At 37.6% G+C, this 57,671-nt stretch carries 52 protein-coding genes, 1 other RNA gene, 1 riboswitch and 1 other annotated feature (1 of these 55 running past the window's edge); of the genes, 40 read left to right on the plus strand and 13 right to left on the minus strand.

The window, feature by feature from the left end; translation table 11 throughout:
* Nucleotides 1-460: 460 nt before the first annotated feature.
* The 5 genes from GCWU000282_RS03700 (at nucleotide 461) to GCWU000282_RS03720 (ending at nucleotide 4,277) form a co-directional block, all read left to right on the plus strand.
* Nucleotides 461-712, plus strand: a complete 252-nt coding sequence (locus tag GCWU000282_RS03700; protein WP_023353665.1) for a GIY-YIG nuclease family protein — start codon at nucleotides 461-463, stop codon at nucleotides 710-712.
* Between the two features lie 97 nt (nucleotides 713-809).
* Complete coding sequence (locus tag GCWU000282_RS03705; RefSeq protein WP_023353666.1) at nucleotides 810-1,187, plus strand: PBECR2 nuclease fold domain-containing protein; 378 nt, start codon at nucleotides 810-812, stop codon at nucleotides 1,185-1,187.
* A 330-nt stretch (nucleotides 1,188-1,517) separates the two neighbouring features.
* On the plus strand, nucleotides 1,518-2,216 hold the full coding sequence (locus GCWU000282_RS03710; RefSeq protein WP_035039490.1) for a response regulator transcription factor: 699 nt from the start codon (nucleotides 1,518-1,520) through the stop codon (nucleotides 2,214-2,216).
* 2 nt (nucleotides 2,217-2,218) lie between these two features.
* The gene (locus tag GCWU000282_RS03715; RefSeq protein WP_023353668.1) at nucleotides 2,219-3,886 is read left to right on the plus strand and encodes a sensor histidine kinase; all 1,668 of its coding nucleotides are present in this window, start codon (nucleotides 2,219-2,221) and stop codon (nucleotides 3,884-3,886) included.
* A 205-nt stretch (nucleotides 3,887-4,091) separates the two neighbouring features.
* On the plus strand, nucleotides 4,092-4,277 hold the full coding sequence (locus tag GCWU000282_RS03720) for a hypothetical protein (RefSeq protein ID WP_035039492.1): 186 nt from the start codon (nucleotides 4,092-4,094) through the stop codon (nucleotides 4,275-4,277).
* A 62-nt stretch (nucleotides 4,278-4,339) separates the two neighbouring features.
* Here GCWU000282_RS03720 and GCWU000282_RS03725 read toward each other — a convergent pair whose 3' ends face one another.
* From GCWU000282_RS03725 to GCWU000282_RS03745, 5 genes are read right to left on the minus strand one after another with little or no spacing between them, the layout of a single operon-like run.
* Nucleotides 4,340-6,082: an ABC transporter ATP-binding protein gene (locus GCWU000282_RS03725; protein WP_023353670.1), complete on the minus strand. Its 1,743-nt coding sequence runs from the start codon at nucleotides 6,080-6,082 to the stop codon at nucleotides 4,340-4,342.
* Nucleotides 6,072-7,787, minus strand: coding sequence for an ABC transporter ATP-binding protein/permease (locus tag GCWU000282_RS03730; RefSeq protein ID WP_035039494.1), 1,716 nt, complete (start codon nucleotides 7,785-7,787; stop codon nucleotides 6,072-6,074). The genes GCWU000282_RS03725 and GCWU000282_RS03730 overlap by 11 nt, the downstream gene beginning before the upstream one ends.
* Before the next feature lie 14 nt (nucleotides 7,788-7,801).
* Nucleotides 7,802-8,572: an ABC transporter ATP-binding protein gene (locus GCWU000282_RS03735; RefSeq protein WP_023353672.1), complete on the minus strand. Its 771-nt coding sequence runs from the start codon at nucleotides 8,570-8,572 to the stop codon at nucleotides 7,802-7,804.
* A 6-nt stretch (nucleotides 8,573-8,578) separates the two neighbouring features.
* Complete coding sequence (locus GCWU000282_RS03740) at nucleotides 8,579-9,637, minus strand: FecCD family ABC transporter permease (RefSeq protein ID WP_023353673.1); 1,059 nt, start codon at nucleotides 9,635-9,637, stop codon at nucleotides 8,579-8,581.
* 2 nt (nucleotides 9,638-9,639) lie between these two features.
* Nucleotides 9,640-10,728, minus strand: coding sequence for an ABC transporter substrate-binding protein (locus GCWU000282_RS03745; RefSeq protein WP_023353674.1), 1,089 nt, complete (start codon nucleotides 10,726-10,728; stop codon nucleotides 9,640-9,642).
* Nucleotides 10,729-10,944: 216 nt separating this feature from the next.
* Here GCWU000282_RS03745 and GCWU000282_RS03750 point away from each other — a divergent pair, with 216 nt between their 5' ends.
* The 6 genes from GCWU000282_RS03750 to GCWU000282_RS03770 all read left to right on the plus strand — a co-directional run bounded on the left by GCWU000282_RS03750 (nucleotide 10,945) and on the right by GCWU000282_RS03770 (nucleotide 17,693).
* Complete coding sequence (locus GCWU000282_RS03750; RefSeq protein WP_023353675.1) at nucleotides 10,945-11,616, plus strand: 3'-5' exonuclease; 672 nt, start codon at nucleotides 10,945-10,947, stop codon at nucleotides 11,614-11,616.
* 120 nt (nucleotides 11,617-11,736) lie between these two features.
* Nucleotides 11,737-11,976 (plus strand) — a binding site (T-box leader).
* Nucleotides 11,977-12,024: 48 nt separating this feature from the next.
* On the plus strand, nucleotides 12,025-14,718 hold the full coding sequence (locus GCWU000282_RS03755) for a valine--tRNA ligase (protein ID WP_023353677.1): 2,694 nt from the start codon (nucleotides 12,025-12,027) through the stop codon (nucleotides 14,716-14,718).
* A 163-nt stretch (nucleotides 14,719-14,881) separates the two neighbouring features.
* Complete coding sequence (locus tag GCWU000282_RS03760) at nucleotides 14,882-15,589, plus strand: hypothetical protein (RefSeq protein ID WP_035039496.1); 708 nt, start codon at nucleotides 14,882-14,884, stop codon at nucleotides 15,587-15,589.
* A gap of 135 nt (nucleotides 15,590-15,724) precedes the next feature.
* Complete coding sequence (locus GCWU000282_RS16800; protein ID WP_023353679.1) at nucleotides 15,725-15,868, plus strand: hypothetical protein; 144 nt, start codon at nucleotides 15,725-15,727, stop codon at nucleotides 15,866-15,868.
* Nucleotides 15,869-15,872: 4 nt separating this feature from the next.
* Nucleotides 15,873-17,258, plus strand: coding sequence for a tetratricopeptide repeat protein (locus tag GCWU000282_RS03765; protein ID WP_023353680.1), 1,386 nt, complete (start codon nucleotides 15,873-15,875; stop codon nucleotides 17,256-17,258).
* On the plus strand, nucleotides 17,259-17,693 hold the full coding sequence (locus GCWU000282_RS03770; RefSeq protein WP_023353681.1) for a dUTP diphosphatase: 435 nt from the start codon (nucleotides 17,259-17,261) through the stop codon (nucleotides 17,691-17,693).
* A gap of 3 nt (nucleotides 17,694-17,696) precedes the next feature.
* Here GCWU000282_RS03770 and GCWU000282_RS03775 read toward each other — a convergent pair whose 3' ends face one another.
* Complete coding sequence (locus tag GCWU000282_RS03775) at nucleotides 17,697-18,047, minus strand: helix-turn-helix domain-containing protein (protein ID WP_023353682.1); 351 nt, start codon at nucleotides 18,045-18,047, stop codon at nucleotides 17,697-17,699.
* A gap of 203 nt (nucleotides 18,048-18,250) precedes the next feature.
* Between GCWU000282_RS03775 and GCWU000282_RS15750 the strand changes: the two genes are divergently transcribed.
* From GCWU000282_RS15750 to ssrA, 13 genes are all read left to right on the plus strand, one after another.
* A complete protein-coding gene (locus GCWU000282_RS15750; RefSeq protein WP_051384124.1) occupies nucleotides 18,251-19,720 on the plus strand; it encodes a PAS domain-containing protein in 1,470 nt (489 codons plus the stop codon).
* Nucleotides 19,721-19,734: 14 nt separating this feature from the next.
* Entirely contained in the window at nucleotides 19,735-20,790 is a 1,056-nt protein-coding gene (locus GCWU000282_RS03785) for an HD domain-containing phosphohydrolase (protein WP_023353684.1), read from the plus strand.
* 2 nt (nucleotides 20,791-20,792) lie between these two features.
* Nucleotides 20,793-22,151, plus strand: coding sequence for an ATP-binding protein (locus tag GCWU000282_RS03790; protein ID WP_023353685.1), 1,359 nt, complete (start codon nucleotides 20,793-20,795; stop codon nucleotides 22,149-22,151).
* Between the two features lie 13 nt (nucleotides 22,152-22,164).
* Entirely contained in the window at nucleotides 22,165-22,557 is a 393-nt protein-coding gene (locus GCWU000282_RS03795; RefSeq protein ID WP_035039499.1) for a response regulator, read from the plus strand.
* Between the two features lie 143 nt (nucleotides 22,558-22,700).
* Nucleotides 22,701-23,795: a CobW family GTP-binding protein gene (locus GCWU000282_RS03800; protein WP_035039501.1), complete on the plus strand. Its 1,095-nt coding sequence runs from the start codon at nucleotides 22,701-22,703 to the stop codon at nucleotides 23,793-23,795.
* Between the two features lie 209 nt (nucleotides 23,796-24,004).
* Entirely contained in the window at nucleotides 24,005-24,955 is a 951-nt protein-coding gene (locus tag GCWU000282_RS03805) for a TIGR03943 family putative permease subunit (RefSeq protein WP_023353688.1), read from the plus strand.
* 173 nt (nucleotides 24,956-25,128) lie between these two features.
* Nucleotides 25,129-26,073: an AraC family transcriptional regulator gene (locus GCWU000282_RS03810; RefSeq protein WP_023353689.1), complete on the plus strand. Its 945-nt coding sequence runs from the start codon at nucleotides 25,129-25,131 to the stop codon at nucleotides 26,071-26,073.
* A gap of 235 nt (nucleotides 26,074-26,308) precedes the next feature.
* Nucleotides 26,309-27,718: an ABC transporter substrate-binding protein gene (locus GCWU000282_RS03815; RefSeq protein WP_408605494.1), complete on the plus strand. Its 1,410-nt coding sequence runs from the start codon at nucleotides 26,309-26,311 to the stop codon at nucleotides 27,716-27,718.
* 106 nt (nucleotides 27,719-27,824) lie between these two features.
* Entirely contained in the window at nucleotides 27,825-28,709 is an 885-nt protein-coding gene (locus GCWU000282_RS03820; protein ID WP_023353691.1) for a carbohydrate ABC transporter permease, read from the plus strand.
* Nucleotides 28,702-29,508, plus strand: coding sequence for a carbohydrate ABC transporter permease (locus GCWU000282_RS03825; RefSeq protein WP_023353692.1), 807 nt, complete (start codon nucleotides 28,702-28,704; stop codon nucleotides 29,506-29,508). The genes GCWU000282_RS03820 and GCWU000282_RS03825 overlap by 8 nt, the downstream gene beginning before the upstream one ends.
* Nucleotides 29,509-29,554: 46 nt before the next feature.
* Entirely contained in the window at nucleotides 29,555-32,686 is a 3,132-nt protein-coding gene (locus GCWU000282_RS03830; protein ID WP_023353693.1) for a glycoside hydrolase family 2 TIM barrel-domain containing protein, read from the plus strand.
* Nucleotides 32,687-32,992: 306 nt separating this feature from the next.
* Entirely contained in the window at nucleotides 32,993-33,208 is a 216-nt protein-coding gene (locus tag GCWU000282_RS03835; protein ID WP_023353694.1) for a cold-shock protein, read from the plus strand.
* Nucleotides 33,209-33,292: 84 nt separating this feature from the next.
* Nucleotides 33,293-33,628: a transfer-messenger RNA gene (gene ssrA / locus GCWU000282_RS16230) on the plus strand.
* A 109-nt stretch (nucleotides 33,629-33,737) separates the two neighbouring features.
* On the opposite strand, the gene GCWU000282_RS16575 is transcribed toward ssrA, so the two are convergent.
* The 7 genes from GCWU000282_RS16575 to GCWU000282_RS03865 all read right to left on the minus strand — a co-directional run bounded on the left by GCWU000282_RS16575 (nucleotide 33,738) and on the right by GCWU000282_RS03865 (nucleotide 40,494).
* Entirely contained in the window at nucleotides 33,738-33,875 is a 138-nt protein-coding gene (locus tag GCWU000282_RS16575) for a hypothetical protein (protein ID WP_023353695.1), read from the minus strand.
* Nucleotides 33,876-33,996: 121 nt separating this feature from the next.
* Nucleotides 33,997-34,464: a type III toxin-antitoxin system CptIN family toxin gene (cptIN, locus tag GCWU000282_RS03840; protein WP_035039711.1), complete on the minus strand. Its 468-nt coding sequence runs from the start codon at nucleotides 34,462-34,464 to the stop codon at nucleotides 33,997-33,999.
* Between the two features lie 283 nt (nucleotides 34,465-34,747).
* Nucleotides 34,748-35,926: a carboxynorspermidine decarboxylase gene (gene nspC / locus GCWU000282_RS03845; protein WP_242828925.1), complete on the minus strand. Its 1,179-nt coding sequence runs from the start codon at nucleotides 35,924-35,926 to the stop codon at nucleotides 34,748-34,750.
* 70 nt (nucleotides 35,927-35,996) lie between these two features.
* Nucleotides 35,997-37,256: a saccharopine dehydrogenase family protein gene (locus GCWU000282_RS03850; protein WP_023353699.1), complete on the minus strand. Its 1,260-nt coding sequence runs from the start codon at nucleotides 37,254-37,256 to the stop codon at nucleotides 35,997-35,999.
* A complete protein-coding gene (speE, locus tag GCWU000282_RS03855) occupies nucleotides 37,256-38,134 on the minus strand; it encodes a polyamine aminopropyltransferase (protein WP_023353700.1) in 879 nt (292 codons plus the stop codon). The genes GCWU000282_RS03850 and speE overlap by 1 nt, the downstream gene beginning before the upstream one ends.
* A gap of 92 nt (nucleotides 38,135-38,226) precedes the next feature.
* Nucleotides 38,227-38,979, minus strand: a complete 753-nt coding sequence (locus GCWU000282_RS03860) for an alpha/beta fold hydrolase (RefSeq protein ID WP_023353701.1) — start codon at nucleotides 38,977-38,979, stop codon at nucleotides 38,227-38,229.
* 63 nt (nucleotides 38,980-39,042) lie between these two features.
* Nucleotides 39,043-40,494, minus strand: coding sequence for an aminotransferase class I/II-fold pyridoxal phosphate-dependent enzyme (locus GCWU000282_RS03865; RefSeq protein ID WP_023353702.1), 1,452 nt, complete (start codon nucleotides 40,492-40,494; stop codon nucleotides 39,043-39,045).
* A gap of 470 nt (nucleotides 40,495-40,964) precedes the next feature.
* Nucleotides 40,965-41,086, plus strand: a riboswitch (FMN riboswitch).
* A gap of 141 nt (nucleotides 41,087-41,227) precedes the next feature.
* Between GCWU000282_RS03865 and GCWU000282_RS03870 the strand changes: the two genes are divergently transcribed.
* The 16 genes from GCWU000282_RS03870 to GCWU000282_RS03945 form a co-directional block, all read left to right on the plus strand.
* Nucleotides 41,228-41,959: an ECF transporter S component gene (locus GCWU000282_RS03870; protein ID WP_242828926.1), complete on the plus strand. Its 732-nt coding sequence runs from the start codon at nucleotides 41,228-41,230 to the stop codon at nucleotides 41,957-41,959.
* Between the two features lie 163 nt (nucleotides 41,960-42,122).
* The gene (secG, locus tag GCWU000282_RS03875; RefSeq protein ID WP_023353704.1) at nucleotides 42,123-42,359 is read left to right on the plus strand and encodes a preprotein translocase subunit SecG; all 237 of its coding nucleotides are present in this window, start codon (nucleotides 42,123-42,125) and stop codon (nucleotides 42,357-42,359) included.
* Between the two features lie 105 nt (nucleotides 42,360-42,464).
* Nucleotides 42,465-44,660, plus strand: a complete 2,196-nt coding sequence (gene rnr, locus GCWU000282_RS03880; RefSeq protein WP_023353705.1) for a ribonuclease R — start codon at nucleotides 42,465-42,467, stop codon at nucleotides 44,658-44,660.
* The gene (smpB, locus tag GCWU000282_RS03885) at nucleotides 44,653-45,123 is read left to right on the plus strand and encodes an SsrA-binding protein SmpB (protein ID WP_023353706.1); all 471 of its coding nucleotides are present in this window, start codon (nucleotides 44,653-44,655) and stop codon (nucleotides 45,121-45,123) included. The genes rnr and smpB overlap by 8 nt, the downstream gene beginning before the upstream one ends.
* Nucleotides 45,124-45,153: 30 nt before the next feature.
* A complete protein-coding gene (locus GCWU000282_RS03890) occupies nucleotides 45,154-46,344 on the plus strand; it encodes an AI-2E family transporter (protein ID WP_023353707.1) in 1,191 nt (396 codons plus the stop codon).
* A complete protein-coding gene (locus GCWU000282_RS03895; RefSeq protein ID WP_023353708.1) occupies nucleotides 46,345-47,154 on the plus strand; it encodes a mechanosensitive ion channel family protein in 810 nt (269 codons plus the stop codon).
* A 142-nt stretch (nucleotides 47,155-47,296) separates the two neighbouring features.
* Nucleotides 47,297-48,022, plus strand: coding sequence for a TlpA family protein disulfide reductase (locus GCWU000282_RS03900; RefSeq protein ID WP_051384125.1), 726 nt, complete (start codon nucleotides 47,297-47,299; stop codon nucleotides 48,020-48,022).
* Nucleotides 48,023-48,133: 111 nt separating this feature from the next.
* Nucleotides 48,134-48,544 (plus strand): Fur family transcriptional regulator, encoded by a 411-nt coding sequence (locus GCWU000282_RS03905; RefSeq protein WP_023353710.1) that lies wholly within the window; start codon nucleotides 48,134-48,136, stop codon nucleotides 48,542-48,544.
* Nucleotides 48,545-48,944: 400 nt separating this feature from the next.
* Nucleotides 48,945-49,859, plus strand: coding sequence for a LysR family transcriptional regulator (locus GCWU000282_RS03910; RefSeq protein ID WP_023353711.1), 915 nt, complete (start codon nucleotides 48,945-48,947; stop codon nucleotides 49,857-49,859).
* An 80-nt stretch (nucleotides 49,860-49,939) separates the two neighbouring features.
* Entirely contained in the window at nucleotides 49,940-50,506 is a 567-nt protein-coding gene (gene rfbC / locus GCWU000282_RS03915) for a dTDP-4-dehydrorhamnose 3,5-epimerase (protein ID WP_035039724.1), read from the plus strand.
* A gap of 154 nt (nucleotides 50,507-50,660) precedes the next feature.
* Complete coding sequence (rfbB, locus tag GCWU000282_RS03920) at nucleotides 50,661-51,698, plus strand: dTDP-glucose 4,6-dehydratase (RefSeq protein ID WP_035039504.1); 1,038 nt, start codon at nucleotides 50,661-50,663, stop codon at nucleotides 51,696-51,698.
* A 3-nt stretch (nucleotides 51,699-51,701) separates the two neighbouring features.
* Nucleotides 51,702-52,658, plus strand: a complete 957-nt coding sequence (rfbD, locus tag GCWU000282_RS03925) for a dTDP-4-dehydrorhamnose reductase (RefSeq protein ID WP_023353714.1) — start codon at nucleotides 51,702-51,704, stop codon at nucleotides 52,656-52,658.
* A complete protein-coding gene (locus tag GCWU000282_RS15755; RefSeq protein WP_023353715.1) occupies nucleotides 52,651-53,781 on the plus strand; it encodes a CPBP family intramembrane glutamic endopeptidase in 1,131 nt (376 codons plus the stop codon). Before rfbD ends, GCWU000282_RS15755 begins: the two co-directional genes overlap by 8 nt.
* Nucleotides 53,782-53,787: 6 nt before the next feature.
* Nucleotides 53,788-55,437: a putative manganese-dependent inorganic diphosphatase gene (locus tag GCWU000282_RS03935; RefSeq protein ID WP_023353716.1), complete on the plus strand. Its 1,650-nt coding sequence runs from the start codon at nucleotides 53,788-53,790 to the stop codon at nucleotides 55,435-55,437.
* A gap of 84 nt (nucleotides 55,438-55,521) precedes the next feature.
* Nucleotides 55,522-56,931, plus strand: a complete 1,410-nt coding sequence (locus GCWU000282_RS03940) for a Sapep family Mn(2+)-dependent dipeptidase (protein WP_023353717.1) — start codon at nucleotides 55,522-55,524, stop codon at nucleotides 56,929-56,931.
* On the plus strand, nucleotides 56,932-57,671 hold the beginning of the coding sequence (locus GCWU000282_RS03945) for an LTA synthase family protein (protein ID WP_023353718.1). 1,738 nt of this gene lie beyond the right edge of the window; the window shows 740 of its 2,478 coding nt (coding positions 1-740); it begins with the start codon at nucleotides 56,932-56,934; the stop codon falls past the right edge of the window.

The raw sequence follows: 57,671 nt of genomic DNA on the forward strand, positions 1-57,671 counted from the left end.
CCAAATCAATAATGATCTGGCATCTGCATCGAATTGTTTTGGATGTTTTGTTTTTTCGGATGACAGATTTTAAGATTTTTAATTCGTTATCCGTAAGTTCGATTTTATACTTTTTTGGTCTTGCCATATAAATCACCGCCGTTTCTTTTATTTTATCATAAAACGGCAAAAATAGCCAGAAGTATTTTGTTAAATATCAATATGTCAATACACTAGATTCTAGCAATTTAACATGACCTTGTCAATACAAAGATAATTATTGTTTAATGGCTGTAATTGTCGCATATTTTCATATTATAGAGATATCAAATCCTTTTGTCTGATATATAATTTTATTATATTAAATAGGTAGAAATATTTATAAAAAACTTGTATGAGATTAAAGCTAAATTTGTATAAAAATATGTTATTATATTTAAGAAAGCTTAATTATAATGAAGATTTGAGATAAGGAGTAAAAATGAATTACTACATATATATTTTATTATGCTCAGATAATACCTACTATACAGGATTTACTACTGATGTAGAAAAGAGGCTGTCGGAGCATAATTCAGGAAAAGGAGCAAAATATACAAGAGGACGAATCCCTTGCAAACTGGTTTATACAGAAAGCTTTGAGGACAAAAGCAGTGCATTAAAAAGGGAATGGGAGATAAAGCATAGGTTTAGCAGGGAAGATAAAGAGAGATTATTCAGAACTAAAGATTAAATATTAATAAAAAGTATTAAATAAGGTTGTAAATTACTTGCAAAAATTATTTTATGCTGATAATATTTTTCTAATAAATTAAATTGAGGAACGAGAAGTGTATAAGATTGGAAAAATAGATCCCGATATTTATAGTGTAGTTGCGAAAGATATATTAACCAGAGAAGTAATTATAACAAAAGAAAGAATAAAACATATCATGGATAACCACCCAAATGATTATGAACGGTTTTATAGTTATTTTTCTGAAATAATAGAAAAACCTGACTACATAATTGAAAGTAAAAAGCCTAATACAGCATTAATATTAAAAGAGATTAATTATGATAATCTTAAATTTAAAACAATATTACGGTTAGTTGTTGCAGGAGAAAGTACAGAGTACAAAAATTCAATAATAACATTTATGAAAATAGATGATAAAGAGTGGAATAGATTACTTAGAAATAAAAAAGTAATTTACAAAAGAGTGTAAAAATGCTATATTGTAGTTAGGCTTTAGCAATACAGCTATTTGAGGTGGTAGATTTCGTCCGGACCACACGCCGCCGGCAAGACAGGGAAACCGAGAGATGCAGGAGAAGCGGACGCCTGCCGAATAGCTGTATTGTTTAGCCTTAGTTTATAGGTTACTATTGATGTAAAATTATTGGAGATACCTGCTGTATGTGAATGTGGATACAGACGGTATCTCCTTATTTTTTAAGAATAAGCTTAAAAAATTCTTAAACATTTACTCCATTTATTCTTAAATTGATATCAGTTATACTTTAATTACGCTTAAGTGAAAGAGCAGGGAGGAAATATGTACAATATATTGGTTTGTGATGATGAAAAGGACATAGTATCAGCTATCAAAATTTATTTTGAAGCAGAAGGCTACAAGGTATTTACTGCTGAAAACGGCAAAGAAGCCCTAAGCATTGCGGCAAAAGAAGAAATTCATTTAATTCTTATGGATGTGATGATGCCGGTAATGGACGGAATACAGACAGTCAGAAAACTTAGGGAAGACAGCATAATTCCGGTAATTATGCTTACCGCAAAAAGTGAGGATGTGGACAAAGTCCTTGGACTTGGGATAGGAGCTGACGATTATGTAACCAAGCCTTTTAATCCTATCGAACTTATAGCCAGAGCCAAGTCACAAATTAGGAGATATGTAAGATTTGGCGGACAGGCCGGAAAACCTGCTGATAAAGTTCTCACACTTGACGGACTTGTATTAGATGACAATGCAAAAGAAGTACAGGTTGATGGTGAAAAGGTAGACCTAACACCGAAGGAATTTGAAATTCTTAAAATGCTTATGCTTGAAAAAGGCAGGGTATTTTCACCTGAAACCATATACCGTAAGGTATGGGGCGAAGAGCCTTATGGAAGTGAAAGCACAGTTGCGGTACATATCAGACATTTAAGAGAAAAAATAGAAATAAACCCATCCGAACCGCGTTTTATTAAGGTGGTCTGGGGACAGGGATATAAGGTGGATAAGGAAAGGTAATTATGGAAGAAAAGAATGAGATTGAAGTAATAAGTAAAATAAAAGAAAAAAAACAATATGACAGCTTTATATATTCTCTGCCGTTTAAGACAGGGGCAGTGATATCATCACTGTTATTGATAATACTTGGGATAGCCTCTGTACTGGTATTTCTCTGGCTTTGGGAGAGCGGTATTTATAAAATGACAGATGCCGAATTAAATCAGTTTATATCTCAATATGAGATTATTAACTCTTCGGGGACAATGTCAATGGTTAATTTTATTATCAACTTGAGATTTGCGGTAGTTCCTATAGGAGTTATTTTAGGTATTTTGTATCTGATTGATATAGTTTTTATTTTCGCCTTTGTAGGTCACAAAAGAGGCAGCAGTGAAATTACAAAATTTCCGACAGCCGACTTGCCGTTTGATGTGGTTTGTATGCTGTATTTATTATTTTTTACAATTTCTTTTAACATATCAGATGCAGGCAGAGATGACCGCTGGTTTGTTTCCCTGGGAATGGTTATGTTTGTAATCTTCCTTATAATATTATATTTTGTAATGTTATCATTTCTGCTGAATTTTATTGTAAATATTAAAGCAAAGGCTTTATTTAAGAATATGCTGATAGTCAGATTTTTCAGATATATTTTCAGAAGCATAGGAAAAGCATTGAGAAATGCAGATGTAACTAAGAAAGCTGTTTTATATTTTGGAATCTTTGCAGGTTCGGAGTTTGCTATATTATTGATGTTTAGTATTATTGGCACAGAAGGAACAAGTGCATTGTTATTCTTGTTGTTTTTAGTAAATATATTTATTTTTATAGTGATTTACAAGGTTATGACAGGTGTTAAAGAAATTGAAACTGCCGAGCAGAATATAATTGCGGGAAACCTTGATTATAAGCTAAATACTGCTAAGTATAAGGGCGACTTAAAGATAATAGCAGAGGGTCTGAATGAAATAGGCACAGGGCTTGAAAATGCTGTAAGCGGAAGGATGAAAAGTGAGAGGTTTAAGACTGAGCTGATTACCAATGTTTCACATGATATCAAGACTCCGCTGACTTCAATCATCAACTATACCGACCTGTTAAAGAAGGAAAATATAGAAACTGAGCCTGTTAAGGGCTATATAGAGGTACTTGACAGACAGTCGGAAAGACTTAAAAAGCTTATAAATGACCTGCTTGAAGCCTCTAAAGCCTCTTCAGGCAATATAAAAATGGATATTGCGGAAGTAGATGCAGGACTTATGCTTGAACAGGTATATGGAGAGTATCAGGATAAGTTTGAAAAGGCAGGGCTTGCGGGCATAGTCACAAAGCCTTCAGAAACCGTACAGATAAAAGCCGATGTAAATCATCTTTTCAGAGTTTTTGACAATATTCTGAGCAATGTGGTAAAGTATGCCCAGCCTGATACCAGAGTGTATATAGACCTTATTAAAAATGCTGACAAAGTAACTATAGCCTTTAAGAATATTTCCAAAGAAAAACTGAATATAACAGGAGAGGAACTTATGGAACGCTTTGTAAGAGGCGACCGGGCAAGAAACACAGAAGGAAGCGGACTTGGACTTTCCATAGCCAAAAGCCTTACTAATCTCATGGGCGGAGAACTTGAGATTATGGTGGACGGAGATTTATTTAAGGTTGAGGTGAGGTTTGAGGAAAATAAATGATTATGCCCCCCGATTTATGTTAAGTTTTATAAAGTTATTTGATAATTGACATCAAGTATAAATGATATTATCATGAAGTTAGACAGTATACCGAAATAGAAAAGGCTATAAGAAAGAATTAAAAGAAACAATAATGGCGTGGAAATTGATGTCATAAGATTGATTTCGGCAAGATATGCAACTAATTTTGAAAGGGGGCTTTACTATGGAAAGGGCTAATTTAGATAATATTGTTGCAGAAGAACTTACATTTACAGTTGAAGAAATTGAAGAAATTAAAAAAGCCAGAGAAATGACTATAGTATTTGATGAAGATTGCCCAGAAGTAACACCTGAAAAAGCTGTGAAATTCCGAAGAGTAAATCCACCTAAAATAAAAAATGAAGCATAGCAGAATTAAATCAGCCTTCCGATTACAACCGGAAGGCTAAATTTCTATAACTATATGATATTTTAAGAAGCCTGCTCCTCATCTTTTCCAAGCACCTTTTCTATAAATAAATCACAGGTTTTACTTAAATTCTCAAAACTGTCAAGGGCGATAAATTTTCCGCCATCTATGAATAATACTTCATCGGCAGCCCTGATAGAGGATATTCTGTGGGCTATTGATATAATAAATTTATTGTTTGATAAATTTTTAACAGCTTTATTAAGGTTTACCTCATTTTCGGAGTCAAGACTTGACTGTGCCTCATCAAATATCATAAGTGAGCTGTTTTTTAAGATTGCCCTTGCAATAGACAGCCGCTGTTTCTGCCCTTCGGATATTTTAAGAGCCCTTTCACCTATTTCAGACTCATATCCGTTTGGAAGCACAGTTATGAAATCATGAGCCTGAGCAGCGACTGCCGCCCTCTTGGCTTCTTCATCAAAAGCTTCGGGCTGTCCCATTTTTATATTTTCCATAACAGTTCCCTTAAATAAATATGTGTCCTGTGTAACAACAGAAATTGCATTTCTCCAGGATTCCAAAGTAAAACTTCTGATATCTTTTCCGTTTACAAGAATCTGCCCTTCACCGGGTTCCGCGTATCTTTGTAAAAGATTTACTATAGTCGATTTGCCTGAGCCGGACTCACCGGATAGAGCAATAATTTTACCGGATTTAATCTTAAAGCTCATATTTTTTATTTGGAATTCTTTAGAGTTAGGATATTTAAAGGATACGTTTACAAATTCAATGGTATTTACGGTTTCATCAAAATCTGAAGTTCCCGTATCCTGAACAGTTATAGGCAGGTTTAGAAGCATAAGTACACGCTCGGAAGCAGCAAAAATGCTCGAGAACTGAGCCGAAATGGCAATAAACTTACCAAGGATTATGAATATGCTGCTGCTTAAGGTAATAACTGCCAGTATCCATTGTTTACCTAAATTGCCTGTTTTATACAAATGGTATGAGATGAATAAAGTAAAAGCAGTCATCAATGTGCCTATAATCAGAGTATAAATAAATTCTGCCGCCCTTCTTCCGGCATCTGCTTTTCTGCTCTCTTCATAATCTGTTATACCTGCATTTATTTTCCTTTTGCAGAGTTCCCACATATTGAAGCTGAGGATTTCCCTCATACCCTGTACAGCATCAAGAATTAAATTAGCTACCTTACCATAACTTTCACGTATTACCTTTCCCTGTGCCTTTGATTTTTTGTTAAAAATCAGAGGAGAACAGAGATATAAAATAATCCAGATAAGAGCGTTTAACGCAAAAAACGGATGCAGAAAAGCAAAGAAGCCCAGCATTCCTATGCCGATTATTATTGAAACCACAAAAATATTTATTGTATGGGCATAAAACCACTCTATCAAATTCATATCATTTGAAGCTATGGAAGCCATTTCCGAGCTCATCATCTGATTTGAAAATGATGGTATAGCCTTTTCAAGCCTACAGTAAATATCATAACGCATTTTGTACAGCAGCCTATAAGCTATGTCATGCTCCGTCCACATATTAAGGTATCCGAATACACTGTGAATAAATACCGATATAAGCAACATTATTACAAAGAAAGTATAGTTTATATCCATATTGCTGAGCAGTGCGCCTGTCATATAGGATACAAGAAACAGGTTTACTATTGGCAAAAGCTCGTAAATAAGGCAGATAAAACAGTTTAAAAGCAGGTAAAGCCTCATTCCGCCGGTATGTTTCAGTAAGTCTGAAATGATTCTTATTCTGTTATTTTTCATTACCTGCCTCCTGACCTTTTACAAACTTATTATAGACCGGACAATTATTATACAGTTCTTCATGTGTACCGGATGCTACAATTCTTCCGCCATCAATCATATATATAATGTCTGCGTTTTTAACCGTACTCAGACGGTGGGCAATAATAATGGCGGTCTTTCCTTTTTTGAGAAGCTCTATACTTTCCTGTATATAACTTTGATTTTTTTCATCAAGACTTGAAGTAGCCTCATCAAAGATAAGAATCTCAGTATTTTTAAGAAAACATCTTGCCACAGCCAGCCTTTGTTTTTCTCCACCTGATAGTATACTTCCGTTTTCGCCCAGCTCAGTATCTATACCATTAGGCATTTTCTCTAAAATGTCACTTAAATTTGCCTTTTTAATAGCTTCGTTTATTTCAGCTTCGGTAGCATCAGGCTTTGCAAAAAGAAGATTTTCCTTTAAAGTACCGTTAAATACATAAGGACTTTGCCATACGGCACTTATATTTTCACGCCATTCGGAAATCGTATCAAAGGTAAGCGGAAGACTCTTGAATTGAATTTCGCCTGAAGTATAAGGGTAAAGTCCTGCAAGCAGTGAAACCAAGGTTGATTTACCCTCGCCGGACTTACCTACAAAGGCATAAGTTTTGCCGGGTTTAAGCTCCAAATCAATATTTTTAAGGATTACATCCTTACCGTTATAGCTGAAATTCAGTTGTTTGGTTGAAAGTGTATCAGTGTTTTCTGCTTCAAAATGCTCTTTCCAGACAGGAGTTTCTTCCTTAAGTACATTCTCTATTTCACTTGAGGCTGTAACACCGTTGTAGCCCAAATGCCAGGCATTCATAAGCGCATATACAGGTACAAAACAATTTCTTATCATAAATAATATAAGCACTACATTTGTAGCGGCTATTTGCCCTGATGCCGCCAAGTACACCGCGAAAACTACAGAAAGCAGGGAACCTGTATTTGCAAAAAGCTCAAACAGAAAATTTTCTATGGTAGTAATTTTCATGTGTCCCATAGTTTTTGTGTGGATATCTTTTGAAATCCTTAACATTTCCATTCTTCTTATTTTACTGGCTTTCAGGTTTTTAAGAGTTTTCATACCCTGTATATTGTCAAGAAAATCTGAACTGAATTTATCATATTCATCCCATACTTCTACGCCTGTTCCCCACAGATACTTGTATGTAAATGCAGGAGTAATGAGCATTCCCAGAATACCTATAAATGCAACAATAGCAACATTAAGGCTGATACTTCCTATATATATGATACAGCCCATTGACACGAAAAGAACTGTTACCAGATTGGGAAGATAGGTGGAATAATAAGGTGCGAGTGCCTCTGTACGGTCTAAAAGCAGGGTACAGAGTTTGCCGCTTCTTTCTTCGGTAAGTCTGGTTAAGCCAAGCCTGTATATCTTATCAAATAGTTTATTTCTGATACCGGACTTTATTGCAGCTTCGGATTTTACACTTAAAATATTCATAGGATAACGCAGCAGAATATGTAAAAGCACAGCTAGTATAAAGCAGATAAAATAAGGCAGAATCTTATCCTGCTGTTCGAAAACCGCATTTATCGTCCGAGATAAATAAAAAGCCTGAAAGATAGTGACAGCTCCCATAAAGCAGCTTAGTAAGCTGACGAATATGATGTGTTTTTTTAAGTTTGCTACTAACCTTAATAATGCACTGTTGATTAACAATTTTAACCTCCATATTAAATTGAGCCGTATATAAGCACACGCCTTTTCCCGTTTGAAGTGGTTATTATTTCACTATCCACTTTGAAAATATCCTTTAAAACTTCTTTGTTCAATACTTCTGCTGATTTACCTTCTGCCATATTTTTACCGTCATTTAATACATATAAATAATCACAGTATTCAAGGGCTATACTTAAATCATGAAAAACGGCAAGTACCGTTTTATTTAATTTTTTAATTGACTTCATAAGATTCCACTGATAATACACATCAAGATGATTGGTAGGTTCATCTAAGATAAAAATATCAGTTTCCTGAGCTAATGATCTTGCCATAAGAACTCTTTGTTTTTCACCGCCTGATAAGGTATTAAAAAGACGGTCTTTAGCATCAAACATGCCGACATATTTAAGAGAGTCGAAGGCGATTTCAAGGTCTTTACAGTCAGCGGTTTCATATATTTTTTTGTGCGGAGAACGCCCCATAAGAACCATTTCCAAGTTGGTGTAGTCAAATACGGAATTATTTTCCTGTCGCATAACTGTCATAAATTTTGAACTTTGTCTTATACTTAGTTTTGTTATATCAATTCCGTTTATAAAAACGGTATCTGAGCGGACAGGGAGAACTCTGTAAATATGTTTTAATAAGGTTGTTTTTCCGGAGCCGTTAGGACCTATGATTCCTACAAACTGTCCTTCTTTAACTTTTATACTTGCTGATTGAAGAATATTTTTGTCATTTACTTTATAATTAAGATTATTTACTACAATTTTATTGGACATACCGGTTTATATCCTTCCTGTCTTATTTTTTCGGTATAACAGATAGATAAAGAATGGACCGCCACAGAAAGCGGAGAAGATACCTACAGCTATTTCTTTTGGTGCAAGCAGGGTTCTTGAAAGTATATCCATCCAGGCTAAAAATATACCACCTATGATGTATGAAAAAATCATAAGCTTTCTATTCTTTGAGCCGAAAATGATTCTGCAGGTGTGTGGAATTATAAAGCCGACAAATCCTATTAAACCGCTGGCAGATATAATAGTGCCTATTAATAATGAAACGGTTATTATTGTAAATCTGCGGATTTTTTTGGTGGATACTCCAAGCGTGATTGCTGTTTCCTCACCAAGCGACAATAGGTCAAATCTGTCACCTGCAATACTTAAAGTTATAAGACTTATGACTGATACAAGTATGGGAATTGCTATATTGTACCACCTTGCACCGGACAGTGAACCCCATAACCACATAGCAGCACTTTCCATGATAAAAGCATTTGGAAGCAGGGTAATTATAAAATTGCTTGCAGCATTTAATATAACCGAAATTGCCATTCCGGTGAGAATGAGATTGTTAGTTGAACTGTTGCCGCTTATCATACCTATACCATAGACAAGAAACATAGCAAGAAGTGCCCCTGCAAAGGCAAAAACAGGGGTAATATAGGATATGACGGCAGTTCCTCCAAAAATTAGAAATGACAGGCTCACCATAGCGGAAGCACCGCTTGAAACGCCTAAAACATAAGGGTCGGCAAGTACATTTTGTGTAAGTGCCTGCATAGCACAACCGCCTAAGGCAAGACCGCCGCCTGCAGCAAGGGCAAGCAGCATTCTTGGCATTCTCATATTCCAAAGAATGGTAACATCACGGCTTAAATTTTCATCTAAATCAAGATTGAAGAGTTTACTTGTTATTATTTGAAAGCAATCAGCCATGTTTATATTTTTTGAGCCATATCCGACACCGATAAGCACGGTTATTACAGCGAATATTATTATTAATATGAATATAGCTGATGTCATAATCCTGGAGTTTATTTTTTTGTCGTCTGTTCTCATTATTATTTGAATACCTCTGGATGTACTGCCTTTGCGATTTTTTCTATACAGTCAATATTATGGAGGCTTGGGAAATATTCAATTCCTGTTATGCCGATATAGTTTTTATTTTTAATAGCTGTGACATCGGCAAGTTCCGGAAGGGACTCGAGGTATTCAATTTTTTTCTGAATCTCATCTTTATCCCAGTATTCAACCAAAATTATATATTCCGGATTTCTTTGAATTATTTGTTCAATTGTGGCAACATCAAAATCGGATGTAAAATCTTCAAAAACATTTCTCGCACCGGCTAATTTTACAAGAGAACTTTGGAAGGCATTTCCGCCGGGTGTCATAATTCCTGCTTTATCCTGAAAATCGAAGATAAACACATCTTTTGGCTTTTTGTCTTTTACTTTTTCGGTTATACTGTCAACTTTAGCTTTGTATTCTGAAACTAATTTCTCTGCCTTATCTTCTGCATGAAAAATTTTTCCTATATTGCGGATGTCATCATACACTGCATTCATATCATGTTTATCACCGTAAGTGCCGCTTGTAATATAATAATTTATCTTATTATCGGAAAAGTCTTTCTCCGGAGCTATATAGTCAGGTGTAAGATGATATGACAGACAGTAAACAAAATCTGAAGCTGATGACAAAACTGTTTCAAAGCTTGGTACACCTTTACCTTTGCCATCAGGTAAAATTTCTATATTCTTTAGCTTTTCATATAAATCAGGATAACAATGTTCAGGTCTGTTCATGCAGCCTGTAAGTCCGGTGATATGTTCCTGAAGATCTAAAGCTGCCATTATTTCAGCATTATCATAGCCTACAACTATAGCTTTTTCAGGAACTTTATTGTAGGTGATGTCTTTTCCCATTACATTTAGGGTAACGGTTTCATCTTTTACCGTACTTGAAGCCACACTTGATGAGCTTGATGTGTGACTGTCCATAGTGGTTTTGCTTTGATTATTACTGTTTGTTGCTGTGCCTGAAGTCTGTTTTTCTGCTGAATTACCGCAAGAACTGAGCGATAAAATACTTAAAGACAGTGCGGTAACTGCCAATACTTTTTGAATAGATTTTTGCTTTTTCATTATATAATTCCTCCAAAATATAAAATATGAAGTTAGTCTACACTAATCAGATAAAATGTGTCAAGAAAAATTTAGTTAAATACTTTAAATATATTGCATTTTTAAATCTAATCTCTTAGACTTAGTAAAATAAAAACTACTATTATAATAGGTGCAAGTAGTAAAAATGATTGAGTTGTCAAAAGTGTTACTAAAATTTATATTTTGGAGGTAAAAATGTTAGGACTTAGAACAGGTGATAAACTGGATAAATATGTAAGTGACTACACTGTATTTGACTTGGAAACTACAGGGGTTTCGCCACAAACAGATAAAGTAATAGAAATATCTGCAATAAAGGTAAGAAACGGACAGACTGTAGGTGAATTTTCAAGCCTTGTAAATCCTATGAGGGGTATCCCTTATGGAGCAACAAGGGTAAACGGAATAACTGATGAGATGGTGGCTGACAAACCTGTATTTGAGAAAGTTTTAGGAGATTTCTTAGACTTTGTAGAAGATGATATTTTAGTCGGTCACAATATACATGACTTTGATATGAAATTCATACACAGGGACTGTGAAGCATTTTTCAGAATGTTTCTCGGAAATGATTATATAGACACTCTGCCTATTGCAAGAAAGTGTTTGCCACAGCTTGGACATCATAGACTGACAGACCTTGCCCTTTACTATAAAATATCAATAAATGGAGCACACAGAGCCTTAAATGATTGCAGGATGAATCAGCTTGTGTTTGAGAGGCTTGGTGCTGAACTAAAGAATGGAACAAATGCCCTTAAAATATGCCCAAGATGCGGAGGAAGCCTGAAACTTAGAAACGGTAAATTTGGTAGCTTTTTAGGTTGCAGTTCATATCCTGATTGCAGGTATACGGAGAATATTTAAAACGGAAAAAACAAAGCGTGAAAATTTGTCACGGTTTAATGCAGATAATGAAAAAATGGGGATACTTATTTGTTCCAAGAAGAATAGTTGACAAATCCCCCTTCATTCGATATTATGTTGGTAAATGTAGTGCGAAAGAGGAGTAGCCCTGTATTCTTATCAGAGAGAGACCGGAAGGTGCAAGGTCTTAAGAAGAAAGGGTGAAGGTAGCTTTCAAACAGCATCTCTGAGAAAGTGCGGTATGCAGATTAGGAGATGACGGCTTCCCCGTTATGGAAATAAAGGTGATGAGTTTAAACGTAATGTTAAAATTTTATCATAAAATAAGGTGGTACAGCGGGATATGCTCTCGCCCTTAGCTAAGGCTTAGGGTGGGAGTTTTTTTTACAAAACCAAAAGGAGAAATTCATGAAAAAAGAACTTGAAAAGACCTACGATCCGAAGCAAATCGAAGATAAAATCTATCATAACTGGACTGAAAAAGGATACTTCCATGCAGAAGTAAACCCTAATAAGAAGCCGTTTACCATAGTTATGCCACCGCCTAATATTACAGGACAGCTTCACATGGGACATGCCTTGGATAATACCATGCAGGATATTCTTATCCGCTTTAAGAGAATGCAGGGCTTTGAGGCATTGTGGCAGGCAGGAACCGACCATGCTTCCATAGCTACAGAGGCTAAAATAGTAGAAAAGCTTAAAGAAGAAGGCACATCGAAGGAAGAACTGGGCAGAGAAGGCTTTTTAAAGCGTGCCTGGGAATGGAAGGAAGAATACGGCGGAAGAATTATATCTCAGCTTAAAAAGCTTGGCTCATCCTGCGATTGGGAGAGAGAACGTTTTACTATGGATGAGGGCTGTTCCGAGGCAGTTAAGGAAGTATTTGTAAAGCTTTATGATAAAAAACTCATTTATAAAGGCTCAAGACTTGTAAACTGGTGCCCTGTATGTAATACATCCATTTCAGATGCAGAAGTTGAACATGAGGAAAAGGCAGGACATTTTTGGCATATTAAATATCCTGTAATGGAAGACGGCAAGCCAAGCAAGACTAACTTCCTTGAATTTGCGACCACCCGTCCTGAAACAATGCTTGGAGATACTGCGGTAGCGGTAAATCCTGAGGATGAGAGATATAGATATCTTAAGGGAAAAACAGTGTGGCTTCCTATAGCGGAGCGTGAAATTCCTGTTATAGAAGACAGCTATGTAGATATGGAATTTGGAACAGGTGTAGTTAAGATTACTCCTGCACACGATCCTAACGACTTTGAAGTTGGTAAACGCCATAATCTGCCTGAAATCAACATTATGAATGATGATGCTACGATAAATGAAAATGGTGGAAAGTATGCAGGACTTGACAGGTATGAGGCAAGAAAAAAAATCGTTGAAGAGTTAGACAGCCTCGGACTTCTTGGCAAAATTGAAGACCACAGCCACAATGTAGGTACCTGCTACCGCTGCCATAGCGTAGTTGAACCGCTTATCAAAGAGCAGTGGTTCGTAAAAATGGATGAGATGATTAAGCCTGCAAGTGAAGCTGTAAAGAAAGGCGAGCTTAAACTCATTCCTGAGAGAATGGATAAGATATACTTTAACTGGACAGACAATATAAGAGACTGGTGTATCTCAAGACAGCTCTGGTGGGGACATAGAATACCTGCCTGGTACTGCGGAGATTGCGGTGAAGTTATAGTTGCAAAAGAAGAGCCGAAAGTTTGCCCTAAGTGTGGCAAGGCTCATTTAAGACAGGACGAAGATACCCTTGACACCTGGTTTTCTTCAGCACTTTGGCCGTTTTCAACCCTTGGCTGGCCTAATGAAACGCCTGAATACAAATATTTTTACCCTACAGATGTACTTGTAACAGGCTATGACATCATCTTCTTCTGGGTAATCAGAATGGTATTTTCAGCATTTGAACATACAGGAAAAGCACCGTTCAATACAGTTATGTTCCATGGACTTGTAAGAGATTCACTTGGTCGTAAGATGAGTAAGTCACTCGGAAATGGTATAGATCCGCTTGAAATCATAGACAAATACGGTGCGGATGCACTTAGATTTACCCTTATTACAGGTAATGCACCGGGAAATGATATGCGTTTCTACAACGAAAGAGTAGAGGCAAGCAGAAACTTTGCAAACAAGGTATGGAATGCTTCAAGATTTATAATGATGAACCTTGATGCAGCCGAAGTTCCTGCTAATATAGAACTGTCTGACCTTACTCCTGCTGACAAGTGGATACTTAGCAGGGCTAATAAGCTTTCGGCAGAAATGACAGAAAATATGGATGCTTTTGAGCTTGGTATAGCGGTGCAGAAGGTATATGACTTTATATGGGAAGAGTTCTGCGACTGGTACATAGAGATGGTTAAGCCTCGTCTTTACAGCGATACTGATAAGACCAAGGCAGCAGCTTTGTTTACACTTAAGACTGTTTTGATTAATATGCTTAAACTCTTACACCCATTCATGCCTTTTGTTACGGAGGAAATATATCAGGCACTCCGTGAAAATGAGCCGAATGAAGCGGTTAAGGCGGCAATGGAAGAGAGCATAATGATTTCGACCTGGCCTAAATTTAAGGCAGAGTGGGATTTTGCAAAAGAAGAGGCTGAGGTAGCCCTTATCAAAGAGGCTGTAAAGAGTATAAGAGCAGTCCGCACTGACATGAACGTACCACCTTCAAGAAAGGCAAAGGTTATAGTGGTTGCCGATAAAGAAGAAGTAAGAAAGGTATTTACAGAGGGTGAGAAATTCTTTGCAAGTCTTTCTTATGCGGGGGAAGTAGCAGTACAGGCAGATAAGGCAGGAATAGATGAAAATGCAGTATCAGCGGTAATTTCACAGGCTGTTATCTATATGCCGTTTAGTGACCTTGTGGATATAGATAAGGAAATCGAACGCCTTCTTAAAGAACATAAAAGACTTGAAGGCGAGATAGCACGTTCAAACGGTATGCTAAACAACGAGAAGTTTGTGTCCAAAGCTCCTGAAGCCAAGATAAATGAGGAGAAGGAGAAACTTGCAAAGTATACGGAAATGATGAAGCAGGTTGAGGAACAGCTTGGAAGGCTGAAGAAGAACTAAATAGTAATATAAAGCAAAATATTAGAAGCAAAACAGATAGCACTGAGTACAGGAAAAACTCCGTTCTCAGTGCTATATTATTTTGACAAACTTTTTTAATAGTGCTATTATCAGCTTACAGAGGGGAATTTCAATGTCTGAGAATAGTCTAAGGAGGAGAGGTATGAAGACTAAAGTAAAAGCTATTATTGCTGTAGCAGGTTTATGTTTAACTTTATTGCCTTTAGCCGGCTGCAATCAAAAAGCTTCAGACCTTAATATGGAAGAAGTGATTAAAGACTTAAAAGAAAATCGTGAAATTCCGGACGGTGAAGTAGGTACAGAAGCTGCTTATGAGATGTACGGGCAGAATCTGAGAAATGACTATGATAGTGATGAAATGTCGGTATATTTTAAGGGGAAGACCGCGGTAATTACAAAGAAAGATTTGGAAATGAGCATAGACAACCTGGTGCTTTCAGGGTTAAAAGAAGAAAATGCAATAAAAGAAGCTGTTAAGCTTACTATGGAGAGAGAGGCTTTGTATGAGGAAGCTGTTGCAGAAGGATTTAATGTAACAGATGATGAGATAAAGGCTTATCTTGAGGAACTAAAAGGGATGATGGACAAAGCAGATAATAAGGCTCAGGTTGAGGCCATTATAAAGGGCTTCGGTTCAGAAGAAAAATACTGGGATTTTGAGTTCAGCATATATAAAAAGGATCTTCCTATAATAAAACATCAGGAAGCTCTTGAAAAACAATATAATGATAAGAATATGAAGTTAAGGCTTGATATGGTTAAACCAACCTATAAAGAAGGCTTTGGAGGTTTTCTTGAACAATATAAAGAAGCTCTGGTAAAGGATCAAAGTTTCAGGTTAGTTAAGTAAGAAAGTATATGTAAAAGCTGTTAAATTTCTGATTATAATTGAATAAGCCTACAAAATGTGGTATGATTTTAATGCAGAAATCTGTGTTTCATACCATATTTTTGTTTTAAGTGTGATAATTTGAAGGGAGATATTATGTTAGATTTTGAGAAAGAACTTGAAAAATTTCAGCCAAGCCTTGAAATTGAAGAGGTGGCAGATGTTATAAGGCATAATGATGTATCTGATGTGGCAGACTTGATAAAAGAAGTGCTTATAGAAACAAGGGAGACGAGGTAAATATATGCAGTGCCCATATTGTAATACAAAACTCAAATCGGGAGATACTTGTGAAAAATGTGGCAATGATGTAAAGCAGTTTAAGAGACTTTACAGAATTTCCAACAGATGCTATAACGAAGGACTTGAAAAGGCAAAGGCAAGAGATTTGTCAGGAGCTGTGGTAAGCCTTCAAAACAGTTTGAAAATAAATAAAAAGAATACCGAGGCAAGAAATCTTCTGGGGCTCATATACAGTGAAATGGGTGAAATAGTTGATGCACTCAGAGAGTGGATTATAAGCAGTCATTTTGAAGAGGAAAATAATCTTGCTACGGAATATTTGTCATATTTTCAGAATAATCCTACAAGGCTTGATGCGGCGGGGCAGGTTGTAAAGAAGTACAATGCTTCTCTAAAACTTGCAAAATCCGGAAACCTTGACCTTGCTGTTATACAATTAAAGAAACTTATTTCTTTGAATGGTAAACATATTAAAGGATTACAGTTGCTTGGACTTTTAAATATTAAGTCCGGCAATATTTCTCAGGCTAAAAAGTATCTGAAAATGATACTTAAGGTGGATACAATGAATCCGCTTGCAATGATGTATCTTAAGGAAATTAAGGGACAGAATACGGGAGAAGATAAGACGGAAGATGAAGATGCGGATAAACTTGTATTAAATGCAAGAGAATCTTTTGCACCGATGAGTGCTTATAGGGATAATAAGCATGGGATTTTGCCATGGCTCAGTTTGCTGTTTGGAATAGTACTTGGTATGGCGTTTTTTATGATAGCCATAGTTCCGGGGATAAGAGCTAAGTCTGTGGAAAATAAAAAGGCTGAAATAGTAAGCCTCAATGAGACTCTGGCAAAGACAAATGCCGAATTTGACTCAGTTTCAAGTGAAAATGCAGAGCTTAAAAAACAGGTGGAGACTCTTGAAACTAAGAATAAACAGTTGTCGGAAAGCAGTAAGAAAACTAAAAGCAATAATGATGGATTTGGAACTCTGGCGGCAGCGGCAGCTTATTATACTATGGAAAATAATGATAAAGCAGCCGAAACTTTGGTGAAAGTAGACAAAGCAACGCTTAAGGATAAGAATATGCTTAATCTCTACAATCAGCTTTCCGCTAAAATCTTTACGGAACAGTCTGCAAGGTTGTTTCAGGAAGGATACAGCCTCTATAGCGGCGGGAAATATGATGAAGCATTGAAAAGTTTTGAAACTTCACTGAAGATGAATAAGAAAAATGTGGATTCAACCTATTTTACAGCCAGATGCTATGACAGAAAGGGAGACAAGACCAAGGCTGCGGAATGGTACAATAAAGTAATAAATGATTTTGGAAATACACAAAGAGCGGTAGAAGCAAAAAGAATGCTTAGCGTATTGGGAGTATAAATGGAAACTATAAAGATTAAATATTTTTCGAATGAAATAGAAAAACTTTGCTATATAGCAGGCAATTCTGATTGGATAGATTTGAGAGTTGCGGAAAATGTTGTAATGAAAAAAGGTGAATTCAGACTCATAAGACTTGGGGTAGCAATGGAGCTACCCGAAGGGTATGAAGCTCATGTGGTGCCGAGAAGTTCTACTTATAAGAACTTTGGGCTTATCCAGACTAATCACATGGGTGTAATAGACGAAAGCTACAAAGGGGACGCTGATGAATGGAAATGGCCTGCCCTTGCAATGCGAGATACAGAGGTTCATGTCGGTGACAGGCTTTGCCAATTCCGAATAATGAAGCATCAGCCCCAAATTAGCTTTCTTGAAGTTGCTTCCCTCGAAAATGAGGATAGAGGCGGCTTTGGGACTAGCGGTACAAATTAAAGCTTACTTATGATTCTTTTTATTTTCCTGTTTGTCTAAGAGATATTCAGCGTAGTCTCTTACCGAGGCTGCACTTTCAGGCATTAACTGCTGATATACTAAAAAGAAATCAACTATTTCCTTATCAAGTATTTCTCCGCCTATAGGAAGAGCTGAGTCAGATATACCAAGCAAATAATCGCAGGTTACGTCAAACTCCTTGGACAAAGCTATAAGCTTGTCAAAGGAAGGCTCATTCCTGTTTGATTCATAGTTTGAAATTGCGGTGGGCTTCAAGCCTAATATATTCGCAAGTTCGCCTTGGGTAAGGCCTTTCTTTTGGCGAAGCTGCTTAAGTCTTAAGTGAAAATTCATTAATTTACCTCCTTATAGGGCAATGATTGATGTAGATTGCAACAAGGTAGGGCTATAGCAATCTGAATATTATTTCGGCAAGTAATAATTGTTTAGATAATGTCAATTAATAATATAATGTTATTAGTAAAATGTCAAATATTAAAGTGCAAAAGAGTAAAATTTAATTTAACTTACACAAAATGTGTATGGCGAGGTGGATTATGAATGTTAATATGGAACTTTATAATACTCTTAAAGAAGAATGCCTTGAATTAATATTTGTATTTGGTGAAGATGGGCGCTATATCAATTGTTCCAATAAAGCCAGAGAAAGCTTGGGATATTTACAGGATGAAGACATGGGAAAATTTGAAAACATTTTTCCAAATATTCTTTTAGAGGAAACAAGTCTGCTTGAACATGTTGAGGCTGACGTATACAGAAAAAATGAAACCTGCTTTCCTGCGGATGTTAAAATAATAAGATTTGAGGATGATAAATTTATAGTATTTGCAATAGACCAGACAGAGACAAGAAATATGGCGAGAGAGCTTAAGGCTTGCAAAGAAGAATTAAAATCGGAATTAAAATACAAGACAGAATTTGTGTCAAACATTACCCATGAACTCAGAACCCCGGTAAACGGAATTCAGGGTATGACAAAGAATCTGCTTAATACGGAGCTTGACTCCTTTCAACTTGAAACTGTCGGAATAATAGAACAATGCTGTGTAAATATGTCAAAGATAATAAATGATCTTTTAGACTTTTCTAAGATGGAATCAGATAAACTGGTACTTGAAAATAAGGCATTTTCTTTCAGAGAATTTTTAAATAAAGTAATGGCATTTAATGTAACCCTCGTAAATGAAAAGGGGCTGAAACTTTTGGTACATGTCGGAGACGATATCCCAAAATATCTTATCGGAGATGAGCTCAGGCTTACCCAAATATTTAATAATCTTATAAGCAATGCGGTAAAGTTTACTACGATAGGACATGTTGCGGTAGAGGCCTCTTTGATTCGAGAAGAAGATGATTTTGTAGAACTTTTTTTTATGGTTGTAGACACAGGCATAGGTATAGCAAAAGAAAACATGGATAAGCTGTTTAAGAAGTTTTCACAGGTGGATGCGTCTACTACAAGGAGATTCGGCGGCACCGGTCTTGGGCTGTCAATAAGCAAGAAGCTGGTAGAACTGATGGGCGGCGACATTAAGGTTGAAAGTGAAGTAGGAAAAGGAAGTTCATTTTCATTCAATGTCATCCTTAAAAAGGCAGATGAGGCAGAAGAGACTACAGGGGTAGAACTGCCTAGCGGAAATTTTGTATATGAAGGAAGCGGTCAATACTCAGAGTCGGAAGAAGAATCAAAATACTCTGGAGAAGGCGGTGATGGTTGGAAACTGAAAGCAAACTCCGATAAAATATACCAGTTTGGTACAAGTGAGAATATAAGAGAGATAAACACCGCACTTGAAAAGCTGTTTATTTGCATAGAGCTTGGGAATTGGGAGAAGGCAGAGAATTTTGCCAGCGTGGTAAAGAATCTTATTTCCGATAATGAATCCGAGCAGCAGCTTAAGAAAGAAGCGTTCAGACTTGAGTTGATTATCAGACGAGGAGATCATGATAAGGCATTGGTTCAATTTAATACATTTAAAAATAAACTTGCGGAGCTTGGTTTTTAAAGGGGTAGAAGATAATGAAAACGAATATTCTTATTGTTGATGATGTACTCACAAGCCTTGCGGTTATGACTGATATAGTTAAGGGTGCCGGCTTTATCGCAAGACCTGTACAGAACGTAAAACAGGCTATGGAGGCAATAGAAGCCCTTCCTCCTGATCTCATTCTGTCAGATATATGTATGCCTGACATAGATGGATATGAATTTTGTGAAATGCTGAAGGCAAATCCCAAGACAGCGGATATTCCGGTGATTTTTATATCTGCGATGGGTGATGCAAATTCCAGAAAAAAGGGGTATAATGTTGGTGCGGTTGATTTTATAATAAAACCGTTTGACTTCGATGAGGTCAGGCTCAGAATCAATACACATATGAAGAACCTGGTTATGCAGCGTGAGCTTGAGGAGTATAATAAAAGACTTCATAGGATGATGAACACACAGATTGCCAAAATTACCGATGACCAAAGATATCTTATATATGGGCTTGTAAGGTTGGCAGAGTCCAGAGAGGATCCTACAGGCACTCATATGCTGAATGTATCGGCCAACTCGGCGTTTTTGGCGCAGAGTCTGCAATTATCACCTGAATATGAAAAGTATATAAGCAATAATTTTATTGAGGACATAGGACTTGCGGCACCACTTCACGATATTGGTAATCTTACCATCAGCGATAGGATTTTGCTTAAAAGGGGCAAGCTTACTCCTGACGAGATGATTGTAATGAAAACTCATACTGAAATAGGAGCAAGAACTTTGACTGAGGTGTACAGCCATAATGAGTTCAGCAGATATTTGGGAATGGGAATAGATATTGCATATTATCATCATGAAAAATGGGACGGTACAGGCTATCCCAAGGGACTGAAAGGCAAGGGGATACCGATTTCAGCCAGAATATTTTCACTTGTGGATGTATATGATACATTGACAAGAGATAAATGCTACAGAGACGCTTATAGCCATGAAGAGGCACTTGAGATAATTAAAGGGGAGTCAGGGAAGAGTTTCGATCCGAGTATAGTAGATATATTTTTTAAGATACAAAGTGGGATTAGGAGGAATTAAATTTGGGAGTTGCAAAAAAGGAACCAATTATTGAAATATTTGCGGGTGAAGCAGGGGATTCAATTCAGACATTCGATAAATACAGGCTTGAAGGGGAAAAAGCAAAAGAATTTGGAAGAGAACTTATAGTAGAGCTTTCCGGGCTTGTACGCATAATTCGCAGAGATTCAAGTATGTTGTTATTTGACGGGATAGCGCAGGTAAGCGGTAAGCTTGAAAAACTCCTGGACTGCTATAGAGATGTGAGGGCGGAAAAGCCGGATTTTGAACCTTTTAAGGCGGTGCTGGCCGCATATTCTGAATTTATCCATAATGAACTTTATAAGCTCACACATAATGAAAGAGTAAACGGAGATAACAGCGAGATAATAGAGCTTATTGACCGGATGGACACAGGAGTGGTAGGTTATAATAAGCTTCCGACCTCTGCTCCGAACAGGCGTAAGCAGTATTATATACCTAGTAAGCAGGAAAGTGACAGTGCAGTGGTGTCACCTACGCAAGGGGTATTTGACGGACTTCTGATTGATGAGGCTAAAAAACCTGAAGATGGTCTTGCTAAGCCGAAAACACCGACTGAAATTTTGAGCTCGCTTAAGAACAGACTTATAAATTTCAATATCACAGATGATAAGATGGAAGAAATAAGAAAACTCTGTGTAAAGCTTGAAAATGCTATGGAAGGGCTTAAATCGGTATATAATGATGATATGGTGGAAGAAATAAGCAGGATTGCGGAGGGCATAAAAGCCTGGGTTATAGATGCCAGAATGACAGATTTTTCTATGGTTGCATCCAAGGCTAAGCTTGCCGCCAAGGATTTACTTAAGCATACGGGGAAAAAAGCTAAGTTTGAGATAAAAGGTCTTGAAAATGAAGAACAAGTTCTCCATATTGAAAAATATAAAACAGGTAATCTTTCAAAAGCTCTTACGCATCTTATAAGAAATGCGGTAGATCATGGACTGGAAATGCCCGAAGCAAGGGTAAAGGCGGGTAAGAGTAAAGAAGGACATATAAGCCTTGAATTTATAAAATCGGACAAGTTTAAAGGTATAGAGATTCATTTTTCAGATGATGGTATGGGAATAAATCCGGATAAGATACTTAAGGCGGCTGAAATGAAAGGAATTCTTCTTAATCCAAAGGAGAGTTACAGTCTTGAAGATATATTAAAAATACCTTTTATGACAGGATTTACTACGAGAAAAACAATTGGTGATTATTCAGGAAGAGGAGTAGGACTGGATCAGGTTGCTCATCTGATTGAAGAAATAAATGGCAGAGTAGTACTTAAGAGCAAAGAGGGCGAAGGCACAGAGGTGGATATTGAGCTGCCATATGACCACATTTCTGAATAATAAGGAGGATATCATGAGAATTTTACTGGCCGAGGATGATTATGCCAGCAGAAAGTTTGGGATAAATTTTTTAAGCAAATACGGAGAAGTGGACGCAACAGTTGACGGAGAAGAGGCTGTGGCTGCTTTTGAATTTGCTGCAGAGGATGGAGAGTATTATGATTTAATATGCTTAGATATAATGATGCCGGGAACAGACGGAATCGAAGCGCTTTACAGAATCAGAGAGGCTGAAAAGAGGCTTAAATTACCTGAGGATAAGTGCCCGAAGATAATTATGGTCTCTGCACTAAGTGACATGAATTATGTAGACGGAGCCTTTGAACTTGGCTGTGACGGATATGCCAACAAACCTCTTGATACAGATAAATTTGAAGATGTACTTAGGAAACTTGGACTCATTTAATAAGGATTGCGAGAAGTGAAGCTGTAGCAATCCTGTATCTAAAGAATCCTGCTTGAAATTAAAGTTTCATTGTGATAAGATAGTGGCTGTTCGAGTAGTTACTTGTAACTAACCATAAAACAGCTATGAAAGGAAGAAGGAAAATGACAAAGATAGATATAATTTCCGGGTTTCTCGGTGCAGGTAAGACAACCCTCATCAAGAAACTTATAAAGGAGGCACTTTCGGGACAGAAATTAGTGCTTATTGAAAATGAATTTGGAGAGATAGGTATAGACGGAGGCTTCTTAAAAGAGGCAGGAATTGAGATTACTGAGATGAACTCAGGCTGTATCTGCTGCACTTTGGTAGGTGACTTTGGTACTGCTCTCAGAGATGTAATTACAAAGTATGAGCCTGACAGAATAATAATTGAACCTTCGGGTGTAGGCAAACTTTCTGATGTAATAAAGGCTGTTGCTGATGTTAAGAAAGACTTTGATACTGTTGAATTAAACAGCTTTATTGCAGTTGTGGATGCAGGTAAGACCACTATGTATATGAAAAACTTTGGTGAATTTTTTAATGACCAGATTGAAAATGCAAATACCATCGTTTTAAGCCGTACAGGAAAGACATCTGAAAGTAAGCTTGAAAAGGCTGTGGCGGCAATAAAGGAGCATAATGATAAGGCAGTAATCATCACTACTGATTGGGACAGCCTTACGGGTGAACAGATACTTGAGACTATGGAAAAAGCTGCCGGAGAAGTAAAAGACCTACTGTTTACCAATGAAGAATTAGAGAGTTGTGAACATCACCATCATCATGACCATGACCACGAAGAAGGTCACGAATGCGGTTGTGGTCACCATCATGACCATGACCACGAAGAAGGCCACGAGTGTGGCTGCGGACATAATCATGACCATGACCATGAAGAAGGCCATAAGTGTGGTTGTGGACATCATCACCACCATGCCGATGAAGTATTTGACAGCTGGGGAGTTACTACTCCTAAGCGTTTTACAAAAGAGGCTCTTAACAAGATACTTGATACTCTTGCTTGGGGTAATGGGCTTGGAATCATCCTTCGTGCAAAGGGTATAGTTCAGTCGGAAGATGATGAGTGGCTTGAGTTTGACCTCACTCCGGGCGAATTTGAGGTAAGAACAGGCTCACCCGATGTTACAGGTAAGCTCTGTGTAATTGGTTCAAGACTTAAGAAAGATGAGATACAGGCTCTTTTTGAGGTATAACAGATTGGATTTAATTATTCAAAATTATTCACGAAATATCTTGTGAAATATCGTAATCAAGCCACAGGCAACAAATAACGATATTTTTGCAGATATTTGGTAATATCACCCCATATTTACAGACCGAAAGCTGTTTATCCTATTGCACTGTGCAGAATAATAAGTCTGTGGCTATGGCGTGAAGTATTTAAGACCGGTAAGGAGAAACTATGGTTCAGGAAAAAGATATACCTGTATATATGTTTACAGGTATGCTTGAGAGTGGAAAAACCGCATTTTTAAGAGATACTCTTGAAGGCGGTGAGTTTGAAGACGGTAATAAATCCCTTTTTATTATGTGTGAAGAGGGGGAGATTGAACTTTCGGAAAAGCTTTTAAAAAGAAATAAAATGTCTATAGTTGTAGTAGAAGATAAAGAAGATATAACAGAGGAATATTTTAAGAATCTTGAAAAGGAATATAATCCTGACAGGATAGTTATTGAAAATAACGGAATGTGGATACCTCAGGAGATTATAGATGAATTTCCTGAAAACTGGATGCTTGTTCAGTGCATCAATCTGATAGACGGCTCTACCTTTGAAAGTTATCTGCAGAATATGGGAAGCTTTGTTATGGAACAGGTAAAACCAGCCGACCTTGTTGTATTTAACAGGGTTACAGATACAGAACTTCGCGGCGGATACAGAAGGCGTATCAAGGCTCTTAACAGAAAGGCTCAGATTCTGTATGAGGATGAGCAGGGAAACCTGGATGATGCCTATGTAGAAAGTCTTCCGTTTGACACTGATAAAGATGTAATAGAACTTGAAGATGATGACTTTGGACTGTGGTACTTAGATGCTATGGATCATCCTGAAAAATACAAGGGAAAGACAATGAAGTTCAGGGGACTTATCTACAGGGATAAGAAATTCCCTGCCGATAAGCTTGTTCCCGGCCGCTTTGCAATGACCTGCTGTGCGGCAGATGTACAGTTCATAGGCTTTGTATGCCATGCTCCTAACGCTTCCGAATTTAACCAGAAGGATTGGGCTTATATAGAGGCTGAGGCAAAGTTTGAGTATTGCAAGGATTATAAAGGTAAGGGAATAGTGCTTTACGCCAGAGAGCCTTTAAAGAGGGCTGAGGCTGGAGAGCAGTTGGTTTATTTTACCTAAGCCGGTACTGTACTTGTAAAGATATGATATTCAGGTACTATAATAATACAAAACAACCCTGAGAAATTAGCAAACTTTCCCGGGGTTGTTGTTTTAATATCCGTTATAAACAAAATTCTGAAATTATAATCTGAAAAAGAATTGAGGGATATTGTAAATATGAGAGAGGTATTATGTCAAAAAAGAAAAATTCTGTTATAGAACTAAGATATTATGAAAAACCTATCAAAGAACCGGTACTTGCTCTGCTTGGTGAAAACTGGATAAGAGAGTATGGAAAAGATACCGATGGTAAGATGATAGAAAATATGCATTTTCATAATCTTATGGAAATAGGCTATTGTGTATCGGGAGAAGGGGAAATGATACTTGACGGAGAAAGCAAAGTGTATAAGGAGGGGAATTTTACTGTTATACCCATAAATTTTCCTCATAATACTATAGGTAAAAGGGGAACCCTTGGTCATTGGGAATATATTTTTTGTGATCCGGAATATATATTAAAAAGAGCATTTCCTAATAATGAGCCATTTGTTGAAAATACTCTGAAAAGGTTGAACAGTCATGTGTATTTTTGTCACAAAGACAAACAGCCTGAACTTGCCGGACTGATAAGGTCTATAATGAATGAAATGAGAAATAAGAAGGCATATTATTGTGAGAAGATAATTATGCTATGTAATTCACTTTTCTTTGAAGCTGCAAGAATGAGTGAGGTTGATTATGAAGTTGAATTTGAGTATAAGGATATGGGGGTTATATCTGCTGCAATAACATATATTGATAAGAATTATGCAGAACAATTAAGAATAAGAGATGTGGCAGAGAGTTGTAATATGAGTGAAACTAATTTCAGAAGATTATTTTCTGCATATATGGGTCATGCTCCGTTAGAGTATTTTAACCTGATACGTATTAGTAAAGCCTGTGAACTTATTAAGTCTACAATGTTATCTATGGAAGATATTGCAATGAAAGTAGGGTATTTGCAGATGTCAACCTTTAATAGAAATTTTAAAAAAATTATGGGAGAATCACCTTATAAATGGAAAAGAAACCCTGCAAATTTTGAGAGTAAGTTGTTAAATGCAAATGTGTCAACTAAAAAAGGATGGTAGTATAAGAGTAAAAGTGCAATTTGGTCGAAATTGCACTTTTTTTGTGAATTATTAGCAACATAGACATTTGAATATTAGTTATACTATTCTGGTAAATATGGAATAGTTTTTGGACAAATTAGCCAAGAATAAAATGAGGTAATTTAACGTTGTCTAAAAATTGACTAATATATTGTAGATAAACCTACGATATATTTCCTAATATTAATTTTCAGGAGGAGGAACAAGTATGAAAATGAAGAAAATTATGTCACTTGCATTGATAATGGCTATGGGTGTTACACTGTTATCAGGATGCGGAGGTTCAGGAGGTAATGGAGGCAGCACAGCAAAATCATCAGCCACTTCCAAAACTGCTTCGACTACATCGGCATCTAAAACTAATTCGGCTACATCGGCATCTAAGACTTCATCAGCAGCAACAGGGAACTTTACGGATAATGGCGGTCATGAACTTACTGTGTGGTGCTGGGATCAATCATTCAATATTTACGCTATGAAAGAGGCTGAGAAAATATATCAGAAAAAAGATCCGCAATTTAAGTTGAATATTGAAGAAGTTCGTTCTGATGATGTTGAAACAAAGATTACTACAGCAGCTTCATCAGGGGACCTCAGTACTTTGCCTGATATCTTCCTTATGCAGGATAATTCATTCCAGAAATATACAAGTAATTTTAACGATGTGTTCTTGGGACTAAATGATTCAGGAATAAATTTTAAGGACTTCGGTGAAGCAAAACAGGCATATTCAACACTTAATGGTGTTCATTACGGAGTTCCTTTTGATAATGGTGCTGTTATCGGAGCTTACAGGATAGATATACTTGAAAAAGCAGGACTTACAGCAGATGATTTCAAGGATATTACCTGGAGTAAATTTATTGAACTTGGAAAACAGGTTAAAGAAAAGACCAATACTCCTCTTCTTACAGTTACAGCAGGAACAAATGATTTAATAATGATGATGCTCCAGTCAGCAGGTTCTTCTATGTTTAAGGAAGATGGTTCACTTAATATAGTTGATAATGAAGTACTTAGAAAAGCTCTTGGAATATATCAGGAACTTTATAAAGCGGGAGTCTTGGTTGAAGTTACAGATTGGGATCAGTATATTGCCGCTATACAGCGTGGTTCAACAGCAGCTGTTATAAACGGATGTTGGATTATCGGTTCCATTACTGCTGCAAAGGATCTTTCGGGAAAATGGGCAATTAACAACATGCCTAGATTTGATGATGTTGAAGGTGCTACCAATTATTCAAATAATGGTGGTTCATCTTGGGCAATTACATCTAAATCCGAAAATCAGAAGCTTGCCATTGATTTCTTAAATACAACTTTTGCGGGAAGCGTAGAACTTTATGAGACAATTCTTCCTTCTTCGGGAGCTCTTGCTACATATCTTCCTGCCGGCAAAAGTGATGTATACAGTAAGCCACAGGAATTTTTCGGAGGAAAACCAATATATTCACTTATCACAGAATTTGCAGGCAAGATTCCAAGCAACATAACAGGTACTTATTATTATGATGCAAGAAATGCGGTAAGCGTTGGACTTAGCAATGTAATCCAGAAAGGTGCCAATATTGAAGATGAATTAAAAGCGGCACAAGAGACAGTAGAGTTTAATATGGGTGGCTGATATACAGTCAGATTCTAGAGTAGATTGAAATAGGGTTGCCGTAATAAAGAGATAATATTACTTATTCTTTAATGCGACAACCCTGTTTTAAGAAAGGGGAACTAATATGGAAGGCAAAAAAGGATTAAGTCTTGTTAAAAGACATCTTTTAATTGGCTGGGCATTTATTATTCCGGCAACTCTGCTTATTGTCATCTTCAGCTTTTTTCCTATGTTTCAGGCAATAATACTTTCATTAAAAAAGGGTGTCGGTACTAATCTTAATTGGAATGGAATAGCTAATTATGTAAGAATATTAAAAGATAAGCAATTTATTCAGGCAATATTTAACACATTATTTTATCTTGTTATTCAGGTGCCGATAATGCTTGGTATAGCTTTAGCGCTTGCATCTATTCTGAATAATAAGCACCTGAGATTTAAGGGGCTTTTTAGGACTATGATTTTCTTACCCTGCGCAACTTCACTGGTATCATATTCAATGATATTCAGGTCAATGTTTGCAAATGACGGTTTTATAAATAATGTACTTGTAAATTTCGGTTTTAACAGAATAGGCTGGTTTCAAAATGATTGGTTGGCAAGAGCTGTAATTGTAGTTGCTCTTATCTGGAGATGGACAGGTTATAATATGGTTTTTTACCTTGCCGGCTTGCAAAATATCGAATATTCAGTATATGAAGCAGCCAAAATTGACGGGGCATCGCCTTTTCAGTCATTTAGAAGAATAACCGTACCGCTTCTCAGACCAACAATATTGCTTACTGCAATTATGTCTATAAATGGTACATTACAGCTTTTTGATGAATCTGTTAACCTTACAAGTGGTGGACCGGGTATAGCAACTATGACAATGTCTCATTATATTTATAAGACCTCATTTGTAATGAGCCCTAATTTCCCTTATGCAGCGGCACTTTCAGTTGTTATCCTTGTAATGGTGGGTACACTTTCAGTAATCCAGATGAAGGTAGGTGATAAGCGTGACTAAGAAACAAAAGATTTTGGTATATACATTTCTTGTAATAGTTTCACTCCTTTCAATCTTTCCGATTTATTGGATGGCTTGTGCAGCAACCAATACAAGTGTGGACATAATGAGAGGTAAGCTGATACCGGGAGGTTATCTTATTGAGAATTTTAAATCTCTGATAGGTAATCAGGATTTGGGGAGAGCCTTTGTAAATTCTGTAAGAAACTCAGTACTACTTACACTTTTTTCTATGATAATATGTTCTATTGCGGGCTATGGCTTTGAAGTTTATCATCAGAAATCAAAGGATATATTATTTACTGTATTGCTTACAGCTATGATGCTTCCTTTTGTTGCAATAATGATTCCGTTATTTACCATGTTTTCAAAGGCAGGAATGGTAAATTCATGGCTGGCTTTCATGTTGCCCGGCTTATCAACACCATTTCTTATAATGATGTTTAGACAGGCAGCAAGAAGTTTTCCTAAAGAAATCATTGAAGCGGCAAGAATGGATGGTTTATCCGAAGTGGGTATTTTCTTTACTATGTTTGTACCAACAATGCGTTCAACTTATGGCGCAGCTGTAACAGTAACTTTTATGAGTACCTGGAACAGTTATCTGTGGCCAAAGGTAATTTTCCAGAAAAATGAATCTACAACCATGCCTATGCTTGTTGCTAATCTTCTTGGTGCTTACACTGTTGATTATGGTATGCTTATGTTGGGGGTTCTGATAGCAACCCTTCCTACAGCTGTAGTATTCTTTATGCTTCAAAAACAGTTTGCGGAAGGTATTACAGGTGCAATTAAATAGCAAATTAATATAAGGAAAAGAGGTATTACAGGTGTTTAATATTGATATGATAAAAGACGTATCCTGCTTCAAAGAAAATGCCCTGCCTGCCAAGGCTTCATTTATTCCTTACGGAAATGAAACTGAGATTGCTGAAAGAAAATCGAGTCTTAGGGTTTCTTTGGACGGGCTTTGGAAGTTTGCTTATGTAAAAAATTATAATCTTGCGGTAAAAGATTTTTATAAAAAAGAATATTGTACCGGAAGCTGGGATAGTATAACTGTGCCTGCCAATATGCAGATGGAAGGCTATGACATACCTCAGTATGCAAATGTGCAGTATCCTTGGGATGGAGTGCAGGCGGTATCTCATACAGAAGTACCTGAGGAATTTAATCCGGTGGGCATGTATGTGAAAATGCTGGATATTTCAGAAAAGGCACAAGATAAGGACATCATCATTACCTTTGAAGGAGTGGAAAGTGCCTTTGCTCTTTGGGTAAACGGAGAATATGTAGGCTATGCAGGAGACAGCTTTACCGCCACAAGCTTTGATTTAACTAAGTTTGTGCAGGCAGGGCTTAATAAAATTGCCGTTATGGTATTTAAATGGAACATAGGCAGCTGGTGTGAAGATCAGGATTTCTTTAGATTTTCAGGTATATATAGAAGTGTGTATGTAGATGTGCTTCCAAAAACAAGAATAAACGATTTCACAGTAAAAACCATTTTAGATGATACATTTAAAAATGCTGAGCTTAAGATAGAAGGCTTATTGCAGGGAAAGGGTAAATTAGTTACCGAACTTTCATATAAAGGCGAAAGTATATTAATTGATGAGAGAGAGCTTTCCGAAAAAATAAACCTTAGTTTTGCCGTAAATGAGCCTAGGCTTTGGAGCGCAGAAAAACCTGAGTTATACGACCTTAGATTTAAAATTATTGATGAAAACGGAAATATAACAGAGGTTGTAAACGAAAGAGTAGGCTTTAGAAAAATAGAGATTAAAGATAAGATAATGTTACTCAATGGAAAGAGGGTAGTATTTAACGGAGTAAACAGGCATGATTTCAGCTCGGTGTACGGAAGGGCAATAACCGGGGAAGAAATCGAAACAGATATTATTACGATGAAACGAAATAATATAAATGCGGTAAGAACCAGCCATTATCCAAATACAGAATATCTATATGAGCTTTGTGATGAATACGGACTTTATGTGATAGCCGAGAACAATCTGGAGTCGCATGGAACCTGGGACGCAAGGGGAGTGCATGGAGAGGACTATTCTCTTCCAAAGGACCATATGGAATGGGAACCAATGATGCTTGACAGGGCTACATCCACATATAACAGGGATAAGAATCGTACAAGTGTAATTATCTGGTCACTTGGAAATGAATCCTTTGGTGGCAAGGTTATTTACAGTATGGCAGAGCTTTTCAGAAAACTTGATGATACAAGGCTTGTGCATTATGAAGGAGTATTCCACGACAGAAGTTACGATGCAAGCACTGATATAGAAAGCCGTATGTATCCACCTGTGACTGAAATCAGAGAATTTTTGAAAGAATTTCCTACCAGGCCTTTCATTCTCTGCGAATATACACATGCCATGGGTAACTCAAACGGAGCAATGCACAAGTATATTGAATACACAGAGGAAGAACCAAGGGCTCAGGGTGGATTTATCTGGGACTATATAGACCAGTCCATTTATAAAAAGGACAGATACGGTACGGAATTTCAGGCTTACGGCGGAGATTTCGGAGACAGACCGAATGACGGCAATTTCAGCGGAAACGGTATAGCTATAGGTCCTGAGAGGGCGGAGTCTCCTAAGATGCAGGAGGTTAAGTTTAATTATCAGGGAATTAAGCTTTTTGTAAGTGAAGGAAAGGTAAGAATAAAGAACAAGTATCTCTTTACCAATACTTCTGAATTCGATGTATATGAAATTCTCTATAGGGACGGAAAAGAGTATGCAAAAGAAATGATTTCTACAGATGTAGAACCATTATCCGAAAAAGTATATGAACTTCCTATAGTTTTGCCTGAACTTGAAGGAGAATTTGTAGCAGAAGTTTCCGTAAGGCTTAAAAAGTGCACGAATTATGCGAAGAAGGGACATGAAATTGCTTTTGGACAGGCAGTAGTTAAAAAAGCTGAAACAGAGTATTTTAAGAAAATATCTCAGGGAAATGAGAAATATAATTATATGTATGCTTCCTCTATGGAAAATGCAGAAGTGAAGCCTTACTCGGGAAAACTTGAGTTTGTGCCGGGAGATTATAACCTGGGAGTTAAGGGAGAATACTTCTCTGTATTATTCTCTAAAATGTATGGTGGGCTTGTAAGTTATAAGCTAAGAGGTGTAGAGCTTCTTAAGAGCCGGCCCCTTCCTAATTTCTGGCGTGCTCCTATAGATAATGACAGAGGCTTCGGTATGCAGATGGAGTACGGAAAATGGAAATTAGCCGGAGATTATTCCAAATGCATAGATGTAAAGGTAAACGATAACAGCAATAAGGCAGGGACAGAAAGATATGTGGAGGTAGTTTATACCTATGTGCTTGGAATGGCAGGAATGGGTGAGTGCCTGGTAAGCTATAAGGTATTTGAAGACGGCTTTGTAAAAACTACCCTCAGCTACGAGACAAAAGAAGAAAACTTTGATATGCCTGAGTTTGGTATGATGTTTAAGACGGACGCAGATTTTGACCATCTTACCTGGTATGGTGCAGGGCTTTCCGAGACCTATGAGGACAGGAGAAGCGGTGCAAAGATAGGCTTGTTCAGTAATAAGGTGGAAGATAACATAGCACCTTATCTTGTACCACAGGAGTGTGGACATAAGGTAAATGTAAGATTTGCAAAGGTTACTGACAGAAAGGGCAGAGGTCTTCTCTTTGTAAGTGAAAAACAGGCTGATCCTACATTGGGTGAGAGTAAGGCGGCGGAAAATTCTGTGGTAACAGACAGATATATGGGATTTTCGGCTCTTCCATTTACTCCGAACCAGCTTGAAGAGGCAACACATCCTAACGAGCTTCCTAAACCGCAGTTTACAGTAATCAGGGCAGATTTAATGCAGATGGGTATAGCCGGAGATGACAGCTGGGGCTCAAGGCCTCATAAGGAGTACCATATTAAGAATAATCAGAAGCTGGAATTCAGTTTCTGGTTTAAGGGGATTTAACTCAGGTGTCGTTGAAATAATTATGAATAAATTGTAAACAAAATTATTAATTTTATTTATATTAAAAACGTATATAATAAGTGACGCTTATGCGAAACTTAAAAGTGTAACCAAATTCATTAATTCATTTGACTTTTTGTGATATTTGTGTTAACATTATATAGTATTTTTGGAGTTTAAAGAAAGTCGAACTTTAATTTTAATATGTTCGTTAGCTCGCAGCACTACTAAAAGGTATCTGCTTTAAAGCTCTTTAACTGGAAGATTACGCAACTAATATTTTTTTATTTACAGGAGGATACCTAAATGAACACAGGTGTAGTTAAGTGGTTCAACTCAGAAAAGGGCTACGGATTTATTACTAATGATAACGGCGGAGATGATGTATTTGTACATTTTTCCGCTATCAACGTTGAGGGATTCAAGACTCTTAACGAAGGACAGAAGGTTACATTTGAGACAGAGACCGATCCTAAGAATTCAAGCAAGCTTAGAGCAGTAAATGTTTCTATAGCTGAATAATTAAATGCTAATTCTGGACCGTAGTCTTAAATGACTACGGTCTCTTTTTAATATATCCTCCTGAGAGGGGGATGATTTTTATCCGGGGTTGTACCGGTTTCGACGGGAATTTTGAAGTTGGAGAAGCAAGCCGCAGGAATGCGTTAAATCCAAAATTAAATACAAACGCTGAAGATAATTTAGCATACGCTGCCTAATGGCAGCTGTCTTACCTGTTATACCTGCATAGCAGGCTAAGGCATCGAATAAGCAGGAAACGACATGGTCAGTGGCTCGCGGCTATGGGCGTATTAGAGTCTACTAAAGTCAGGATTGTGCTGATTCAAGTCTGATGGAGGGAATGTCAAACAATTAGCTAAGCTTGTAGAAGTACAATGAATGGGTTTTTGGACAGGGGTTCGACTCCCCTCAGCTCCATTTTTAGAAGAACAAAAAGCAGAGAAAAGTCAAATATGAAATTCTCTGCTTTTTACTATTATATAAGGGACATCATATAAGTTTGTAGTTTATTTAAATTAGTGGGTATTTTTCACACACACACTCTCTTTCCATCACTAATCAATTTATCTAAAAGTTCATTCATTACTTTTGCACCTCCCTCGCTTGATTTTAACATAGCTTTAAGTTTACTTGTTACAGGAAACTCATCAATACTATAGGGCATCATTTACAGTAAACAATCTCATCAGCTTAGCGGTCTTAGAACCATTATAATTGACTGTATTGACAAATATTTCACTCATACCATTATTAACAATTTGTCCTGTTTCTCGGACATACTATAGAACTTAACGCCTTATAATTTCTAAAATCTTAGCTATATCCGCATAAAATATCTTCTTTCCATTCTTCATTATGGCTATAGCCTCTTTTAGCTTTGTGCGAAGTTCATTGTCCAAACTCTTATGTATAGTAACCGGGCTTCCACTAATTGTATGGATATGATCTAAATACGCTGCATTGATAGGAAAAGCATTCTGTATTAGAAAAGCTCTTTCCTTACCGGCAAATAAACCGATAACGATTGTTATACACTTTCCGCTTTTCTTTATCTTATGATTTTGTATTTTCTTATACTTCTCTACCTTTGAACTAATTGGTATCATCCAAAATATATCTGCATTCTTTGAGTCTTTAACTGCATAATAATGTGGTCGGTAATTACCGTCATCCTTGTTACTCATTAAAGATGCGTCCTGCACATTTGAAAAGAAACTATCTTTTATATGGTAAGAATATCCCTGCTTAATTTCCAAATTTACCTCCAAAAAATCCCTCCATCATATTGACAGAGGGATTTGCATACCGAATCATTTATACCCCGCCCCATCGGCAAGCGGTAACATTTGCATACCGAATCATTTATACCCCGCCCCATCGGCAAGCGGTGACATTTGCTCACTTACAATATAACATACTACTTGACTTTATGCAACAGCTAAATTTTCTGATGTTAGTCAACATTCTTAATTCTTAATGCAATAGGAAATTTCTATGAGAGATTGTACTATGGCAGCCACTTTGTTTCTAAGAAACCGTTTAGGACAACCTCTCCTTGAAATCACCATACCCAAAGCTTTTAATATTTTCAACCTTTCCATCCTTCTTAAGCACAGCCAAATCAGGCAAAGGCATACCGTTAAAAGTATTGTTCTTTACAAATGAATAGATAGCCATATCACCGAAAATAAGCATATCTCCAATATTCTTTTCTTCATCAAAGGAAAAATCTCCTATTATATCTCCGGCAAGGCAGGTGCAGCTTCCAAGCCTATAGGTATATTTTTTCTCACCGGCTTCTCCTGAAGTGAATAGCGGCGGTCTGTAAGGCATTTCTATTACATCAGGCATGTGGCAGGCGGCACTTATATCTAAAATCAGATTAGTGGTATCGCCCGAGGTAGTTTTATCAAGAATAGTAGTTACAGAGTAGCCCGCATTCAGAGCCACAGCCTCGCCCGGCTCAAGATACACTTCTACATCAAACAAAGCCTTGGCTTCCTTGATACATTTAATAAGAAGCTCTCTGTTGTAGTCTTCTCTGGTAATGTGATGGCCGCCGCCAAAGTTCAGCCACTTCATATTTTTAAGATGCTTACCAAAGTTCTTATATACAACCTCTAGAGTATCTCTTAAAGGCTCGGCTCCCTGTTCACAGAGTGTGTGAAAATGAAGTCCGTCAACACCGTCTAACAGTGAACTTTCCTCTGTAATAGCATTTTCAAGTGTGTGAAGGGTTATACCAAGTCTGCTGCCGCTTGCACAAGGATCATAGATTTCATGGCCTTCCTGAGTGGAAAATTCAGGGTTTATCCTTATACCTATGCTCACACCTTTGTCTACACAGTATTTTTTATACTTTTTAAGCTGATTTACAGAGTTAAATATTATATGGTCACAAATTTTAGTTATTTCCTCCATATCCTCATCTTTATAAGCAGGAGAGAAGATGTGATTTTCCTTCTTCATTTCCTCTGCACCGAGTTTTGCTTCAAAAAGTCCGCTTGCAGTAGCCCCTGCGAGGTATTTTCCTATGAGGGGATAGAAGTAAAAACCTGAAAATGCTTTCTGTGCAAGTAAAATTTTAGCACCGGTTTCATCCATTACCGCTTTTAGAATTTTACAGTTTTCCTCTATTTTTGCTTCATCTATAACATAGCAGGGGGTTTTAAGTCCTTCAAACGCTTTCTTTAATTCAGGGTAATTATTTGAAATCAAAATAAACTCCTTTATACTCAAAGACACAGAGAAATTGGCTCTCTGTGTCTGATAATATTCTACAATTATCCTATGGCACAAGTACAGGATTTTCCTCTACCTGCCAAGGAAGTCCCCATTTATTAAGAGCCTCCATATATGGATCAGGATCAAATTCATCTGTGGTGAATACACCAGGTTTTCTCCAAAGACCGTTTAATACAAGCATAGAGCCTATCATAGCAGGAACGCCTGTTGTATAGCTTACAGCCTGACTTCCAACCTCTTTGTAGCATTCCTCATGGTCGCAGATATTGTAGATATAAATACTCTTTTCCTTGCCGTCTTTAACACCGGTGAAGATACAGCCGATATTTGTCTTACCCTTGGTACGAGGGCCGAGAGAAGCAGGGTCAGGAAGAAGTGCCTTAAGGAACTGGATAGGCACAATCTCTTTTCCTTCGTAGTTGATAGGAGTTGTAGAAAGCATACCTACATTTTCAAGGCAGTTCATATGGGTTAGGTAACTCTGTCCAAAGGTCATAAAGAAGCGGATACGCTTAACCTCAGGCATATTTCTGCCAAGTGCCTCAAGCTCCTCGTGGTGAAGAAGGTACATATCTTTCTGTCCGACTTCTTTGAAGTTATACTCACGCTTAATGCTCATGGCAGGAATTTCTACCCATTTTCCATTTTCAAGATAGCTTCCCGGAGCAGATACTTCACGAAGGTTAATCTCAGGGTTAAAATTAGTAGCAAAAGGATAGCCATGATCGCCGCCGTTGCAGTCAAGTATATCTATGGTATCTATTCTGTCAAAATAATGTTTTTTTGCATAGGCTGCAAATACACTGGTTACACCCGGATCAAAGCCTGTGCCGAGAAGGGCGGTAAGTCCTGCTTTCTCAAATTTATCTGCATAAGCCCACTGATAAGAATAATCAAAAAGTGCTGAAAATCCTTTTTCTTTGCAACGCTCTTCATAAGCCTTCTTCCACTCAGGCTCTTCTGTATCCTCAGGCTCATAGTTAGCTGTGTCGATATAGTGTACATTTGCAAGAAGGCAGGCATCCATAATAGCAAGATCCTGATAAGGAAGTGCTACATTAAGAACTGCATCAGGCTTGTAGCTCTTTATAAGCTCTACTGTCTTAGCTACATTCATAGCATCTATCTCAGCAGTAGTAATAATGGTCTTAGTCTTACCTTCAAGCTCAGCCTTAATAGCGTCGCATTTTGACTTGGTCTTGCTTGCAATGCAAATTTCAGTAAAAACATCGCTGTTCTGACAGCATTTGTGGATTGCAACCTGTGCAACTCCGCCACAACCGATAATAAGTAATCTTGACATTATTTTTCTCCTTTATTTTCTTCTTCTTCTAATATATCTTCAACATATTTAGGTAACATAAATGATCCTACATGGAGGTTGCTTGTATAGTACCAGGTTTTGATGTTTCTCTTTTTCCAGTTCTCAGGTTTAAAATCTGTGATAGGATGGTATTTTTTGCTGGCAAAGCCAAACATCCAGTAGCCTGACGGACAGGTAGGGATATGTGCCTGATACACACGGCTTATAGGAAAACTGGTATATACCTTTCTGTGCATTGCCCTAAAGGCTTCTTCATCTTCATCAAAGAATGGGCTTCCATGCTGGTAAACCATAATTCCGTCATCTTTAAGTGCCTTGTAACAACTTCCGTAAAACTCTTTGGTGAAAAGCCCCTCAGTATGTCCGAACGGATCTGTAGAGTCATTTATAATGAGGTCATATTCGGCTCTTCTGCCTCTAAGGAAGCGAAGTCCGTCCTGATGTGTGATATGGACTCTTTTATCATCAAAACCCTTAACAGCATCGGGGAAGAATTCTCTGCAGACCTCAACCATTTGCTCGTCAGGCTCTACAACCTCAATCTGTTCGATTTCGGGATAAGCGGTAAGTTCTCTGGCTACACCGCCGTCACCGCCACCTATGATAAGCACTTTTTTTACATTTGGATGAACTGACATAGGTACATGGGTTACCATTTCATTATATACAAATTCGTCTGCCTCGGAGAAGATAATATCTCCGTCAAGCATAAGGAATCTGCCGAATTCATGTGACTGAAAAACTTCTATTTTCTGGAATTCGCTTTCAGCACTGTAAAGCTGTTTTTCCACACCTATATCCATACTCACGTTCTCAGTAAATTCTTCAAAAACGTGGATGTTTGTATAATCGGACATTTTTTCTCCTTTCCCTAAGTGGTTTGTGTCTATGGTAAAAATATTTTCATGTCATGTAAATAAATTACTCTACAAACTGGAATTTGTCTGTCTCAAAACAATTCGTTTATCATTGTCACAAATAAATCCGGTTTCAATAAAACAAGACCTGCATGCCCCAGTTTAGGCAAAACCTTGAATTCTGTTTGCGGAAAATGCTGATTCATGTAGGCGATATCAAGTTTTCGCTCCTTTTCTTCGCCATCGGCATACCAGTAATGCATTTGCGTATCGACCTTCGGAATGGGCTGTGGAATCTTATAGTTGTTGCATGAGTCAAAAGTTCTCCATAACGTTTTTCTACTGGAGCACTTCAAAACATCTGCAACATATTGAAGATCTTCCTTCGAATATTCATCGGTAGCAAAAGCCTTCTCAAGCAAGCGCACTCCACCTGTCCTGCCCAGCATCATCATGAGATAGTCTCTCAAGGCGATAAAGCGTGTGACAAGCCATGGTAGCTGATATGGTGTAATGCCTCCGTCCATAATGCAGTGTCTGATTGGAATAAGTTGTCCAAGCGTTACCATTAAAGCAACGGAGCCGCCCATCGAGCACCCATATACTGCATACAATTCGGCAATCTCTTCAGCCTGAAGCCACTCATTCAATTCGGCAGCGATCTTCTCAATGCTTGTAAAGTCACTTTCATCCTCAGAATCATATCCGGGAAGAGCCGGAATAATCAGATGATATTTGTTTTTGAGAAGCGGAATTAAATGTTCAAAATAATCCCATCTTACAACAGAAGGATGTATCAGCAGAATTGCTTGTTCATTACCTTTTCCAAATTCATGTATATTCATTAGTCTAATCCATCCTGTGTACAAATTCTAATTTGTCATTAAGTTTTATAATATCCACACAAGCTACTTTATCAGTACCTCTAAACTCTTAACCTCAGGATCGGCAGTACCCTGCAAGCTGCACCCTTTTTCTTTTGCATAGAGTATATGGTCAACAATATCCTTTGTAATAAGTTCTCCCGGTGCAAGAATTGGAATACCCGGCGGATATGCCATAACGGACTCACCTGCAACCCTACCACAGGCTTCTTTAATAGGAACAGACTCCTTTTCCGCATAAAATGAATACTGAGGACTTGAAACTACCTTTGGAATTACAGCATCCACAAAGGCAAGTCCACTTTTTTCTTTTGCATAAAGTCTTTTGATATCTTCAAGAGCACCTACAAGCCTTTCTATATCCTGAAGCCTGTCTCCGATAGAGATATAAGCCATAATATTTCCGATATCACCGAATTCTATCTGAATATCATACTCATCACGAAGCAAATCATAAATTTCAATTCCCGTAAGTCCTATGTCTTTGGTATACACACAAAGCTTGGTTACATCAAAATCAAAAACATTTTTGCCGTCTATAAGCTCTTTTCCATAAGCATAATAACCCCCTATGCTGTTTATCTCATTTCTGGCATATTCAGCCATAGTTATAACTTTCTCAAAGCTTTCTCTTCCTCTGAGTGCAAGATTTCGCCTTGAAAGGTCAAGACTTGAAAGCAGGAGATAGTTGGCGGAAGTAGTCTGAGTAAGTCCTATAATCTGTCTTATATGACCTACATTCATATTTTCACCTGTAAGCAGGATGGAACTCTGTGTAAGGCTTCCGCCTGATTTGTGCATAGATATGGCTACCATATCAGCTCCGGCTCTCATTCCCGCAAGCGGAAGATTGGCTCCGAAGTAAAGTTGTGTTCCATGTGCCTCATCTACAAGAACTTTAAGCCCTTTAGAATGAGCATAATCAGTAATGCTCTTAAGGTCTGAGCAGATACCGTAGTAGGTTGGATTATTTACAAGCACAGCTACTGCATCAGGATTGCTGTCGATGGTTTCCTTTACAGACTCTATTTCCATACCGAGAGCCACACCGATAACTGGATGAATTTCAGGTTTTACGTAGACGGGAATTGCTCCGCAGATTATAAGTGCATTAATCACACTTTTATGTACATTTCGAGGGAGAATAATCTTGTCACCCGCCTTGCAGACAGAAAGTACCATAGCCTGTACGGAAGCAGTAGTGCCTCCAACCATAAGAAAGGCATGGGCAGCACCAAAGGCATCTGCCATAAGAGCCTCTGCTTCTGAAATTACAGAAACCGGATTGGAAAGGTTGTCAAGGGGCTTCATACTGTTTACATCAAGGCCTACGCATTGTGCTCCAAGAAGTTTAACAAGCTCAGGATTGCCACGTCCTCTTTTATGACCGGGTACGTCAAAAGGAACTACCCTTTTTTTCTTAAATGTCTCAAGAGCCTCACAAATCGGAGCTCTCTGCTGTCTGCTAAGATCCATTTCTTTTTCCTCATATCTATAGAATACATGATGTGGGTGTTAAAAGTATTTAACACTTATATAAATACATTGGGCTGAAATGATTTATGGATAAAATAAAAATGCAGCCCAATCACCTTGAGCTGCACATAATTTTCCTTTAAATAGAATAAGTGCGTTATCATTCAGAGTATTTCAGCAAATATCAGGTTGCTACTCTTATTGACGTTTCACAAGATGATAATGATTGTAGAGTAATCAACTTATAAAATTTGGGCTTCAAACCCTATCAATAATGTGGAAAAACCACTCCGGCAAGTGACCGCCTGTCCGTAAGGCAAATACAAATTTGGTCTGATATTTGCATGATGAATCACGCAACTATGTAAAAATAATAATATCATCAATAGGTTATAGTGTCAATACTTCCGCTAAAATTCCTTCTTGACAGACGGAGTAGTTTGGTCTAACATATAGACATAAAATTTAATAGCATTCTTCAGGGCAGGGTGAAATTCCCGACCGGCGGTAAAGTCCGCGAGCATTTTGCAAGAATCGGTGAGCTTAGGTAATTCCGATACCGACAGTAAAGTCTGGATGAAAGAAGAAATTATAGGATATAAGATTTATCTTGTATTTTTATAGTGTAATCAGCCCTGACCAAAAGGTCGGGATTTTTTCTTTTAAAAGAAAAAAATTAGGGAAGGTTATACTGTTTCTATAGACACCTATGGGAATGCGGAAAGAGGAAAATATGGTTTTATTAGGTGGTTTGAAAAAAACAGCAATGGAAAATATGGGAATGGTACTCATAACCCTTGCAGTGGTGGCAGCATTAATTGTGCTAGCTTTTGTAGCCCAGAAAATTTTTAGAAAGGATGAAGATGACAGGTCATTTAAAATCAGGTATATCGCAATTGTAGCTATGCTTTCAGCAATTTCAGCCGTACTTATGTTTTTTGAATTTCCGATACCGTTTATTGCACCGGGATTTTATAAGATTGATTTGAGTGAAGTGCCTGTTATAGTGGGTGCATTTGCTATGGGACCTGTTGCAGGTGTGGTTATAGAGTTTATAAAAATACTTCTTCACTTATTTATTAAGGGAACAAGTTCCGCCTTTGTAGGAGAATTTGGTAACTTTGTAGTAGGTGCAGGCTTTATAATTCCTGCGTCCATTATGTATTATGCTAAGAAAACTAAGAAAAGAGCTATTGCGGGGCTTATAACAGGTGTAATTACAACTACAATTATAGGCTGTCTTGTAAATGCTTTTATATTACTTCCGTTTTACGCAGCGGCTTTTGGCGGAATAGATAAGATTATAGCGGCAGGAACTGCTGTAAATCCTGCGGTAGACAGCGTATTTATATTCTGCCTTGTACTGGTTGCACCGTTTAATATAATTAAGTTTAGTATTGTTTCTGTAATAACAGTGCTTATTTACCATAAAATCAGTTACCTATTTAAAGTAGGGGCAAACTGATAAAATTACTTTGCTAGCCGCTATCCGCCGGATTGTGTAAAAAAAGAAAGTTGAAAAACTACAATGTAAATATGTTCAAAAGACGGAATTAAAAACAGACTTGAATTTTTGCCTCAAATATGGTAAAGTACTTAAAGATATGTTTTGAAAGGAAGAGATAGTTATGTCTACATTAAGAATTGTTGTTACAGTTATTTATTGCATTATATGCGTTGCACTTGCGGCTATAGTACTTTTACAGGAAGGTAAGCAGCAGGGACTTGGTACTATCAGTGGTATGGCTGATACCTACTGGGGCAAAAATAAAAGTCGTTCTATGGAAGGTAATCTTAATAAGGCGACTACAGTTGTTGCCATTGGGTTTATAGTGCTTTCATTTGTGCTTAATATGAAGTGGTAATAAGTAGAAGAAGAAAATTTTAACTGTTGCATAGTATGTTGTTTCAGGTCTTATCCTGCGTACACACTTTGTAACAGTTTTTCTTTTTTTGAGGAGATAAGAAGAGTGAGAAATACTAATAAAGAATATACAAAGAAGATGAAGGAAAGAAGAGAGGTGCTTGAGGAGTTTTTTGCAAGGAAGGACTATATTCCTATGAAGTTTAAGGACATAGCTTCTTTATTTCAGGTACCAAAGGCTGAAAGAGGAGATTTGCAGCTTATATTAAATGATATTATAAAAGAAGGAAAACTTATAGAAAATGGAGAAGGAAGGTATGCAAAGCCTGATTCCGACCTTGTTACAGGAATATTTATGTCTACGGGAAAAGGCTTTGCATTTTTAAGAACAGGAGAGGGTGAGGAGGATATCTTCATTCCGGCTTCAGAAGTAAGCAATGCCTTTGACGGAGATACTGTTACGGTTAAGCTTCTTTCAAAAAGCAGGGGAAAAAGCAGGGAAGGCAAGGTAGTAAAAATAGTTGAAAGGGCTGTAACTACCGTTGTAGGCACCTTTGAAAGAAGTAAAAATTTTGGTTTTGTAGTGCCTGATAATACCAGGCTTAATTCTGATATCTATATACCTAAAAATGGCTGTAAGGATGTACCTAAGGGCTATAAGGTGGTTGCGGAAATCACAAATTACGGCGACGCCAAGCATAGCCCTGAGGGTAAAATTATAGAGATTCTCGGCTCTGAAAATGAAAAAGGAGTTGATATACTTTCTGTTGCAAAGGCTTATGGAATAGAAGAAGAATTTCCTAAGGCGGTACTTGAAGAAGTTAAAAAAGTTCCGTCTAAGGTTATCAGGACTTCTGTGAAAAACAGGCTTGATTTGACAGAAATTAAAATAGTGACCATAGACGGTGAGGATGCCAAAGACCTTGATGATGCGATAAGTGTGTCAAAGGAAGTAAAAAGTGACGGAGAGTTAATCTATCATCTGGGAGTACATATTGCGGATGTTACCCATTATGTAAAGGAAGGCTCTGCACTTGATAAGGAGGCGATAAAGCGTGGAACAAGCGCTTATCTGGTTAATAAGGTAATACCTATGCTTCCTAAAGAGCTTTCAAACGGAATCTGCTCGCTGAATGAAAATACCCTGAGGCTGACACTTTCCTGTCTTATGGATATAAATGAAGTCGGAGAGGTGGTATCACACAGAATAGCAGAAACAGCAATAAAGACAGCACACAGAATGAATTATTCTGATGTAAATGTGCTTATTACGGGCGAAGGTGAGAATTTTAATGAATTAAAAGAAAGATACGAAGATGTATATGAAATGCTTGTGACAGCAGAGGAACTGGCTGGTATTCTTAGAAAGAGCAGGCATAAGAGAGGCTCTATAGATTTTGACTTCCCTGAAACCAAGATTGAAATAGACGATAAGGGAAGGGTTTCTGATATCAAAGCCTATGACAGAAATGAAGCTACAAAGCTCATTGAGGACTTTATGCTGATTGCAAATGAGACTGTGGCAGAGGACAGCTATTGGCAGGAGTTACCTTTTGTATACAGAACCCATGAAAATCCTGATGAGGAAAAAATCAGGGAACTTAGTATTTTTATCAATAATTTCGGCTATAATATAACCAAGAACAGCAAAAAGAAAGCCAAGATTGAAATTCACCCAAAGGATGTGCAGAAGCTTTTAAATAAAATAGCAGGTACACCTGAGGAAATGCTTATAAGCCGAATGACATTAAGAAGCCTTAAGAGAGCTAAGTACACAGTTTCAAGTGAGGGGCATTTTGGGCTGGCAGCCAAGTATTACTGTCATTTTACTTCTCCTATAAGAAGGTATCCTGATTTACAGATACACAGGATATTAAAAGAGAACTTGAACGGTAAGCTCACTAACAAGAGAATAGCTCATTATAAGGGGATTTTAAGTGAGATTGCTCTTCGTTCAAGTGTGTTGGAGAGAAGGGCTGATGAGGCAGAAAGAGAAGCTGATAAGATGAAGGCGGCTGAATTTATGTCACATAAAATCGGTGAAGAATTTGACGGAGTTATCTCAGGGGTTACAAGCTGGGGGATTTATGTAGAACTTCCGAATACCGTTGAGGGAATGGTGAAAATCAGCAGTATAAGGGGGGATTATTATGAGTTTGATGCTGAAAGAATGGAAATAGTCGGAGAGCATACTAAAAAGAAGTTTAGCCTGGGGCAGCAGGTAAGAGTTAAGGTCATAGAAGCAAGTAAGCAGATGAAAACTATAGATTTCAGGATAGTAGAAGGAGAGAAGGATGTCTAAGGATAATTATAAATTAGTGGCTCAGAATAAAAAAGCCACCTTTGATTATTTTATAGAAGAACGCTATGAAACAGGTATTACCCTCGTGGGTACAGAGGTAAAGTCTGTGAGAATGGGTAAGGTGAGTATAAAGGAGTCCTATGTGCAGGTAGATAAAAACGGTGAGGTAATCATCATAGGTATGCACATAAGTCCTTATGAGAAAGGAAATATTTTCAATAAAGATCCGCTCAGAACCAGAAAGCTGCTTATGCACAGGGCAGAGATAAATAAACTGGTAGGTAAGGTAAAGACAGCAGGCTATACTCTTGTTCCACTTAAAGTTTATCTTAAGGGAAGCCTTGTAAAGGTGGAAATAGGTCTTGCAAGAGGTAAGAAGAATTATGACAAGCGTCAGGATATTCAAAAGAAGGATCAGAGGAGAGAGGCTGAAAGAGATTATAAGGTGAAGAATCTGTACTAGAATCTAAATTTACTTAAGAAAGGTATATATATGAATTTTTTTAAGAACAAGATTAATAAAAAATATTTTGAAATTTCAATGTATGTAATTTTTACCTGCATAGTTATCTTTCTTTTGAGCAGGTTCACGGACCAGCTCCCGGCTATAGCAAAGACAACAGGTTCAGCCCTCAAGTGGGTGGGAGCCATATTAAAGCCTGTAATCATCGGATTTATCATGGCTTACCTGCTATTCCCAATGCTTGAAAAGTTAGAAAGCCTGCTTCGGAAAATAAAACCGCTTAAAAAGAAAAAGAGTGTCAGAGGACTTGCAGTAGCCTTGCAGTGGATAATTATTCTGGTTGGCCTGTTTATAGTAGTTTCCCTCTTGGTTTCCGTAATTACAAAGCAGGCAAGGGCAGCTAATTCGGAGGATATAATCGAAGGTATTAAGACCTATGCGAACTCTATTAATGAGCTGTATCGGGAGTTAATTGACAGACTTGATAAACTTAACATTAACTCGGCTGAAATAAAATCAAGTGTAGATACCTTTACGAACAATTTAGGAAAATATATGCTTAATTTATCAAGCCAGCTTGGTAATCTTGCCGGCAATCTGAAAGATGGACTTGCAACAGCTCTTTTTGCATTGATTTTCAGTATTTATTTTCTGCTTGATATGCCAAAGTTAAAAAAATACTGGGGCAGGGTTTTGGGAATTATTCTGCCTGAGAAGGTGAAAACTACTTTGGATACCTTAATTAAAGATGCTGACAAGGTATTTTCGGGCTACATAAGAGGACAGGCTATAGATGCGTTTATGGTCGGAGTTGTGGTAAGTGTAGTATTTTCAATAATAGGTATACAGTATGCCATTGTAATAGGACTGCTTATCGGGCTGGGCAATCTGATTCCTTATATGGGACCGATAGTGGGATACAGCTCCATTGTAATAGTGGGAATAGCAACAAGTGATTATAAGAGCATGGTAATTGCGGCTATAGCCTTACTTATCATACAGGCAATAGACGGAAACCTAATTTACCCAAAACTTTTAAGTACCAGCGTAAATATCCATCCGATGATAGTAATTATCTCCCTTACAGTAGGAGCCAGTATAGGCGGTCTTGTGGGGATGATTGTTGCTGTACCGACAGGTGCTTTGGTTAAGGTATGGTTTGAAAGACTTATAAATATTGCTGAGAAGAAAAATGTGAATAAGGATAATAAGGTTAAGTAAATGGATAAATTTGAGAAAATATTTGATATGTCATTTGAAAAGGCGATGGTCTTTGTGGCAAGACCTATTGTAATCCTGATAATATGTAAAATTGTTGTTACTATTGTACTTAAAATTTTGAACAAAATCTTTGAAAAGTCTAAACTGGACAAGGGTATTCAGGGCTTTTTTAAGCAGTTGATTAGAATATCTATTTATGTAATAGGTATTATTATGGCGGCGCAATCACTTGGGGTCAATACTTCTTCCCTTGTGACCCTCTTAGGTGTGGTTTCTCTAGCCTTTTCTCTGTCCTTACAGAATATTCTCACCAATGTATTTTCGGGAATAATGCTGCTTATAACCAAGCCTTTTGTAACAGGTGATTATATAGAGGTTTCGGGAATAAGCGGAACAGTAACAGGGATAAGCCTTATGCGTACACGAATGCGTACGGCAGATAATAAGGTGGAACTTATACCTAATTCAGATGTGGCTTCGCAGAGGATATCCAATTATTCGGGAGAAACAAGAAGACGGGTGGATATTGAAGTTTCGGCAGACTATAAAGCTCCTACCAGGCTTGTAATATCTGTAATAAGAGATGTGATAGACAAAGATGAAAGAATAGCGAAAGAAGGGGCTTATGCACCAACAGTAAGGCTTTTCAGATTTAATGAAAATGATATTACGTATACAGTTAAGGTTTGGTGTGAAAATGGGGTTTACTGGGATGTATACTTTGATTTGCTTGAGAATATAAGGGAAGCTTATGATGATAATGGGATTGAGTTCAGCTATCCGCATAGAGTGGTGCGTATTGAGAAGTAAATGTGTAAATTTTATGATTAATTTACTTTACCTATAGACAAACTAGGTAAAATTGAGTACAATATGATTGCGAAAAATATTTAGCCATTTATCAGAGAATATAAAGACATTGTAAGTGGCAGAACATTATAACGGAGGTTTTATGAAAAGAAAATTATTTGGACTTATATTGGCTGCTTCTCTGGCAGTTACAGCCTGTTCAGGTACAGCCGGGAACAGTTCCGCATCTAAGAATGACAGCAAGGTGACAAGTGAAACCGGCAGTAAAGCAGCTTCATCCTCAGCAAAGAGTTCTTCAGCTTCATCTGCAGAGGATACTAACAGCAAGGCTTCATCAGTTATGAAGGAAGAAAATACTTCCTCGGCAGGTAAAGAAGAAAAGAAGGAAGAAAAAACTGTATCAGCAGATAAAGAAGAAAAGAAAGAAAAATTCCCTGAATTTAAGACTACAGATTCCAATGGAAATGAGGTAACAGAGAAGATATTTGCTGACAAAGATATCACCATGGTCAATGTATGGGGAACCTTCTGCGGTCCTTGTATAAATGAGATGCCCGAACTTCAGAAGATATACGAAAGCCTTCCTAAGAATGCTAATTTAATCGGAATTACAGCTGATGTTCCGGAAGGAATGAAGGATGGAGTTGACAATATAAAATATATTGAAGAGCAGACAGGTGTTAAATATACTAATTTGGTACTTGATGATTCACTTATGAATTTTACCGGAAGATTTCCGGGAGTACCTGCTACTATTTTTGTAGATAAAGATGGCAATATAATAGGTGACCTTGTGATGGGAGCAAATATTGAGGCATATATTCAAAACTTACAGAAGGTTTTAACAGATTGGAAATATGAAGGTTAAGTTATTGTTCATATAGCTTAACTCTGCCTTGCCGTATTTGCCCAAACCTTGACAAAAATAGCTAATGACAGTAAAATTTTGGTATAACAGCTATATAATCGGGAGGGAACTATGGCAAAGGAGTACAATTCCAAAGGGAAAAACGAAGTTATTGCGTATTTGAAGGCTCATAACGAGCATAGGCTTACGGTAGCGGAGATCCTTGACGGACTTAAAGAAGAAGGAATAAGTATTAATCGTTCCACTATTTATAGAAATCTGGATAAACTTGTTGAAAGCGGTGATATACTGGCTTTTAAAGGTAAGGATAACGAATCGGCTTTTTATCAGTATTCGGGAGAGCATAAAGAATGCAATGAACATCTTCATTTACAATGCAATTCCTGTGGGAAAATATTCCATTTGGAGCATGGCTTTGTGGATGATTTTATGGAACGCCTGCGTAAAGAGTGCAAGGTGGAACTGGATGTGTCTAAGACAATGCTTGTGGGTACTTGTGAGAAATGTTTGGCAAAGGACTGAGAGTCCGAATAATATGGAAGATAAGGCATGGCTTATAGTTATATGGGCTATGTCTTTTTTTAGATTTTAGATTATCTTGCCATTGCAAATAGAGTTTAAAGGTGAAAAAGTTTCTAAACTGTGCTATAATAAAAAAATGTAATTAGCATAGAAATTAAAAAATTAAGGAGATAACCTCCAAATTATTTACTCTTTAGGTCACATCCCCCTTATTCTGAATAGTACAGTAGGATAAAACTGTTTTAGGTATGCTACTATGAGGTGATATTACCCAATATCTGTAAAGTATCATAAATGGGAATCTGTGGCTTAATTATTATGTTTCATAAGATGTTTAGTGAATAATTTGGAATAAAATATTCTTCAAATAGGAGGAACCATATACGAGAGGGAGTAGTTTATGACATTACAACAGTTACGCTACGTAATAGAAGTGGCAAAAACAGGCTCAATGAATGTGGCAGCAAAGCAGCTTTTTGTGAGCCAGCCAAGTCTTTCTATGGCAATAAGAGAACTTGAAAATGATGTGCATATATCTATCTTTGAACGTACTACCAAGGGGGTTGTGATAACTGCCGAAGGTGAGGAGTTTTTGGGCTATGCAAGGCAGATTATCAATCAGGTAGAACTTCTTGAGGACAAGTACATAGAAGCAGGACAGATAAAAAAGAAGTTCGGAGTATCCGCACAGCACTATTCATTTGCGGTAAAAGCCTTTGTAGAGATGGTAAAGGGCTTTGATATGGACAAGTATGAGTTTGCGATAAGAGAGGCAAGGACTTATGACGTAATTCATGACGTGGTTACGGGCAAGAGTGAAATAGGCATACTTTATACCAATGAATTTAATGAAAAAGTGTTAAATAAAATTTTCAAAGATAATCAGTTAGAATTTATCCATCTCTTTACCTGTCAGGGCTATGCCTATCTTTGGAAAAATCATCCGCTTGCAGGGAAAAAAGTTATAGCGCTTGAAGAACTTCAGGACTATCCTTGCCTTTCATTTGAACAGGGAGACAATAACTCTTTTTATTTTGCGGAGGAAATACTTAGCACCTATGATTTTAAAAAGACAATCAAGTCAAATGACAGGGCTACCAATCTTAATCTGATGGTGGGGGTAAATGCCTTTACACTTTGTTCGGGAATTATCTGCGAAGAACTTAACGGAAGTGATTATATAGCAGTCAAGCTTGCGGAAGAAGTGACCATGGACATAGGCTATATAAAGAGAGCGCATATGAATATCAGTGAGATAGGTGAGCTTTATATAGAAGAAATTAAGAAATATGTCGATGGTGAAATGAAATCTTAAGAAATTAACGGCTTTATATATTTCGGGAGAAATGTTATACTGGTAGTCTTAGGAATAAGTAAAAGGTGGAAAATATAGGTATGAATAAAACAGAAACCGGTATTGGCGGTCTCTTTGTGATTGAACCAAAGGTTTTTGGGGATAACAGGGGCTGGTTTATGGAGAGCTGGTCGAAGAAGAAGTTTGAGGAAGTTGGTATAAACTGTGAGTTTGTACAGGATAATCACTCTTTTTCGGAAAAAAAAGGAACACTTAGAGGGCTTCATTTTCAAAAAGGAGAATACTCTCAGGCAAAGCTTGTAAGAGTGTTAAGGGGGAGGGTGTATGATGTTGCGGTAGACCTTAGAAAGGATTCCCCAACATTTTTAAACTGGTTTGGTGTGGAACTCAGTGAGGAAAATAAAAAAGAGCTTTTCGTACCACGAGGTTTTGCACATGGATTTCTCACTCTTACCGATAATGTGGAATTTGCTTACAAGGCGGATAATTATTACAATAAAGAATCAGAGGGAGCTATCCGGTTTGATGATGAAAAAATCGGAGTAGACTGGAAATTAGCAGACTTGGGAGTAGGAGAAGTTATAGTCTCTGATAAAGATAAAACAGCTCCGGGGTTTGAAGAACTGACAGAAGACTGTTTCTTTTAACGATAAGGTGTATAGTGTAAAATTTATCATTTAAGCAGTTGTTATATTATGTGGGTGTCAAGAGGATTTGACAGCAGTTACTACAGGATTGCTACGGCTTTGCTTAGCGTAATCCTTATAAAAATATAAATAAATGCAGAGAAAGGCGAAAACAGTGAAGGTTATAGTTACAGGCGGAGCCGGCTTCATCGGCACCAATTTCATATATTATGTACTGAAAAAACATCCTGAGAATGAGTATATATGTTTGGATAAACTTACCTATGCAGGCAATTTGGCTAATCTGGAGGAAGCTCTTAAAAATCCTAAGTTCAAATTTATAAAGGGAGACATAGCAGATAGAGAGTTTGTTTATAAACTTTTTGAGGAAGAAAAACCTGAGCAGGTGGTAAACTTCGCGGCAGAAAGCCATGTAGACCGTTCGGTTCTGTTTCCTGACGAATTTCTTAGAACCAATATCACCGGTGTGGGCGTACTTCTTGATGCCTGCAGAAAATACGGGATAGAGCGTTTCCATCAGGTTTCCACAGATGAGGTTTACGGAGATTTGCCGCTTGACAGGGAAGATTTATTCTTTACGGAAACTACCCCGCTTAATCCTTCAAGCCCTTATTCTTCGTCTAAAGCCTCTGCAGATATGATAGCCTTGGCTTATCACAGGACTTACGGGCTTCCTGTGACTATCTCAAGATGTTCCAATAACTACGGAGCCTATCAGTTCCCTGAGAAACTGATTCCTCTTATGATATACAACGCAGAGCATGACAAGGAGCTTCCGGTCTACGGTGAGGGCATAAATGTAAGAGACTGGCTCTATGTAGAGGACCATTGTATAGCGATTGACCTTATTCTTGAAAAAGGAAAGTTTGGCGAGGTCTACAATGTCGGCGGTCACAATGAGAAAAAGAACATTGATGTGGTTAAGACTATTCTTGCGGCTACGAATAAGCCTGAAAGCCTTATCAAATACGTAACTGACAGACCGGGACATGACCTAAGATATGCGATAGACCCTAAAAAGATAGGAGAAGAACTGGGTTGGAAGCCTCTTACTCCGTTTGAAAAGGGAATCGAGTACACTATAAAATGGTATCTGGATAACAGTAAATGGATGGAAAATATAATGACAGGAGAGTATGAAAAATACTACTCGGAAGTTTATAGTAATCGTGAAGAAAAATTTGGCAGGTAGAAGATGAGAATACTGGTAACAGGTGCGGAAGGGCAGCTTGGAAAGGCTGTTATAAGAGAATTACTTGGAAAGAAGCAGGACTTTGACTTTAAGCTTATGCTTACGGTCTTTAATGATGTTTCCTGGAATTCCCTGTATAACTGGATGCATGAAAACGGACTTTCAGATGAAAGAGCAGAAATAACAGCTTTAGATATAACGGATTATTACCTGGTTAAGTCCGCCTTAGAAAACTTTATGCCTGATACAGTCATAAACTGTGTGGCTTATACTGCTGTAGATGATTGTGAGGAACACGAGGAAGAAGCAAGACTTGTAAATGAAACAGGGGTGAAGAACCTCGCTTTGGTGGTTAAGGAACTTGATGCATCTTTAGTACATATTTCTACTGATTACGTATTTGATGGAAACGGAACTAAACCATATATGGAAGAAGACACTGTAAGCCCTGTTAGTGCTTACGGAAGAACCAAGACTTTTGGCGAAAAGGCGGTTTGTGAAAATCTTGACAAATATTTTTTGGTAAGAACAGCTTGGTTATACGGAGAAGGCAAAAACTTTGTAAAAACTATGCTTGCACTTTCTGAAAAAAACAAAACCTTACGTGTGGTTTCAGATCAGACAGGTTCCCCTACCAGTGCTGCGGAACTTGCAAGATTTATAATCTATCTTATAAGGACTGATAAGTACGGAATCTGGCATGGAGTATGTGACGGAAGTACGAGCTGGTATGAATTTACAAAAGAAATCATGAGACTTTCAGGGAAGACAGAAATAGAAGTACTACCTATCAAGTCTGAAGAGTATAAGACAAAGGCAAAACGCCCTCATTACTCGGTACTTTCCAATGAGAAGCTGCACAAAGAAACCGAGTTTAAGATAAAGTCTTGGCAGGAGGCTTTGAAGGAGTATCTGTCGTATCATAAAATCCAAAAGAAGAGGAGAACAGACATTGAATAACGAAAATAATAATAACGAGACCGTAGAAAAGCTTGAACAGGCTGCTGAAAGTCTTGAGGATGTAACTTCTAAACTTAAAGACCTGGCTTCTAAGATGGAAGAAAAAGTAGAAGAAGTGAAGAAGGAAGAGGGACTTTTAAACAAGATACTTGCAAAAAAGACATTTGGAATATTAGGCTGGGCATTCTTTGCCTTTGTAGTAGTCAGTACCGTTACTCAGCAGTTAGCAGTTACCCTTACTTATATGTTTGGTAGCAGCGGAGAAAAACTTTCGGGGTTAGCTACCTACATTATATCATTTTTACCGCTGTATCTTATAGCATTTCCGATACTGCTTTTAATAATTAAAAAGCTGCCTAAGGATGAATCAGGTAAAAACAATATTGATATATTGACTTTAATTAAGTGTTTCTGCATGTGTATAACAATTATGTATGTAGGAAACGTAATAGGAACAGGACTTTCTTCGGTTATAGGCAATATTTTCGGTAAAACATCAAATAATAACCTGGCTGACATTATAATGAATACAGACCTGACCGGCACTGTTATATTTGTCGTAATTCTCGGACCTATAATGGAAGAGATTGTATTTAGGAAAATACTTATAGACAGGACTGTAAAATTTGGGGAAAGAAATGCGATGTTTCTTTCGGCACTTTTGTTTGGATTATTCCATATGAATTTATTTCAGTTCTTTTATGCTTTTGGAATAGGACTTATTTTTGCATACATTTATATTAAAAGCAGAAAAATCGGTTATTCGATAGCTTTTCATATGATAATTAATTTTCTGGGTTCAGTGGTGGCGATACAGGTAGCCAATAATTTTAACGAAGATGTAGTTACTAAGCTTCAGAGTGGCGATCCGAAGCTTGTTGCCGCAGCTTTAACACCCGGAGTTATACTTTCAGCTATATATGCCCTTGTAATGATAGTGGTATTTTTTGTTGGTCTGGCACTTCTTATTGTAGGCAGAAAGAAGATGAAGCTTGACATAGATGGTGCACCATTTACAAGAAAAGAAGAAAAAGGTTTAGTTTATGGAAACTATGGTATGGCATTTTTTATAGCTGCCTGCCTTGTAATGATGGTACTTACAACAATGGCACAGCTAAGTTAGGAGAGTATGAAAGAAGAAAAAGTGATTTATGTAATCGGACATAAGAATCCGGATACCGATTCAATCTGCTCGGCCATATCCTATGCAGAGCTTAAGAATCTAACTTCTAATGGGATTAGGTATGTTCCGAAGAGGGCAGGACAGATAAATGAGGAAACAGAATATGTTCTAAAAAGACTGGGTATAGAACCACCCGGCTATATGCCTGATGCCGGTACGCAGGTAAAGGATATGGAGATTCATGAGACTCCGTTTGCTGATGCAAGCCTTACTATAAAGGAAGCCTGGGAACTGATGATGGAGTCTAAGGCGGCATCCTTACCTATAACTGACAGCGAGGGACATCTTGAGGGTATCATAGGTGTGGGCGATATTGCAAAGTATTTTATGGGAAATGCTGATGAAAATATTCTCTCAAAGGCAAGAACCCAATATAAGAGAATGGCAGAAACCCTTGACGGAAGACTGGTGCTTGGCAATGAGCATGGATATTTCATAAAGGGAAGAGTTATTATCGGTACAGATGATCCTAAGCTGCTTGCAGCCAATATGGCGGCAGATGATCTTGTTGTACTTGGCAACAGAAAGGATACCCAGCTTGCGGCTATAAAGGCTGATGCCAGCTGTATAGTTATAAGCGGCGGGAATACAGCCGATGAAGACGTAATAACCGCAGCTAAAAAGAAAAGCTGTGTAATCATTGAAAGCCCAATGGATACCTACACTATAGCTACTCTTATAAGCCACAGCATACCTGTCAGGTATCTTATGAAATGTGAGGGTATAGTTACCTTTCATACACATGATTTTACGGATGCAATCAAGGAGACTATGGGTAAGTACCGCTATCGTGACTTCCCGGTTATAGATGCGGAAGGGCGCTGTCTGGGTACTATTTCCCGAAGAAACCTCATCAATGTGAGAAGAAAACAGCTTATATTGGTAGACCATAACGAGCGTACTCAGACGGTAGATAACATAGAAGAAGCAGAGATTTTAGAGATAATTGATCACCACAGGATAGGTTCTCTTGAGACTATGGGGCCGGTTATGTTCAGGAACCAGCCGGTGGGCTGTACTGCGACCATTATTTATCAGATGTATAACGAAAGAGGAGTGGAGATACCGAAGAAGATAGCCGGTCTTCTTTCTGCGGCTATTCTTTCGGACACTCTTATGTTCCGTTCCCCTACCTGTACCAAGTTTGACCAGGAAGCGGTTACGGTTCTTGCAAAGATTGCGGGCATAGAGATAGAAGACTTTGCAAATGATATGTTTATGGCAGGCAGTAACCTTTCGGGAAAAGCACCTGAGGAGATTTTCTATCAGGATTTCAAGAAATTTATGGCAGGGGAAATAGCTTTCGGTGTCGGACAGATTAACTCTATGGATGCCAAGTCACTTGCAAATGCAGAGGAGAAAATCAGACCTATTCTTCAAAATGAATGCGGTAAAAACGGTATGTCAATGGTATTCTTTATGCTTACCAATATAGTGGAGGAGTCAACCAAGCTCCTTTGCTTCGGTGACGAAAGTGAAAGGATTGTGGAGAAGGCCTTTGATGTGAAGATATACAAAGATGCGGCTGTCCTTAAAGGAGTTGTATCCCGAAAGAAGCAGCTCATCCCTACCCTGATGGGGGTATTTAACGCTTAGGTAGCTTTACTACTTGAAAATGATTATTAAAAAGGGTATGATGGTTCATTAAGTAAGTAAAATTGTAATTACGGAGGTATAAAGATGGCTTACGAAAAAGAAATCAGTGATTATATTGAGAGTCATAAAGAAGAAATGTTAAATGATCTTATGGATCTTATAAGAATTAACAGTGAAAAGGGTGAAGAGAAGCCCGGTATGCCTTACGGTGAAGGCCCTTATAAGGCGTTGGAGGTAGCTACGAAGCTCCTTACAGGATATGGCTTCAAGGTGAATAATTATGATAACAGAGTAATTACAGCCGATTCCTATGATTTACCTACCCGCTTAGATATTTTAGCTCATCTTGATGTAGTTCCTGCCGGAGATGACTGGACAGTTACAGAGCCTTACAACCCTGTAATTAAAGACGGTTGCCTCTACGGAAGAGGAAGCTGTGATGACAAGGGACCTGCAATAGCGGCTCTTTATGCAATAAGGGCGGTAAAGGAGCTAAATATTCCGCTCAAACATAATGTACGTCTTATCTTAGGTTCAGACGAGGAGTGTGGCAGCAGTGATGTAGAGTATTATTATTCTAAAGAAAAGGCTGCACCTATGACCATTACTCCCGATGCATCCTGGCCTCTTATCAATATTGAAAAGGGCGGTATCAGCAACGAGTTTACGGCCGAGTATGAAAAGACCGAAAAGACACCCGGCATAGTTTCAGTAAGTGGCGGTCTTAAGATAAATGTAGTTCCGGGCAAGGCAAGTGCTGTGGTTAAGGGACTTAAAGAGGCAGATGTTAAAGAAATAACAAAGAAATTTGAAGAAGAAACAGGGCTTAAGTTTGTTTTTACAGAGGAAGGCGACCTGCTTAAGATTACAGCCATAGGTGTAAATGCACATGCATCCCTCCCTCATATGGGCAAGAATGCAATCCAGGGACTTGTTACACTTTTGTCAAAGTTCCCACTTGCGGATGCACCTGTAAATAATTACGTAAAAGCTTTGAATAATATCTTCCCTTATGGCGACTATAATGGTAGAACAATGGGAGTTGATCTTAAAGATGATGTGTCAGGAGAAACCACAGTAAGTTTTGATATACTTGAAATCACAGAAACACATTTTAAGGGTGCTTATGACTGTCGAGCAAGCATAATAGCCAATGATGAAAATACAGGTAAGGTAATGGAGGATAAAATTCGTGAGCAGGGATTTACCATTCCTGAAAAAGCTATGTTTGCACCGCATATAGTAGATGGAGAGTCCGAGCTTGTTAAGACACTTTTAAAATGCTATGAGAAGGGATTCGGAGTTACGGGAGCTAAGCCTATAGCTATAGGTGGGGGAACCTATGTACACCATGTTGAAAATGGTGTAGCTTTTGGCTGTGAAGTACCTGAGGTAGACAATCATATGCATGGTGCAGATGAATTTATGGTAGTTGATATGATAGTTAAGAGTGCCAAAATATTTGCAGATGCGATAGTGGAGTTATGCAAGTAAATGAAAATTGTAAAAAGGATTTATAAAGTCTATAAAAAATATAATCCTGATGAATCATTGTTAGGATATTTTAAAAGGCATATAGGGCAGGTTGTGCTTGCCCTTATGCTTTCTCTGTTTGTAACGGGAATTTTTTGTTTTGATGCAGCTAAAACAGTGTACAACAAGCATGGCAAGGATATTGAAACCTTGTTTTACACAGATGATTTTGACAATACAGTGTGGGGAATAATACTGATACTCATCCCTATGCTTTTATGTATATACAGTATGTTTCGCTTCGGAGGAACACCAAAGGAAAAGAAGATTATTAAGCGCGCTGACAATTCTGTACTTACTCAGATTATTATAATTCTTACACTTGCAGGAGCAGGGGGAATTTTAAGATATAGCGGAAAAGAAATCTACGCATTGGTAAATAAATTCATCTTAAATAATGACGGAGTAGCTTTTCTGAAATTCATAGGGGTTCTTCTCCTTGTGACATTTGGCGCGACCTGGGAAAAGCTCATAATCTGGCTAAAATCAGGCGGAGCGTATAAACATCCATGGTTTATAAAATGCTTTATGGCGGTACTTACAGGACTTATGGGCTTCTACCTGGTAGAAATGCAGATGGGAACACCGCCTAACGTAATTGTAAAAATGATATTTTTCAACATAATGTACTGGACCCTACTCTATACTTTTCTTTATGCGATTTTCAGGGGAATTAAAATACCTGCGTTTTTATGCATTAT

This window comes from Catonella morbi ATCC 51271, assembly GCF_000160035.2.
GTDB lineage: Bacteria > Bacillota > Clostridia > Lachnospirales > Lachnospiraceae > Catonella > Catonella morbi.

What these genes read in the sequence shown, in the direction of transcription:
- GCWU000282_RS03910 (WP_023353711.1), top strand. Translation starts at nt 48,945, where the DNA reads ATGACATTACAACAGTTACGCTACGTAATAGAAGTGGCAAAAACAGGC.
- GCWU000282_RS03850 (WP_023353699.1), bottom strand. Translation starts at nt 37,256, where the DNA reads ATGTCAAGATTACTTATTATCGGTTGTGGCGGAGTTGCACAGGTTGCA.
- secG (WP_023353704.1), top strand. Translation starts at nt 42,123, where the DNA reads ATGTCTACATTAAGAATTGTTGTTACAGTTATTTATTGCATTATATGC.
- GCWU000282_RS03835 (WP_023353694.1), top strand. Translation starts at nt 32,993, where the DNA reads ATGAACACAGGTGTAGTTAAGTGGTTCAACTCAGAAAAGGGCTACGGA.
- GCWU000282_RS03820 (WP_023353691.1), top strand. Translation starts at nt 27,825, where the DNA reads ATGGAAGGCAAAAAAGGATTAAGTCTTGTTAAAAGACATCTTTTAATT.
- GCWU000282_RS03865 (WP_023353702.1), bottom strand. Translation starts at nt 40,494, where the DNA reads ATGGATCTTAGCAGACAGCAGAGAGCTCCGATTTGTGAGGCTCTTGAG.
- GCWU000282_RS03745 (WP_023353674.1), bottom strand. Translation starts at nt 10,728, where the DNA reads ATGAAAAAGCAAAAATCTATTCAAAAAGTATTGGCAGTTACCGCACTG.
- GCWU000282_RS03755 (WP_023353677.1), top strand. Translation starts at nt 12,025, where the DNA reads ATGAAAAAAGAACTTGAAAAGACCTACGATCCGAAGCAAATCGAAGAT.
- GCWU000282_RS03940 (WP_023353717.1), top strand. Translation starts at nt 55,522, where the DNA reads ATGGCTTACGAAAAAGAAATCAGTGATTATATTGAGAGTCATAAAGAA.
- GCWU000282_RS03770 (WP_023353681.1), top strand. Translation starts at nt 17,259, where the DNA reads ATGGAAACTATAAAGATTAAATATTTTTCGAATGAAATAGAAAAACTT.
- GCWU000282_RS03775 (WP_023353682.1), bottom strand. Translation starts at nt 18,047, where the DNA reads ATGAATTTTCACTTAAGACTTAAGCAGCTTCGCCAAAAGAAAGGCCTT.
- GCWU000282_RS03805 (WP_023353688.1), top strand. Translation starts at nt 24,005, where the DNA reads ATGGTTCAGGAAAAAGATATACCTGTATATATGTTTACAGGTATGCTT.
- GCWU000282_RS03870 (WP_242828926.1), top strand. Translation starts at nt 41,228, where the DNA reads ATGGTTTTATTAGGTGGTTTGAAAAAAACAGCAATGGAAAATATGGGA.
- GCWU000282_RS03710 (WP_035039490.1), top strand. Translation starts at nt 1,518, where the DNA reads ATGTACAATATATTGGTTTGTGATGATGAAAAGGACATAGTATCAGCT.
- GCWU000282_RS03905 (WP_023353710.1), top strand. Translation starts at nt 48,134, where the DNA reads ATGGCAAAGGAGTACAATTCCAAAGGGAAAAACGAAGTTATTGCGTAT.
- GCWU000282_RS03725 (WP_023353670.1), bottom strand. Translation starts at nt 6,082, where the DNA reads ATGAAAAATAACAGAATAAGAATCATTTCAGACTTACTGAAACATACC.
- GCWU000282_RS03810 (WP_023353689.1), top strand. Translation starts at nt 25,129, where the DNA reads ATGTCAAAAAAGAAAAATTCTGTTATAGAACTAAGATATTATGAAAAA.
- GCWU000282_RS03815 (WP_408605494.1), top strand. Translation starts at nt 26,309, where the DNA reads ATGAAGAAAATTATGTCACTTGCATTGATAATGGCTATGGGTGTTACA.
- rfbC (WP_035039724.1), top strand. Translation starts at nt 49,940, where the DNA reads ATGAATAAAACAGAAACCGGTATTGGCGGTCTCTTTGTGATTGAACCA.
- GCWU000282_RS03715 (WP_023353668.1), top strand. Translation starts at nt 2,219, where the DNA reads ATGGAAGAAAAGAATGAGATTGAAGTAATAAGTAAAATAAAAGAAAAA.
- GCWU000282_RS03795 (WP_035039499.1), top strand. Translation starts at nt 22,165, where the DNA reads ATGAGAATTTTACTGGCCGAGGATGATTATGCCAGCAGAAAGTTTGGG.
- GCWU000282_RS03735 (WP_023353672.1), bottom strand. Translation starts at nt 8,572, where the DNA reads ATGTCCAATAAAATTGTAGTAAATAATCTTAATTATAAAGTAAATGAC.
- GCWU000282_RS16575 (WP_023353695.1), bottom strand. Translation starts at nt 33,875, where the DNA reads ATGATGCCCTATAGTATTGATGAGTTTCCTGTAACAAGTAAACTTAAA.
- GCWU000282_RS03750 (WP_023353675.1), top strand. Translation starts at nt 10,945, where the DNA reads ATGTTAGGACTTAGAACAGGTGATAAACTGGATAAATATGTAAGTGAC.
- GCWU000282_RS03740 (WP_023353673.1), bottom strand. Translation starts at nt 9,637, where the DNA reads ATGAGAACAGACGACAAAAAAATAAACTCCAGGATTATGACATCAGCT.
- GCWU000282_RS03935 (WP_023353716.1), top strand. Translation starts at nt 53,788, where the DNA reads ATGAAAGAAGAAAAAGTGATTTATGTAATCGGACATAAGAATCCGGAT.
- GCWU000282_RS03860 (WP_023353701.1), bottom strand. Translation starts at nt 38,979, where the DNA reads ATGAATATACATGAATTTGGAAAAGGTAATGAACAAGCAATTCTGCTG.
- GCWU000282_RS03800 (WP_035039501.1), top strand. Translation starts at nt 22,701, where the DNA reads ATGACAAAGATAGATATAATTTCCGGGTTTCTCGGTGCAGGTAAGACA.
- speE (WP_023353700.1), bottom strand. Translation starts at nt 38,134, where the DNA reads ATGTCCGATTATACAAACATCCACGTTTTTGAAGAATTTACTGAGAAC.
- smpB (WP_023353706.1), top strand. Translation starts at nt 44,653, where the DNA reads ATGTCTAAGGATAATTATAAATTAGTGGCTCAGAATAAAAAAGCCACC.
- GCWU000282_RS03890 (WP_023353707.1), top strand. Translation starts at nt 45,154, where the DNA reads ATGAATTTTTTTAAGAACAAGATTAATAAAAAATATTTTGAAATTTCA.
- GCWU000282_RS03900 (WP_051384125.1), top strand. Translation starts at nt 47,297, where the DNA reads ATGAAAAGAAAATTATTTGGACTTATATTGGCTGCTTCTCTGGCAGTT.
- GCWU000282_RS03720 (WP_035039492.1), top strand. Translation starts at nt 4,092, where the DNA reads ATGGAAAGGGCTAATTTAGATAATATTGTTGCAGAAGAACTTACATTT.
- GCWU000282_RS03830 (WP_023353693.1), top strand. Translation starts at nt 29,555, where the DNA reads ATGATAAAAGACGTATCCTGCTTCAAAGAAAATGCCCTGCCTGCCAAG.
- GCWU000282_RS03895 (WP_023353708.1), top strand. Translation starts at nt 46,345, where the DNA reads ATGGATAAATTTGAGAAAATATTTGATATGTCATTTGAAAAGGCGATG.
- GCWU000282_RS03700 (WP_023353665.1), top strand. Translation starts at nt 461, where the DNA reads ATGAATTACTACATATATATTTTATTATGCTCAGATAATACCTACTAT.
- GCWU000282_RS16800 (WP_023353679.1), top strand. Translation starts at nt 15,725, where the DNA reads ATGTTAGATTTTGAGAAAGAACTTGAAAAATTTCAGCCAAGCCTTGAA.
- rfbD (WP_023353714.1), top strand. Translation starts at nt 51,702, where the DNA reads ATGAGAATACTGGTAACAGGTGCGGAAGGGCAGCTTGGAAAGGCTGTT.
- GCWU000282_RS03760 (WP_035039496.1), top strand. Translation starts at nt 14,882, where the DNA reads ATGAAGACTAAAGTAAAAGCTATTATTGCTGTAGCAGGTTTATGTTTA.
- GCWU000282_RS15750 (WP_051384124.1), top strand. Translation starts at nt 18,251, where the DNA reads ATGAATGTTAATATGGAACTTTATAATACTCTTAAAGAAGAATGCCTT.
- GCWU000282_RS03765 (WP_023353680.1), top strand. Translation starts at nt 15,873, where the DNA reads ATGCAGTGCCCATATTGTAATACAAAACTCAAATCGGGAGATACTTGT.
- GCWU000282_RS03785 (WP_023353684.1), top strand. Translation starts at nt 19,735, where the DNA reads ATGAAAACGAATATTCTTATTGTTGATGATGTACTCACAAGCCTTGCG.